The sequence below is a fragment of the Trabulsiella odontotermitis genome (assembly GCF_001297775.1).
In the GTDB taxonomy this organism is placed as follows: Bacteria; Pseudomonadota; Gammaproteobacteria; order Enterobacterales; family Enterobacteriaceae; genus Trabulsiella; species Trabulsiella odontotermitis.
The window spans coordinates 112,993-170,663 of sequence record NZ_LIFX01000014.1 but is presented as its reverse complement, the minus strand read 5'-3'; the positions used below and the strand labels follow the sequence as shown (position 1 = coordinate 170,663).

Below are 57,671 nucleotides of genomic sequence, written 5' to 3'. Positions count from 1 at the left end.
GGAGGGGGTGAAGGTGGTCGCGAACCGGGGAGACATCGAAATTCAGGCCCAGCACAACACGATGTCTCTGCTCTCTGAAAAGCAACTGACGGTGACGAGCAGCGAAGACGAAATCATTATCAGCACGCCGGAAACCCTGACGCTGAACGGGGGCGGGTCCTATCTGCGGCTGAGTAAGAACGGGATTGAGCATGGTTCTGAGGGGATGATGGTGATGAAGGTAGCGAGTTATCTGGTGCCTGGGACTGGCAGCAGTCTGCCACTGGAAACACCGGATTTTAAAACCACGGACGTGAAGGTCACGACAACGAATTCCGCCAAATGGACCAGTGAATAAAATGGAAGGTCATTTATGACAGCAAAGCTACCCAGAATCAGTTACCCCGTACCGTCAAACAAAAATGGCCATGCCTTTTCCTCTGTGGATGATCTGGTATCGACGCTTGGAGGGGAAAGCTCAGGACTGTATCTGGTAGGAAGTCAAGGAATGTGGCATGGCGGTATCCATATTACTGATGCCACGATTCCCTGGTGTGCCCTGAGTACTGACAGTGAAGCTGAGAACGAATATTGTCGTGAACTTTATAAAGGGGAACAATTTATTCGTTGTATGGCAGATGGTGAGATAGTTGCCTGGCGTGTATGTAAGGACTATGAGAGTGCTGCGATTGAATGGCGTGGTGAAAAACTGTTCCTTTCAACCTCTTTTGTATTGGTGAAACATTATATCCAGCCGGGTGATACAGAAGAGAGCGGACTGACATTTTTCACTCTTTATATGAATCTGGCGCCTTATGCTGCTTATAAACAACAGGGCAGCCGGGTGGACAGAAAAGTGGCAGGTGTTCAGCGCTATTACGCCAGTGCGGAAGATTTGCAGGCAGGGCGCACAGCCGGAAAACTGGAGAAAGACACGGTAGTCACGTTGAGTGACACTATTGTGACCCGCAGTAGCGACCAGCGTCAGTTTACCGAAGTAACCATTACCAGAGAGACGAAAAATGCAGCAGGAAACACGCTTGCTGCGGGTACTAAAGTCTGGACGGTATCAGACCAGGGGAATCTGAAAGCAACAGAATCGGTGCCCGTCCCGTCCTGGTGGGCAAAATGTACTCCGGCTTACTCTAATCAGTCAGAAAGCGTGGTGAATTGCACTTCGCGTACAAACTGGGCGTACTATCTTAGTAGTGACGATGTACTGCAATATAAAAATGCAGGTAGACTGGTAGCCGATTTCCCGCTTTCATACGATCCCGGTAATACCGCGCAGCAGGTCATCCGCCCCGGCAAGAACTCCGGTGATGCAGAAAGAACATTCAGTCTGGTCACGCTGGGTCGGGATAAGGACAGGTTGAAGAAGGGTGACCGGGTATGGGTAGTGTCAGACGGCGACAGCCTGACGCCGGTTGCACCGGCAGCATCTGGTAGTGAACCCGTTTTTAATGAAGTGTATGTGCCTCCATCGCCTGTGCCTGTCAGTGCCGGAGACAGTCTCGGGCATATGGGGTTTTATCAGTTACCGGAAGAAAACGGCAAACGTTCGCGCTACCAGGTGCATATAGAGTGCCTGAGTGCGGATGACATGGAGAAGTTCATCACTAATCCCGGAAGGGCTGGAGAGGATGCGCCAGTTTATCTTACCTGGCAAACCAACGTACCGTTATTTGATAAGTGTGAGCAGGGTATGGTGGCGGGCAGTCGAAAAACAAAGGCCCCGGGGATCCTGACGCTTGCAAAAGTGCCTGGTGCTGATGCTGAGGGAGTTTTGCTGACCGGCAACAATGATGCGGCCTATTATCAGATACGTCCTGAAGGTGGCTGGTTACCTGCTGCCAGTATAAAGAAAGTGTCACAGTATGCGTTAGGTGAACTCGGGTTTGTCACACTGAATAAGACACCGGAAAGTTTTGACCTGATTGATGGTATAAAGCAACCGAATAACGTGGTGAAGGGTATTCTGGAGCAGTTGTATAAAGCAGCAGAGGAGGAAACCCGCACCACTCACGCGCTGAATAAGTATAACTATAAACGGCTGCTGGAATTGATAGACAGTAACCAGAACGGGTATTACTCGGAGCAGGAGTATCTTCAGGCGGTTCATAATGTGTCGTATCGCGACCGCTTATATCGGGTAATTGCAAAACACGCCAGTGAATGGTACTACGGGAAGGATGACCCGCTGTGGAAGACCTACCTGGAGACATTAACCACGGACGCACCGTTGTGGAAAACATATCTGGAAGAATTTCTGGATAAGATGACGTGGATGAAGGCGGTGTGTGAAAGGGGCGTGGCGCTGGGGGCAGAGTTGTGGCATATGCATCCGGTGGTATTTTTGGACGCTGTCTCGAATAATCAGAATTTGATTATATTTCCGCTTAAAGTCAAACCCAAGAATGATATTAACGGAGTCTGGAAAAATTATTACTGGGCTGCGTCTTTAAGTGACAGTAATGCTTCTCAGGCCATATTTGGTCGGAATCGAAGTGAGGGGAATCGTAAACATGCTGCGCGTGATTTATATACCGACCCTTCGACAGAAATTGTTGCTATATGTGACGGTGTAGTCAAAAGTATTACGGCTTATTATATGGGAACATCACAAATAACAATCGAGCATAAAACGAATGATAGTAGACGTTTCTTTGCGCGATATGGAGAAGTTGATCCTGATAGTATTACTGTTAATGTAGGGGACAAGGTGAGTCAGGGGCATATAATAGCCAAAACAGGTTTAATAATTTCTCCCGAAACAAACAGACATCCCAGTATTATAGCGGGGCAGACTGTTTATATGCTGCATTTTGAATACTATCCTGGATATGAGTCTGAATCGCCTCCAAACAACACGTCAGACATCCCTTACAGAAGACGAAGTGACTTATGTGATCCGTTAGAAATATTGCTCGAAGGTTACGAAAATACTTTCAGTGAAAATGTCAAAAATGGAAGCCGGATCGATATAAACCAGTTACAGGTTTCAGATGAGGGAAAATTGTTTATTAAAGGATGGGAGTCATTTAAGTCTAAACCTTACAATGATTCAGAGGGCTACTGTACCATTGGTTATGGTCACTTAATTGCAAGGTGCAAGTGTGAGGATATCGTTCTGTCAGACGATTTTAAAGAGGGCATCACACGTACCCGTGCTGACGAACTCTTTGAAGAAAGATTGCCCACATATGTAAATGAACTTAAGAGTTCAGTAACGGTGAATCTCTATCAGTACGAGTTTGATGCGTTGGTAAGCCTTTTGTTCAATCTCGGTTCATTACGCAAAGCACCTTTACTCAAATCGAAACTAAATAGTGGAGATTATGCTGGCGCAGCGGATGAATTACTCGATATCACCAATGGTGGTACCGCCGGTCTGGTGACACGCAGAAGGAAAGAGTGGAACTTATTCAATAATAATGTTTATGATTCTTCTCATTGACTGAGTTCAATACAAGGATAATATTGTGAATAGAAAAAAAATATGGTTTTACATCCTCTTTGTTTTATCATTTAGTGCTCACATGCAAGTGAGTGAAGCAAAGGATGTATGGGTCTTTGATAAAGTATCCAGCTCAACTCTTTTAGGAATGACAGATGTGGACAGGGTTCGCAATCTTACAAAGCAGTTTCGTCAGGTCGAGATCGTTACTGATTCAAAAATTCTCACCATTCAGAATCCATTGCTGGCAAAAGTAAATATCTGCTCTATCGATTTCGTCAGAATAAATAAAACATTACTTTCTTATTTTTACTCTAAAGATACTGTGAAAATGTATAAGGTGCTATTTTCACATGAAGGGAAAACTCTTACGGATGATATCGTTGTCCTGACCTCTCTCAGGCCAGGTGAAGAATGTCCTGAACCGTACAGTGAATTCATAGAGAATAAGGAGAATTTATTCTTCTCTGAACAAGACTATGTGGTGTTTATGAAGAGGAAAACTGGGAATGTAACTTCTGAGAACAAAGATAAAATCGATTTCTGGCAATACTGTAAAGGTGATCTTGAAGGAGAAACCTACGATGGAAGAAGTAAATATAGCTGTAAGTTTAGTCAGAAATCAATATCTGAAGTATATTCCGATATACGTGCGAACAGTCATTATAAAAAAGCCTTAAAGAAAAACTTGCCTGGTGAAAATCTTAAATACCCTTTCAATGGAGGATATATTAATTATCAATGGGTTAATCGTAATATGTTAGAGATAATGATTGAACAAGAAAATGAGTCTGTCCGTTATTCAATAAAGTCTAAAAATAATACTGTTGATGTAGAAATTGAATCGGATACACAATATTAGTTGTGTCGTATACAAAGATAATGGCTGGTTACCTGCCGCCAGCGTTCAGAATGGGTCACAGTATGCGTTAGGTGAACTCTGGTTTGTCACGCTGAATAAGACACCGGAGAGTTTTGACCTGATTGATGGGATAAAGCAACCGAATAACGTGGTGAAGGGTATTCTGGAGCAGTTGTATAAAGCAGCAGAGGAGGAAACCCGCACCACTCACGCGCTGAACAAATATAACTACCAACGACTGCTGGCGATGATCGACAGTAACCAGGACGGGTATTACTCGGAGCAGGAGTATCTTCAGGCAGTTCATAATGTGTCGTATCGCGACCATCTGTACCGTGTGATAGCGAAGCATGCCAGCGAATGGTATTACGGCAAGGATGACCCGCTGTGGAAAACCTATCTGGATACATTAACCACAGCATCCTGTGGTGTTTTTGGATCATTTAAGGCAACGGCTTGGTCATATGATACCGTGTTCGTTTTGCCGAAGTGGAATAGAAATAAAACCTGAGCTGCTTGTTCATTGTTTCGGTATTAGCCTTGAAAAGGCTGGGTTATATGCTCCATTATTAACAAACGCGTTTATAAAATATGAAATTAATAACTGTTTAAGGATCTCTCATTTCTTAGGTCAAATAGGCGTGGAAACTCAAAGGCTTACCAAGCTCAGAGAAAGTTTTTACTATACTAATGGTGATAGGCTTTGGAACATATATTACACCCAGTTAAATATAGGACTATCAAGACGTTTCCCAAACTATACCGAAGCACAAAGAAAACAATATACTAAAGATCATCTTGTAAGAAATGAAGACGAGCTGGCAAAAACGCTATTCCCTAGTGATTTTGAAGGGATGGACTATAGAGGGCGAGGGCCAATTCATTTAACTCATAAAGAGACTTATAGTAGCTATAAAAATTTTAGTGGAAACGATGTTATATCGAATCCGAAGTTGTTAGAGGAAGATCCTGCTATGGCGGTTGACTCAGCGTGCTGGTTTTGGTCGAAGTTTGCGAAAATAAATTCTTTGGCGGATGCAGATAACCTCAGTGACCTTACTTATAAAGTTAATACAGCCAGGTTGGATATGGTGAACCGAGGTGAAATTAAAAATCTTGCGTTTAATTACATAAAGAAAAATAACACAGGGTGTATTAAATGAAATTTAAATGGCTAGTATTTTTGGTTATTTTCCTTTCGGAAAATGTTTACGCATGTGAAAATGATAAAGTTAGTGCGTTTTTAAATGCAAATCATGAGCACGCCATTCAGGTGTTGAAGTCTGACCACATCTATTCAGGTAGTTCTATTTTTTTTCATTATTTTTCAGGAAATGATGAGCATCCTGATGTTAAAGCATCTTTCGTACCTAATCGGTGTATTCCAAAGAATAGCATTATGTTCGATTCTTATTCATATGACGGTAGCATTGCAAGCATCGAATCGGTATTTTGGGGTAAAGGTCAATATAAGAATAATTTATTCATAATAGTTAGCTGGGTTTATAATTTGGATGGGGTTAATACTGTTGGGAAATATTATGAAGTATTCGCTTATGATTACTATAAAGATAGCATAGTCAAAAACGTTCAAATATCGAGTTTTTTTGAGGGGGGACAGGATGGGGTTGTTAATGGGAAACCTGTAAAGTATAAGTTTAAAACAGCAGGGGACGTTTTGGCTTATTTGGAGAATAAACCAAAACTCTGAGATATTAAATAAAAGACTTTCAATGATATCATGTCAGTTATCTGAGCAGTGAGAATGTACTGCAGTATAAAAATGCAGACAGACTGGTGACAGATTTCCCGCTTTCATACGATCCCGGTAATACCGCGCAGCAGGTCATCCGCCCCGGCAAGAACTCCGGTGATGCAGAAAGAACATTCAGTCTGGTCACGCTGGGTCGGGATAAGGACAGGTTGAAGAAGGGTGACCGGGTATGGGTAGTGTCAGACGGCGACAGCCTGACGCCGGTTGCACCGGCAGCATCTGGTAGTGAACCCGTTTTTAATGAAGTGTATGTGCCTCCATCGCCTGTGCCTGTCAGTGCCGGAGACAGTCTCGGGCATATGGGGTTTTATCAGTTACCGGAAGAAAACGGCAAACGCTCTCGCTATCAGGTGCATATTGAGTGCCTGAGTATGGACAATATGGAAAAGTTCATCACCAATCCCGGACATGCGGGAGAGTATACGCCTGTTTATCTGACCTGGAAAATCGATGCACCGTTGTTTGAAAAGGGTGAGCGGGGAATGGTTGCGGGCAGTCGTAGAACAAAGATATCGAGTATTGTTACGCTTGCAAAAGTGCCTGGTGCAGATGCTGAGGGGAGTGCACTGACAAATAACCAGAATGCCGCGTATTTTCACATATACAAAGATAATGGCTGGTTACCTGCCGCCAGCGTTCAGAAAGTGTCACAGTATGCGTTTGGTGAGCTCGGGTTTGTCACGCTGAATAAGACACCGGAAAGTTTTGACCTGATTGATGGTATAAAGCAACCGAATAACGTGGTGAAGGGTATTCTGGATCAGCTGTATAAGGCAGCGTAGGAAGAAACCCGCATCACTCTTATATCCAGTAATAAAAACAGTATTCTTCTGATAAAGAATGAGTGAATATCGGATGTATCAATTCAAAAGGTAAGCCGTTTGTTGTCTGTATTACGAGTGGTTCTGTAAGAAACTAAATATTTCTTTTAATTTTGTAGGGGTGTGAGTGCGAATTTTGTGTATATAAATAAAGAAGCATCTTTTCTGATTTTTATAAATAAACTGAAATTTCGTGTATTTCATAAGAAAGCAGTGAACCATCATTAGCGAAAAATGAGGCTTTAAATAATGTTCCAGATTATCCGAAAAGGCGACAAAACCACTCACGGTGGTTCAGTTATGACCTGTTCTGGCACCATGATATTTGGTGGACTTGGCGTGGCGCGTAAAGGTGACAGTGTTTCATGCCCGATACCCGGGCATGGTCCGACAACTATTATTGAAGGTAATCCTGATTATCTAGATAACGGGATCCCTGTAGCCTTTCACGGTCATAAATGTGGGTGTGGTTGTACATTGATCAGTTCATTTGCCGCAGCAAAGGTTGCCTGATTATGCCCGTCTGGCTGGATGCCATCCCTGAAAAGGCGGTGAAAGTTCCGCGACCTGAGACCCGCCGCTGGCTGCTGTTTCTGGCAATTGTCATGTCAGGTGGGATTGCGTTAACGCTCTGGAACTGGACGACGGAACGCACTGGTTTTATTTTCTGGTTTACTGTGCTGGGATTACCTTTCAGTCTCTGGGGATTGCTTTTCTCACTGCGCCGGTTCGCATATAAGGCGGAGCAGGTGGGAGCTGAATCCCGCAATGTGGAGCGTGAAGTGCTTATCGATCGCGAAACATGTCGGGGTCAGCGCTGTGCATGGATACTTGAAACATGTGTTCAACACTTTTCAGGAAATAGCCCCGGTGCATTAATGAAGGCAGTTAGTCGTGCCGCTCCAGCTTCAGAGACCTCAACGCCACGTGGTTCCAAAACCGCTGTCAGATATGCAGCCTTAGCCAGTTTTCAGACTGATCTTGATACAGAACTCATCTACGCGACGTCAACACTCATCGCCCATATACAAAAGATGACCGACAGCCTGCCGAAGGATATTCATTGCTGCCTGATGCTGGACTGTGATGACGATATCCGAGTCAGACTGGAAGATCACTTCAGAAAAGAACTCGCTGCCAGAACCGGGCGGGACTTCAGGCTCCTGTCAGGCAAAGGTCTGGCGGCGTTCGATACCTGGCTCGATCAGCGCTGGGACACTCCAGGCATATTTGCGGGAGTGTCGTTTTCTTTGCCGGCGCAGCCTGATGAAGGTGATGCTGATGCCATTACCCTTGTAGTGCTCAGCAATCGTAAGGCTCCTGGTTATCCTGATGCAGTATGCCTCCACCGTCCTGAAAGGGGGCAGGAAATCCGGCTCGCAAAAACACTGGACAGAGCGCTTTTATGGGCCGCAATAGACCCGGAGGTACTAAAAACTGCCTGGTATACAGGGCCAATTCTTTCCAGCGGAAGCGGATGGAACATGGCTTGTGAAGATAACGGAGTCACATTCAGCTTATCAAAAGACAATCATGGTATTGATCCGTCTCTGGGATATGCCGAACATGCCGCCCCCTGGCTTGTCATTATTCTTGCCTCTGCTGTATGTAGCGATAATGGCCCACAGGTCATCGCCGCTCAACCCACCGCTGACAAAGACGACATCTGGGTCGCCGTCATCACTAAAGAAGAAGTTCGTAAGGAAACGTCCAGGGATGTCAAAGATAAAAGTTAAAACACTCATCGGCTCCGTAGTGACTGTCGCTTTTTTTCTGACGGTCATCGTGGCATTTCTGTTTTATGCCTTTCCGGAAAATGTTGCGTCGGCCAGTGGATTCGGGCCGTATGACGGTCAACGCATACTTACATTCTGCGCCATACTGGTTGCCGCGCTGTTTTTACTCGGCTGGCTGACAGAGAAGGCTTTCGACTTTGCCGGTAAATCCGGGTTGTATCTCCATTGGGGGCAGAACAAGCTTCAGTTTGCCGCGCCGGTCACGAATGCCATTGCCAGCGAAGAAGATGACAACGGACCGGCTTTCAACGAAGACGCGGTTGCCGAACACCTGCGCTTTCGCTATGGACGCCGCTGGCAGCGTAGAGTGCGACTTTTTCTGGTGATGGGCAACCCGGACGACGTCAAGAAAGCGGCCCCGGGTCTGTGCCATGACCTGTGGCAGGAAGGTGACGGTAACGTACTGATTTATGGCGGTGATGCGCAGTCACTTCCGGATGAGATCTTCCTTTCAAAACTGAAGCGCCTGCGATCTGGCCAGCCGGTTGATGGCATTATTCAGGTGATGAATACTTCAGCCCTCCCGACGGATAGCGAACGGGATGCTTTTTTGCGTTGTCGCCAGAAAGGAGACCATTGGTTGGGCTGGCAGGTTCCGGTCTGGCTGTGGCTGACAGACAGCGCCACGGGGGCTCAACAGGACGTGGAGACGGTTGCGACAGGGATTATTTTCGGACCGGGAGGCACCATAAACGAGGCGGATGAGGCGTTTACTTCGCTGACACAACGCCTGCAAAAAGTCGGTATGGCACACATACTGAATAATCCGGCAAATAACGGTCTGCTTCAGCTGTCATCCCGCCTGCGGCACGAACTGAAAGCCAGTCTGACCGTTTTGCTCAGCGGGCTGATGCAAGGATCTGCGGCCTGGTGTTTACGGGGGGTCATGTTCAGTCCTGAACTGGCCGTTGCCGGTTCGGTACCCAATACGCGTCTCGACACACCGACGTGGAAAGCCGTCATTGATGACTGTGATGCGGTCAGAGGCAGGAAACTGGGTTTTGACTGGCTGAAGATGCTGCAGTCAATCCTGCTTTCCCTGATTGTCTTATGGGGGACCGGTACCCTGCTGTCACTCATCGTTAACCGTACTCAGATTTATCAGGCGCAGGAGACGGCCCGGAAGGCAGCGGATACCACGCTACCGCTGGCTGAACGCTTGCACAACCAGCTTGTACTGCAGCAATCCATTGCCCGTCTGCAACATCGTGAAGCGACCGGCGCCCCGTGGTATACGCGCTTTGGCCTCAATCAGGACCACGACACGCTGGTCGCGCTCTGGCCGCTGTATGCGAAGAATAATGCACCGTTGATGAGGGATGCCACCGCAGACCATCTCAGGCAGCAGCTGAATGCCTTTGTGCAACTTCCTCCCGCCAGTGATGCCCGCGCAAAGGGCACACAACAAGCCTGGGACGTGCTCAAAAGTTATCTGATGCTTGCCCGTCCGGACAAAGCAGACGCGGGCTGGCTGGCAAAAAACGTGCTGGCGGCCTGGCCGAAACGGCAGAATGTGCCGGATGGCGCATGGCAACAGATGGCGCCAAAGCTACTGGGTTTTTATGCGCAAAACCTTCCGGCACATCCTGAATGGAAAATTAAGCCCGATACAGAATTAATCGGCACGGTACGTCAGATATTGCTCAGGCAAATAGGCCAGCGTAACGCTGAATCAGGGCTGTATCAGGACATGCTGAAGCGTGTTGCCAGCAACTGGCCTGATTTAACGCTTGCAGATATGGTAGGTGATACCGATGCCTCAACGGTGTTCAGCACTGACGAAATCGTCCCGGGAATGTTTACGCGCCAGGCCTGGGAAGAGCAGGTACAGGATGCGATTAACGAGGTCGTCAAAACCCGGCGTGACGAAATCGACTGGGTACTGACGGATAAAACTCATCAGACAGGGAGTGATGTTTCCCCGGAAGCGCTTAAAGCCCGACTGACGGAACGTTATTTTACCGATTTTGGTAATGCGTGGCTGAACATGGTCAACAGCATCCACTGGCAGGAAGCCTCGTCGCTTTCTGAATCGATTGCCCAGCTCAGTCTGATCGGCGATGTCCGTCAGTCACCGCTGGTGGCGCTGATGAACACGCTGGCCTGGCAGGGGAAAACAGGCCAGAAGGGTGAGGCCCTGGCCGACTCGATAGTGGATTCGGCGAAAAAGCTGATCGGTCAGGGAAAAAATACGAAACAGTTCATAGAGCAAGCTCAGGGCCCTAAAGGCCCGCTCGAGGGTGTTTTTGGTCCGCTAATAGGGCTTATGGAAGGTAAAGAGGGTACAAGCACCAATGGTAATCTCAGTTTCCAGTCCTGGCTTGCCCGCGTCACTCAGGTGCGACTGAAGCTTCAGCAGATCACCAGTGCTCCGGATCCGCAGGCGATGGCGCAGATATTGGCCCAGACGGTATTTCAGGGTAAAGCCATTGCGCTGACCGACACCCGTGATTACGGCAGCGTGGTGGCCGCAAGTCTCGGTCAAGAATGGAATGGGTTCGGTCAGTCATTGTTTGTACAGCCATTGGCTCTGGCATGGCGTCAGATACTGACCCCGGCGGCGGGAAGTTTGAATGCCCGCTGGCAGTCGACCATTGTCGAACAATGGAATAATGGGTTTGCGGGCCGCTATCCGTTTAATGCCTCCGGCAGTGATGCTTCACTGCCACTGCTGGCCCAGTTCCTGCGCAGCGATTCGGGGCGGATCACTACATTCCTGAAAACAAACCTTAGCGGGATCCTTCATCAGGAGGGGAATCGCTGGGTCATTGATCCTTCCGCAAGCCAGGGAATGGTGGTCAACCCTGATTTTCTCGAGGCAATTAACCAGCTCGCAGAGCTGTCAGATATTGTTTTCGCTCAGGGCGATGCTGCTGTTCACTTCGAGCTGATGGCTCGTCCTTCCCGTGATATTGCTCGTATGCAGCTCTCTGTCGATGCGCAAAATCTGGATTACTTCAATCAGATGGAAAGCTGGCAGAGTTTTACCTGGCCGGGAAACACGTATTACCCGGGTGTCAGCCTCAGCTGGCGCAGTGTGAACAGCGGCATGCAACTCTACGCCAACACCCAGGGAAACTGGGGTTTCATTCGTCTGCTGGATAAAGCGCTGATCACGCCCCTTGATGCAAGTCGCACGCAACTGGTGTGGCGTACACCGGACGGGAACTCGCTGACGTTTGTGATGCGCAGCGAACTGGGTGACGGTCCACTTGCGTTACTAAAGCTACAGGGATTCATGTTGCCTGAATTCATTTTCAGCGTAGCCGACGGTGTAAAAGAGCTTCAGTAACGATGAAAAAGAGAAAAGCATGAGTTCACCAGAAAATCTATTAACTGCCTGCACCACCAGCAAAGAAGAACAGCAGCGCCTTATATCCCGGGCACATAACGCCCTGTCACACTGGGATAACTGGCTACGCCCTTTCAGTGCAGAGCATGAAACCGGGGTCGATCCCGCATACGATGACAATTTTCAGTTGATGCGCGAAGAGATTAATAAACTTTCGGGCACCGATTCAGCGCTATTGTGTGAGTTGGCCCAGAAGTGCCTTTGTGAATGCGCCAAAGATATTCGTGTCGTGACCTGGTACATTCAGGCCCGTCTCACCCGCGACGGTGAAAAGGGATTGTCTGAAGGCTTACTGCTTCTGGTCGCGATGCTCACCCGTTACGGGCAGGCATGTCATCCGCAGCAGCGTCCCGCCGCCCGTAAAGCTGCGCTGGAGTGGCTGAACAGTGCAAAAGTTCTTGATGCACTGCTGTTATGGCCCGAAGTGGACAGCAACGATGCCAGTCTGACGATCGGTGCCATTAACCTTCTTGCATCAGCTGTTTCTGACTGGCCGGAAGAGGAAAGGCCTTCTTTTGCAGGTCTTTGTACCGCTCTCGAAAACCGCCTGGCGCGCTCTGGTGGCATGGAAGCACTGGTCCCCCAGAACAGCAGTGCTCAGGAGCATGGGCGTGAACTTGCCCATTCGGATTCACCCCAACTGTCAGCATTGAAATCTGGTCGCGATTTACTCGACCAGGCAAAGTTACTTTCCCGCTGGCTGAGCGAACAACCGCAGGGCTGGCTTGCTTCACACCGGCTGATTAAGACCGTGCGGTGGGATACGGTCGATCAGCCCCCTCCACTGGACAGTAGCGGTCGTACCCGCCTGGTAGCGCCGAAACCCGAGTATCGTGCGCAACTCAAACGGCTATATCTTCAGAAAAACTGGACTGCGCTGGTTGAGCAGGCCAGCCAGATGTATTGCGAGGGGGTCAATCATTTCTGGCTCGATCTCCAGTGGTATCTCTGGCAGGGGCTCAGCCATGCCGGTCATCCGTGGGATTCCTGGCAAGACGCCGTTCTTCTCGATCTGCGTTTGCTGCTTAAACGGCTGCCTGGCCTTGAAGGGATGGCATGGAGTGATGGCACGCCCTTTGCCGACGAAGTCACCACCGCCTGGATTGCTGAAAAAGTGAATGAAGACGGCCTGATGTACGGCGATGAGCCAGCGACTGTCGTTAATAGCCAGGATGACGATGTGTTGCTCCTTGAGTCCGAAGCCATGGAAAAGGGCGACACGGAAGGCCCCGAAGCGGCGCTTGCCTGGCTTCAGTCCCGACCGGGAATGGATACGCCGCGCCACCGCTGGCTGGTACGCCTGTTGATGGCCCGGGTGGCAGAGCAGTATGGCCGAAACGAAATGGCGCTTCATCTGCTTGGCGAACTGACCATCTGTGCGCCACAGCTGACGCTGGGAGACTGGGAACCTGGGCTGTTGTTTGAAGTCCAGGCCCGTCGCCTGAAGTTGTTACGTATGAAAGCCGGTCGCAACGAATCTGATAAAGCCCGTCTGCTGCCTGAAATGGAGTCCTTACTTGCCGGACTTATTGCCATTGATCCTGCCCGTGCCATGGTGCTCTGTGGCTGACTATCTCTTTAAAAAATTTCAGGAATTTCATACATGGATGATTTAACCCTGCGCTATTACGAAGCTGAAATGCGCTATCTGCGCGAAGCGGGTAAAGAGTTTGCCCGGGCTCATCCGGATCGGGCAGCCATGCTTAATCTCGATAAACCCGGCGCACGAGATCCTTACGTGGAACGTCTGTTCGAAGGTTTTGCTTTTCTGATGGGCCGTCTGCGTGAAAAGCTGGATGATGACCTCCCGGAACTGACCGAAGGGCTGGTGAGTCTGCTGTGGCCGCACTATATGCGGACCATCCCGTCGCTGGCCATCGTCGAATTCTCGCCAGACTGGCGTAGTCTGCGTCAGGCCGAAATGCTGGCTGAAGGCTTCTCCGTGCTTTCACGTCCTGTCGGGCCGCATAAAACCGCCTGCCAGTATCGGACGACCCGCGATGTTCCCCTGCAACCATTGCATCTTGCGGACGCCCGCCTGCATACGGAAACCGATGGCCGCTCTGCTATCCGTCTGCGCTTCGAATGCCCTGAAAAAGTGGACTGGAGCAAAGCCGGGATCGACAACGTCGCCATATTCCTCAACGCAGAGAGCCCTGTCAGTTCAGCACTGCATCTGGCAATGACCCGTCGCGTTAACGCGATGTATGCCCGTCATGCCGGGACATACACCGAACGTCATCAATTTGATGGCTGGTGCAAACCATTGGGCTTTGATGACAATCACGGCCTGTGGAAGAAAGCCGATACCGCCTTCAGTGGTTACCAGTTGCTGCTGGAATATTTCAGCTTTCGTCCGAAGTTTATGTTTGTTGAGCTGCGCGGTCTCGACACTATCGGGCTCACTGCGGCCAGCACCTGGTTTGAAATCGACATTGTCCTCAGTGAATCCTGGTCCGCAGATTTGCCTTTCGAGACAGAAAATTTCCGGCTTCACTGCGCGCCGGTCATCAATCTCTTTACCCTGGAAGCCGACCCGCTGACGCTTAACCCGCTGGATAACGAATACCTGCTCAGGCCGTTGCGTCTTCAGGATGGTCACACTGAGATTTACAGTGTCGATAACATCCATGGCGCGGTGAAGAACGGCAAACATCCCTATGTGCCATTCACCAGCTTCCGGCACAGGGGCGGTATGATGCGCCACGATGCCCCGGAGCGTTATTTCCATACCCGTGTGAAACGTGGTCCCTCAGGCATGTATGACACCTGGTTAATTCTGGGCGGTCGCTCGTTCGAACTGGAACAACTGTCTGAAAAACCAGAATCACTCTCAATGCGAATAACCGGTACCAACGGCCAGCTTCCGCGTAAAGCGCTGGAAAGCACCCTGCTGGACAGGGTGGTCAAAACTGGCAAGGTGCCCGTCAGGGTTCTGAATGTCACAGCACCGACGATGCCGCTGTATCCCCCTGCAAACGACCGTTTTCACTGGCGGGTGATGAGTCACCTTGGATCAAACTTCCTCAGCATGATGGACAATCCTGAAGTACTCCGCGGAACGCTGGCGCTGTATGACTGGACCGACGATGAGATGAACCGTCGGCGGCTTGAAGCGATACTCGCTGTAAAGCACACCCTGATCCGTCGTTTTGAGAAAGGTTTTATGCTGCGTGGCGTAGACATTGAGGTCACGCTGAATACGGATAATTTTGCAGGCGAGGGCGATGTGAATCTCTTCGGCGAGATGCTGCACCGGTTCTTCACGCTCTATGCGGATATTCACCTCTTTAACCAGCTCACGCTGGTGCTGCAACCAACAGGGAAACGACTGAGATGGCGCGAGAATCACAGCCAGCACGTACCAGGCTGACGCTGGCCCTTAATAAGGACATCTGGCGGGCCAATTTTTATCGTTTCTGCCAGTTGCTGGAGCAGGAAAAGCCGGACGCGCCGAAACTGGGCACCACCAGTCACCCGGGCGACGATCCGGTACGATTCAGACCCTGGCCTGGTATGGGTTTCCCGGTCAGTACCCTCAAAGCGGTTGAGACCGACGAAGACCAACCTGATTTGCCACCAACGGTCCGTACGACATTTCTGGGGATGTACGGCGTGGACTCACCTCTGCCGACGTCCTACCTCGACGACATAGCGCAGCGCCGCGACGGGCATGAGGCCGTCACGGCATTCCTGGACATTTTCAGCCACCGTATCACCACGCAGTATTATCGGATCTGGCGAAAATATGCGTATCCAGCCACCTTCGAAGCTGGTGGCCGCGATGCCACATCACAGTGTCTGCTGGGGCTGGTAGGGCTGGGGATACCGGGCACCGCAGAACATGTAGCAACGCCGGTTTCACGCTTCCTGGCCTTGCTGGGTACCATGCGATTGCCCACCCGCAATGCCGAAGGCATTCGGGCTCTGGTAAGTCTGCTGGCGCCGAATACCCGGGCTATTATCACCGAACCCGATCCGGTTAAGGTTCAAATTGATAACCGCAGTGGTCTGGATACCAGAAAACGGGTCCGTCTTTCGCAAAGAGCCACACTGGGCAAGACGGCACAAGAATCATGCAGTCGGGTACTTGTGACGCTTGAAACAAGTGATCCGAACGAGGCAGAGGGCTGGTTACCCGGTGGTGTCCTCCATACCGATCTGCTGGCCCTTTTACGCGTCTATCTTGGTTACCGCAGCGATGCCCGGCTGCGCCTCACGGTACCCGTGCGGTTATTACCTGAGCCTCGCCTTGGCACAGGCAGACGTATTCAACTGGGTCGTACCGGTTTGCTGGGGCTGAAAGCAGGCAAGCTCAGCAATAACCGGGAGACTCAGACTGTCAGTTCTGGCTGCTATGAAGGGTTGAAATGTTCAGCCTTACCCCCCGCTGAAGACGGACATTACCGCTTCGACTAACTACGTATTCCCACTCTTAATAAAGGATCTTTTTGAATGGCAACAGTAACCCGCTGGTGGGCGCTGCCGCTTATTGTCTGCGGTGTACTCACTGGCTGTGGTCTGGCTCAGACTGTTACGGACGGTACGGCCAGTATCACGAAATCCATCTTCTACCAAAAAATTAAAACGCTGCATCTGGATTTTACCCCACGCACAGCGATTAACGCTGATGGCGCACAGACCCCGCTGGCGACGATGGTACGGATCTATCAACTGAGGGATCGTAAAGCGGTTGATGCTGCTGATTACCAGACACTGCTGCGCAATGCCGATACGGTGCTTAAGGAAGACGTACTGGTGTCAAAAGAACTGCTGGTGATGCCTGAAGGTAGTGTGACGCTCAATGTGCCTATGGATGAAAACACACAGTTCGTGGCCGTGGTGGGACTGTTCAACCGGCCGGATCTGAAAGACAATCGCTGGCGCATGGTGCTGACCCGTGACGATCTCGACCCGGATAAACCCCGCACGATTGAACTGGGTGACGGATGGCTCAGCCTTGTGCCGGTAAAGGAATAACGTGATGGATAACAGGTTAGCGCTTTTTGACGGGCAGACCCGCTATATTCTGGAGATCGATGGTTGTCCGGTAAAGCCTGATGTCCTGCGCTTTCGTGGCCGGGAAGCACTGAGCGAGCCGTTTAACTGGGACATCGAGTTCACCACACAACAGGAGAACATTCCTCCGGAAGAAGTGCTGATGAAATATGCCTCCTTCCGGATGCGTAGCGGTAAATACGTCTATGGGGTCATAACCCGCATGGAATGGCTGTCCACCTCCAGAGACCAGTCACATTATCGGGTCACGCTGAGTTCACGAATGTCACTCCTGGCGTACACCCGGCAGTGCGCCGTTTTCCAGAACCAGTCGGTACCGGAAGTTGTGGAGCAGGTCTTGCGTAAACATGGGCTGGAAGGGCCGGATTTTGAGTTTCGTCTGGAGCACAGTTACCCGACACGTGAGCTCATTACCCAGTGGCAGGAAACGGATTTACGTTTTATCCAGCGTATTCTGTCTGAAGTGGGCATTTACTGGCGTACGGAGATGGATAACGCCCGCGAACTCGATGTTTTCATCTTTGCCGACAGCCAGCTTAACTATCAGTTTGATATACGTTTGCCTTACAGCGAACCATCGGGGTTATCCGACGGCACGGCAGAGTCATTGTGGGGCGTGAGAACCTGGCACAACGTTGCAGCGGGTATGGTCACGACACGTGATTACAATTATCGCACCGCCACTACGCCGCTGGATGCTACGGTCAGCGTACGTAACGATGCGGTAACTACCGGGGAGCAATACCGTTACTCGGTGCCGTACCGTATAGCAGGTGATGACGCAAACCTGGAGCCGGAAACAGAAAGTGGAGTGTTTTATGCCCGTATCCACCATGAACGTGAACTGAACAGGGCGACACTCATTCACCTGTTCAGTAATGCCTCCGGTCTTACGCCCGGACAGGTGCTGGAACCGCAGGGCAATGCTATTGCTGCCCTGCAAAAGGGAGTCGTCCTTACCCTTGTGACATTCCGGGGGGCCCGTGATACCCGTTTGCATGTTTCTGTCTGGGGCATGCCTTACAGTGAAAGCTACTGTTTTCGTCCGGAGGAAATCCCGCGTCCGGTTATTCCCGGCACCCTCCCGGCCCGTGTTGAGGGGCAGCAAAAAAATGATATCTACGCCTGTCTTGACGAGCAGGGGCGATATCGGGTGAAGCTTGATTTTGACCGGGAGGGAACGAAACAGGGGGAGGGCTATTTGTGGCTTCGCATGGCGAAACCGACGGCTGGCGAAACGCTGGGATGGCATACGCCTCTTATTGACGGGACGGAAGTGGCGATTGCCTGGAGCAATGGCGACATCGATCTGCCGTACATCGCTTATGCTCTGCATGACTCTGAGCATCCGGACCTTGTGAACCGCGATAACCACACCCGAAACATTCTCAGAACACCTGCCGATTCAACATTGCAGATGGAAGACAAATGTGGTGAGGAGCATATCAGACTCACTACAGAATACGGTAAAACGCAGCTCAACATTGGGCATGTCGTGGACAGTCAGGAAACACCTCGTGGTACAGGCCTGGAGTTGCGCACTGATGAATGGGGCACAATACGAGCGGGTAAAGGTCTCTTTGTCAGTGCAGATGGACAAGCTAAAGCCCAGGGAGATGCGCAGGCTATGGAGGAGGCGCTGAAAGAAATCGGCGGGCTCAATGAACATTTGCGACAGCTAGAAATGGCGGCAGAGCAAGCGCAGGCGTTAAAGACACATGTCAATGACCAGGTGATACTGCTCGAACAGCGCCTGAAACCACTTAATGAATCCGTTCTTTTCTCAGCACCGGAAGGGGTGGCACTGACCAGCGGCGAAAACATGCAACTGGCTGCAACCGGAAACATCTCATTAAACGCCGGAGAGGATATCAGTGCCGGAGTGATGGGCAATATGACGGCACTGGCTGGAGAAAAGCTGGGACTGTTTGCCCGAACGGGGCAACTGAGTCTGAAATCCGCAGAAGGGCCTGTAGACATACAGGCTCAGAGTGACAGCATGGCGCTTTTTGCAGAGAAGAAGCTTACTCTGGCTTCAGCCAGCGATATTGCTGTTACCGGGAAAAAACGTGTCACGCTGACTGGTGGAGGGAGTTACCTGAAACTTGAAGCAGGAAAGGTAGAATATGGAACAACAGCGACATGCACGCGTAAAGTCAAAAAAACGATGCTGGCAGCCAGCAGTTCCCTGGATCAACAATTCGTACAACCACCTTCAGGGATATCGGAAATCAAAATCACCAGCGACATGTTGTTGCGAATAAAAGGAGAAACCGATACTGAATGGGCTGAACGCCTGGTGGAAAACAAACTTTCTGCCAGGTTCATCGAGCAAAAAACGGGTATTCCACGTTCTCGTATTGCAAAGTGGCCATCATACCGGGCAATCAGAGATCAGGAAAATCAGATAAAAGCGAATAAAATACTGGGCAGACAAAAAGCGGTTCAACTTTTTAGCGAAAAAGAGATAATAAAGCATAAAGACCTTATTGTGATATCGAAAAATACCGGGATACCAACAGGGACTTTACGCCGAATGGATGAATATAAAGCGCGAAGGCCTGAAAAACAGAAAAAAGCAGCTTTGCAGGATAAAGAAAAAGCCAAACAACTTCTGAAAGAAGGTCAATCAGTAAGAAAAATTGCTAAAGAGACAAATGTTGCCGAGCGTACCTTACATCAATGGAAGGGAAACTGGAAGAAAATAAAAGTCAGTAGCGATGCGTCTTCGTCATCAACAACCGAACAAACACTCATCACACAGATTTCTGATATGAAGAAAAAGAGAAGGACAGAAGAAAATATCGCACCAGTAATTCAGAAAAAAATGAAGAAGATGTTATCTGCCGCTACTGATGAACTTGATCCCTACACGCGTGATTGCACAACAACAGCCATTGGAGTTGACGGAAATGAAAAATATTACATTTCATCCAGTAGTTATCCTTTCCCGTTGAAATTACAGCGCTGGGCGAAAAAAAACAACATCAACATTATTGATGCACAAGGGCATGCGGAAGAGTCAATGATAAATAACGTCGGCAACATCAAACATATTGAACCTTCCCGTAATGTTTGTCTGGAATGTGAACATAAAATGTTGAAGCATCATGTGACAACGTCAACATCTTTTTCACATAAATTAAGTCGCGCCAGACGTATCGAAAACAATCCAACAGAAGAGATGATTGTATTAAGTAAGAAATTAAATGCAGCAGAGGAGTTAAAAGAAAAAAATAAATGTGAAGCTAAGCGTCTTTTAACTGAAGGAAAGTTGTCGCTTGCGGAAATTGAGAGAGACACAGGAGTGCGAAAGAGTACGATGGTGGGATGGCAGGAGCATAAAACCTGGCTTTCATCTCGTAAGCAACTCAAAGCCGACGATCCAAGAAAAGCAGAAGCAGTACAAATGTCCCGTAAAGGAATCAGTCAAAATGAGATTGCCAAAAAGCTAAAAACATCAAAGACTAAGGTTAGTTTGTGGATAAAGGAATTTAAACAGGATGAAACTCGGCAGGCCCCAACGAAACCTTCGACTTCCGGGAAAAAAACGTCTTCTCACGCAGGTGGAAAGCCCAGTAATACAATGCATATGCAGCTCTCGCTCAGAAGTGAAATCCGGGCCGAGTCAGGGGTGATTAGTCAACGCGGGCTGACACGATGGATTCAGGAGCCAGGGATGAACAATTGCTCCTATCAGGAAGTGCTGAGTGTACTGGAAGATGAAGAAATTGATTTTGATGTGAATGATTTTATTAAGGCCTGGACTGCTGCAGGGCGAACTCTGCCGGGTGAGTAAAACCTGTCGATATAACAACATTAATATACCAGTAGGTTTTATTACAATTAATGAGAAGGTGAAATGAACACAGACGAGTATTTAGAGAAATTGACTGAGGGGTTAACTGGGCTTACTTTTCAACAGAAACTTACAGTCGGTATTTTTTTCTTGCGCAAGCAAATTTCTGCTGTTGCCGGATTCGATAAAATTTATAGCGAACAACTTCTGCCATTTTATGAAGAAATTATCAATATGTTAACTGTCTGTGCTAATGTGGGTTGTGATACGTCTGTACTGAGAAATAAACTTCAACACTGCAGCGAGAAAATTCCTGACACGGAAGAATTTACGTCTGAAGTCGGGAGTTTTGCACAGCATGCAATGATTAGCGCCTGTTACCTGTTGTCATTTTGTCTTGACCAGAACCCGGCTGATTTTCATAAAACGCTGGAAATGGCTGTTGAGAATTTTTATATTCAGAATAAATTGTCAGATGTTTTGCTCAGTAATGACCTGCCTCATGAATTAATATTGAATGTATGACTTAAGCTAATTTTCAAGTTTATATTCTCACTCTCAATGATTTATACCTGAAATGATATTGTCAATGAATGCTAACTTTCCATCTTTATACGAGGTTTTAACAGGTCACTTCACGGGAGGGATATCGATAGAAATAACCACAGAAAGCGATCAGGTTATTTTATCCGTTATGGATAATATCCAGCGGATCCTGAACTCCCGGGCTGCTGGCCTGCTTCATTTACCTGATTACGGTTTGCCCGATATGGCCACGATTCTGCAAGGAATGCCGGGTACCGCTAATCAACAGGTCAATGCAATTACCGGTGTCCTGCTGAAGTATGAGCCCCGATTACAGTCACTCAATGTCACGCTACTTGAACAGAAAGTACCTGGTGAGTTGCGTTATGCCATTGATGCCGAACTGAAAGAAATTGGTCTGGTACGGTATAGCACTGAGTTTATTGCCGGAGGAAAAGTGATGCTCAGACATCTGAAATCACAGTAACTCTGGATAAACACCTGCTTATTAGCGCATCAATTTCCCTTCCCGAAACGGATTACACCATGTTTGACACAACAGATCGCCACCTTAAAACCGGGGGAGATCCCCGAACGATATCTGATTTTTTCGCATTACGGGATGAGCTCGCAAAGCTGTTTCATCCTGCTCGTCCGGATGTGAACTGGAAGTATGTTGAGAAGCTTGCGTTAAAACTTTTCGATATCAATGGGGTCGAGCTTCAGACGGCGGCATGGTATACCCTGGCAAGAACGCACCTGGCGGGTATTCATGGGTTCAATGAAGGTATGGCAATTCTGAATGCACTGATCTGTTATCAGTGGCCTGCGATGTGGCCGTCATCTGTACATGCCCGAATGGAGATACTCAGCAGTCTGAACAAACGTCTTCAGCAGATTTTTCGGACGCTATCATTTCACCACGGGGACTTATCAGCCTTGTACGAAAGCGTAAAATTGCTGGTCTCAACCGGAGATGCCCTGCAACGTCTTGAACTTAGAAGCGCAGGCGGGACCGACGCTCTACATTACATGCTCCAGAACGCGATATTCAGACTCGAAAACAGCAACCTTGTAGAAGGCTCCATGACGGATGTCAGGCTGCCTGTAAAGGCCGAACATGTCGTAAAAGGCGAGAATCGTCAGCGCTGGGTATTCGTTGTTAATTCGAAATCTCCGGCGAGTGTCGAAGTAGGGGAAAGGTTAACCGCACGAATGACACCGCGTACTGCCTTTTTCTGCGGCGCGTTAACAGCGGCAATAGTGAGCATTGCCTTGATGAAAATTATACCGGAAGCATTCAGTAACCCAGAGCAGGACGCGATGTTTGCTTCACTTGCAGCCTTACCGACCAGCGTGCCACTGCCGGTAGTGGATCAGTTACGCCAGGGTGCAACATCGTGGCGTGACACCAGTAATGTTTATGCGCAGAAATTAAATACCCGCCTGGAGGAACTTGTCTCGCTTCCGCCTTACTGGCCTTTGCAATATGGAACGCAACTGGTGGAACAAACCCGTCATCTTTATCCTGATTCCGAACTGTCAAAAAAGATTTCAGCGCGCTGGCAATCAAAGCTGATTGCAAATTCTCTACCTGATACCAGCCTGACCGGGTGGCATAAGGGATTTACTGAACTTCAAAAACTGCAGGACAGACTTAATCAGCTTGACGAACAGAAGGGGAAATACCTCACAGTGAGTGAACTCAAAACGACGGTATTTTCAATATCAAAGGCATTCAACGACGGTGTTCCGGCTGAAGAATTGATACGACAATTGCAAACGACCTCTCAAAACCTGCCTCTGTCACAGGATTTACTCAACCGCACTGCGCTTAAACTCAGACAGTTGAATAATTCCTATATGATGGTCACATCAGACAGACCTGCAATGACTCAACAACAGTAGACATCATCACGTTAGTATCCGCGCGTTCATTTGAAACAGCACAGAAAGAAAAATCCACGCAATTGCGTGGATTTAATAGTTTTTTGCGATTCTCAAAAGTTTCAACGAAACCTCATGAGACAACAAAACTTAGACGTTAAACAGGAAGTTCATCACATCGCCATCTTTGACGATGTAGTCTTTGCCTTCTGCACGCATCTTACCGGCTTCTTTCGCGCCTTGTTCACCCTTATAGGTAATGAAATCTTCATAAGAGATGGTCTGTGCGCGGATAAAACCTTTTTCGAAGTCGGTGTGGATTTTACCTGCCGCCTGCGGCGCGGTGGCGCCAACCGGGATGGTCCAGGCACGAACTTCTTTCACACCTGCGGTGAAGTAGGTCTGCAGGTTCAGCAGGGCATAACCGGCGCGGATCACGCGGTTCAGACCTGGCTCTTCAAGACCCAGCTCTGCCATAAACTCGTCACGCTCTTCGTCGTCGAGTTCAGCGATGTCTGATTCCACTGCAGCACACACTGGCACCACGACAGAACCTTCCTGCTCAGCGATTTCGCGTACTTTGTCCAGGTATGGGTTGTTCTCGAAACCGTCTTCGTTGACGTTTGCGATGTACATGGTCGGCTTCAGCGTCAGGAAGCTCAGGTAGCGAATGGTTTCTTTCTCTTCTTTGCTCAGATCCAGCGCGCGCAGCATCCCGGCGTTTTCCAGTTGCGGCAGGCATTTTTCCAGCACAGCCAGTTCGGCTTTGGCGTCTTTATCGCCGCCTTTGGCTTTTTTGGAGATGCGGTGAATGGCGCGTTCGCAGGCCTCGAGGTCAGAGAGCGCCAGCTCGGTGTTGATCACGTCGATGTCTTCTGCGGGATCAACTTTGCCGGAAACGTGAATGATGTTGTCGTTTTCAAAGCAACGCACCACGTGACCGATCGCTTCGGTTTCACGGATGTTGGTCAGGAACTGGTTGCCCAGACCTTCACCTTTGGAGGCGCCTTTCACCAGACCAGCGATGTCAACGAATTCCATGGTGGTCGGCAGAATGCGCTGGGGCTGAACGATTTCAGCCAGCTTGTCCAGACGCGGATCGGGCATCGGCACGACACCGGTGTTCGGCTCAATAGTACAGAAGGGGAAGTTTGCCGCTTCAATACCCGCTTTTGTGAGCGCATTGAACAGGGTGGATTTGCCAACGTTTGGCAAACCGACGATACCGCATTTGAATCCCATGTTTAAATCACCTTAATCTTTGGGTAATCAATCTGTTACAGCGAACAGATTGCAGAAAAATAAATAACTTCGCCTATTATACACGGCAGTCGGGTAAATTGCCGCCCCTGAGACGCTTATTGCGCCTTAAAGGCATGCAGGCGATTGGTGGCTTTGGTCAGGCCTTCTTTCAGCCAGATCTCGGTGCAGCGTGCCGCTTCGTCAACCGCATCGTCAATCAGCTTCTGCTCTGCTGCTTGTGGTTTGCCCAGCACAAAGCCGACAACTTTATTTTTATCGCCCGGATGGCCGATTCCGACGCGTAAGCGATAAAAGTTCGGGTTATTGCCGAGCTTGCTGATGATGTCTTTCAGACCATTATGACCGCCATGACCCCCGCCGAGTTTAAATTTCGCCACGCCGGGAGGAAGATCCAGTTCATCATGCGCCACCAGGATTTCATCGGCGTTGATGCGATAAAACGTCGCCAGCGCGGCAACCGCCTTACCGCTCAAATTCATAAACGTGGTGGGCACCAGCAGGCGCACATCTTCACCGGCAAGGTTGATTCGTGAGGTGTAGCCAAAGAATTTAGGCTCTTCACGCAGCGGGGCACGACAGCGTTCCGCCAGTAAGTCTACATACCAGGCGCCTGCATTATGGCGCGTTGCCGCGTATTCGGCACCGGGGTTTGCCAGGCCGACAATCAGCTTAATGGTCACGTCTCTTTTCCTGAATGGGTCGAAATCTGGCGCGTAGTTTACTGGTTGCAGCGCCGGTTGACAAAACGAAGCGCAAGATGACGAGATAATTGCGCGACTGAACCATTAGAATTTCAATTAGTTCAGCGAGTTAATTGTAAAGATTTGTTGACTATATCTTCGTTATTGTGATCCTTAACGCAATCCCTGTTTCGTATGTTGCCTATACTTTAGACACATGGATAAGAGGGACTTTCCCTCTCAGCCCAAGTTCCGGAGGTGACATATGAAACGCAAAAACGCTTCGCTGCTCGGTAACGTGCTTATGGGTCTGGGGTTAGTGGTCATGGTAGTGGGAGTAGGGTACTCCATTTTGAACCAGCTTCCGCAACTTAATTTGCCACAGTTTTTTGCCCACGGCGCCGTGCTGAGCATCTTCCTGGGTGCAGTTCTCTGGCTGGCGGGCGCTCGTGTCGGCGGGCATGAAAGGGTCACCGACAAATACTGGTGGGTCCGGCACTACGATAAACGCTGCCGCCGTGATCAGCACCCACACAGCTAACGAATGAAAGAACGGCTCCCGAGGGAGCCGTTCTGCTTTCTGCTTACAGGATATCGGCGAGTGCCGCATCCCGGTTCGGGTAGAAACTCAGGCGACCCGGAATCGGATGGATCCCTGCGCGCGCCATCGTGCGCAACGGCTGGAACTCCACGTTAGACACCCGCAGTTCACACCCTTCAGGCAGCTTATCAACAAAGCGCTGGAAAGCGTTCAGACCGCCAGCGTCCAGTACCGGCACGGCATCCCACTTCAGTACCACAATGCGTTTGCCGACAATCCGTGATTCCAGATCGGTAAACAACCCTTCCGCCGCCGCAAAGAATAGCGGGCCGATCACGCGCAGCACCAGCACATCGTCCGGTACGGAGACATTGACCGGCGCCAGGCGCGTCATACGGGCAATACGACGCATGAACAGCAGCGAAGCGAGCACAATACCGACGCTAATCGCGATGACCATATCAAACAGCACGGTCAGCGACATACAGATCAGCATGACGATAATGTCATCTTTAGGCGCGCGGCGCAGCAGATTGACGACCTTGTGCGCCTCGCTCATGTTCCAGGCCACCATCAGCAGCAGCGCGGCCATGGCGGACAGCGGCAACCAGGAGAGCAGCGGGGCGAGCGCCAGCAGCGCCAGAATCACCAGCACCGCATGGATAACGGCAGCGACCGGTGACGTTGCGCCAGCGCGCACGTTGGCAGCGGAACGGGCAATCGCCGCAGTCGCGGTGATCCCGCCAAAGAACGGCGCGACGATATTGCCCATCCCCTGACCGATAAGCTCGCTGTTGGCCTTGTGCTTCGTGCCGGTCATACCATCGAGCACCACGGCGCACAGCAGCGATTCGATAGCGCCCAGCATCGCCATGGAAAAGGCGGCGGGGAGCAGGGCCTGCAACGAGTTCCAGCTCAGCGTAAATTCAGAGCCCGGTAAATTCCACGGCAGCACCAGTTGCGGCAGCAGTTGCGGAATACCGTTACCCTGCGAGCCATCGGCGAGAACATAGTGGAACTGGGAGCCGATGGTCGCGACCTGGCCACCCATCATATTGACCACCGCCATCACCGCACAGCCTGCCAGCAGCGCCGGAAGGTGTCCTGGCAGACGAATACCCATCCGCGGCCAGAAAATGAGCGTGGCGAGCGTGACGACGCCAATCGCCGCGTCGCCGATATTGATACTCGGCAGCGCCATCACCAGCGCACCGAGTTTTTGTAAATAGTGCTCCGGCATATGCGGGATCTGCAAACCGAGAAAATCTTTGATTTGCATGGTCCCGATGGTGATCCCAATCCCCGACGTAAAGCCCAGCGTCACTGACAGCGGAATGTATTCGATCAACCGACCGAAACGGGCGAGGCCAAAGAGGATGAGAAAAACCCCTGACATCAGCGTCGCCACCAGCAGACCGGCGAGGCCAAACTGCTGAGACACCGGATAGAGGATCACCACGAACGCCGCCGTAGGGCCGGAAACGCTGAAGCGGGAACCGCCTGCAAGGGCGATGACAATCCCGGCCACTGCAGAGGTATACAGACCGTATTGCGGCGCCACGCCACTACCAATTGCCAGCGCCATTGCCAGCGGGATCGCGATAATACCGACGGTCACCCCGGCGATCAGGTCGCGCGTGAAGCGTGGCAGGGTGTATTTCTCTTTCCAGCACGCATCGATGAGGGCCTGGAAAGGCATTACATGTGAAGTCAGTTTGTTCACTATATGTTTCATCCGTGAGCGCATCACCTGTTATGTCAATGGCAGGTGAAGGAGGCAATAACAGTTAATTAATAAGTCATACAAATGTTCAACACGGACAAAAAAACCCGCCGCAGCGGGTTTTATCAGGCCGGTTCGATTAATGCTCGAACATGGCAGAAATCGATTCTTCGTTGCTGATACGACGAATCGCTTCGGCCAGCATGCCGGACAGCGTCAGGGTACGCACGTTCGGCAGGGCTTTGATTTCATCCGTTAGCGGGATGGTATCACAAACCACCACTTCGTCGATGACCGAGTTACGCAGGTTATTTGCCGCATTTCCAGAGAAGATGGGGTGTGTAGCGTAGGCGAACACGCGTTTTGCACCTCGCTCTTTCAGAGCTTCTGCCGCTTTACACAGCGTACCGCCGGTGTCGATCATATCGTCAACCAGCACGCAGTCGCGACCGGCAACGTCACCGATGATATGCATCACCTGAGAAACGTTAGCGCGCGGACGGCGTTTGTCGATGATCGCCATGTCGGTATCGTTCAGCAGCTTGGCGATAGCACGGGCGCGAACCACGCCGCCGATATCCGGGGAAACCACAATCGGGTTATCCAGATTCAGTTGCAGCATATCTTCGAGCAGGATCGGGCTACCAAATACGTTATCAACCGGGACATCAAAGAAGCCCTGGATCTGTTCAGCATGCAGGTCAACGGTCAGTACGCGGTCAACGCCAACGCTCGACAGGAAGTCAGCGACAACTTTAGCGGTGATCGGCACACGCGCGGAACGCACACGGCGATCCTGACGAGCATAACCAAAGTAAGGGATTACGGCTGTGATACGGCCTGCGGAAGCACGACGCAGGGCATCGACCATAACAACCAATTCCATCAGGTTGTCGTTGGTAGGAGCACAAGTGGACTGGATGATGAAAATATCACCACCGCGTACGTTTTCGTTAATTTGTACGCTGACTTCGCCGTCGCTAAAACGACCTACAGCGGCGTCGCCAAGAGAAGTGTACAGGCGGTTGGCAATACGTTGTGCTAGTTCCGGGGTGGCGTTACCAGCAAAAAGCTTCATATCAGGCACGAGAAGAACCTCAGGCATGCGTCCAGTGGTGGATGAAAGGGGCCAAAAAAACTGTGCGGGCCGGGCGCCATTTCATCCAGGCGGTGTATTTAAAGAGCGCGATGCAACGTCTGGAACAAGAGTGACGTTGTCACCGTGACTCAGTTTGCTCCAAAATGGCGTACTGCAGCGGAGAGGTGTTCATCCCTCGCGCGACAAAGCCGTGCAGCCATTCCGGGGCTTGCTCTAGCACCTGACGAGCGGCGGATTCGGTGTCAAATTCAGCAAAGACACAGGCTCCTGTGCCAGTCAGGCGCGACGGCGCGTATTCTAACAGCCAGGAAAGCGCCGCATCAACCTCGCGAAAACGTTTTCTTGCGATAACCTCGCAATCGTTGGCAAATTCACATTTTAATAACGTTTCTATTGACCGTACCGGAGTATTTCGCGGCAGCGCCGGATCTTTAAAAATGAGCGGAGTAGGAATACTCACGCCAGGATGCGCGACAAGATACCATTTTTCAGGCACCTCCACCGGGGTGAGCAACTCGCCGACACCCTCCGCAAAGGCCGCATGCCCGCGCACGAAAACCGGGACATCCGCGCCAAGCGTCAGACCCAGCGCCGCCAGTTCGTCAACAGACAACCCGCAGCCCCAGAGATGATTCAGGGCGACCAGCACCGTCGCCGCGTTGGATGAGCCGCCGCCAAGACCGCCGCCCATCGGCAGGCGTTTTTCGATACTGATGTCCGCGCCGCTGCCAGCCGGGGCCGCATCGATCAGCAGACGCGCCGCACGGGAAATGAGATTCTCCGCTTCTGGCACGCCCTCGACCGGCGTCAGTAGCCGAAGCTGGCCGTCCTGACGCGGTTCGATGGTGATGGTGTCGCCGTAATCGAGAAACTGAAACAGCGTCTGCAGGGTATGGTAACCGTCCGGACGTTGCCCGGTGATGTACAAAAACAGGTTCAGCTTCGCAGGGGAAGGCCAGCGGCTCATCATTTGACGATCCAGTTATCCATCTTCAGCTTGATGCGCTGGCTGCCGTCAGTCAGTTCCATGTTGGAAGGCAATGCCGGCTGCGTTTTACTGTCGTAGCTGCTGTAAGTGACTTTCCAGTTTTTGCCGTTCTGGCGATAGTTGAGCGTGCTCAGGCGATACTGCTCATCCAGCGTATAATCGGTGGCGTCACCGGGCAGGCCAAGGATCCACTGGCGCAGGCTGTTGAGCGGAATCGGCATGCCGGTCAGTTTAGCAATCATCTCTTCGGCGTTGGTGTCGGTGTAATGCTGGCCTTTGTTATCCACTAACTCCACGCTGCCGGGCTGCGCGTTCAGCTCAAGCTCGGTGCTGCCAAGCGGGTTGGTCAGCAGCAGGCGATAGCGTTCCTGGCCGGTTTGCTGCCAGAAAAAGCGGGCATAGACTTTTTGTTCGTCGGAAAGGTAGGCAAACGCGCCGCGCGTCTGGTACTGGTTAAGCTGACGGACTTGCTGCTCATGCTGACGCCACTGCGGCGCGTCAGGGCTTTTCCCCGGGCCTTTCGGCGCATTGATGGAGCAGGCGGTAAGAACCAGGGCTGCCAGCGGCAGCAGGCGAATCAGTCGGGGCGTGCGCATCATTGTGACAAATCCTTGAGGTGCGTTGCATAACGTCGTTAAGCCTTTATGCTAGCGTTGTGCAGGAATAGCGTCTACGTTCATGTTGTCTTAATTCAAAAAATTCGCGGCCCGGGCCGGTACGCCAAAAGGGGCAGTCTCTTTTATTGGAACCGTGCATCCTGTATGATGCATACAGACTAACCTTATCAACGCTGGTACTACTCCCGCTCTATGACCCTGTTAGCTCTCGGCATCAACCACAAAACAGCTCCGGTCGCGTTGCGAGAACGTGTTTCGTTTTCGCCGGATACGCTCGACCAGGCGCTGGAGAGCCTGCTGGCACAGCCGATGGTGCAGGGCGGTGTTGTGCTCTCGACCTGTAACCGCACCGAGCTTTATCTCAGCGTGGAGGAAGAGGGGAATTTACAGGAAGCGTTGATCCGCTGGCTGTGTGATTACCACAACCTCAATGAAACCGATCTGCGTACCAGCCTCTACTGGCATCAGGATAACGATGCCGTTCGCCATCTCATGCGCGTGGCCAGCGGCCTGGATTCGCTGGTGCTTGGCGAACCACAAATCCTCGGTCAGGTAAAGAAGGCGTTCGCGGATTCCAGTCGCGGGCATTTACACGCCAGCGACCTGGAGCGTATGTTCCAGAAATCCTTCTCCGTCGCCAAACGCGTTCGCACCGAAACTGACATCGGCGCCAGTGCGGTGTCGGTGGCGTTTGCGGCCTGTACGCTGGCGCGGCAGATCTTCGAGTCGCTCTCAACCGTAACGGTGCTGCTGGTGGGTGCCGGGGAAACCATCGAGCTGGTGGCGCGCCATCTGCGTGAGCATCGGGTGCATAAGATGGTCATCGCCAACCGGACGCGGGAACGCGCGCAGGTGCTGGCGGATGAAGTCGGCGCGGAAGTGATTGCGCTGAGCGATGTCGATGAGCGCCTGAAAGACGCCGATATTATTATCAGTTCCACCGCCAGCCCGCTGCCGATCATCGGTAAAGGGATGGTTGAACGCGCCCTGAAAGCACGCCGCAATCAGCCCATGCTGCTGGTGGATATCGCTGTTCCACGCGACGTCGAGCCTGAGGTCGGCAAGCTTGCCAACGCCTATCTCTACAGCGTGGATGATTTACAGAATATTATTCAGCACAACCTGGCACAACGACAGGCCGCCGCCGTGCAGGCGGAGAGCATCGTTGCGCAGGAAACCAGCGAGTTTATGGCCTGGCTGCGCGCGCAAAGCGCCAGTGAGACCATCCGTGATTTCCGCAGCCAGGCCGATCAGGTTCGTGATGAGCTGACCGCGAAAGCGCTGAGCGCGCTGGAGCAGGGCGGCGATCCACAAGCCATCATTCAGGATCTGTCGAGAAAACTGACTAACCGCTTAATTCACTCCCCGACCAAATCTCTTCAGCAGGCCGCCCGCGATGGCGATGAAGAACGCCTGCATATTCTGCGCAACAGCCTCGGGCTGGAATAGCGCACCTCACTTTATATTTGATGACAAGGTGCATTTACGCCTATGAAGCCTTCTATCGTTGCTAAACTGGAAGCTCTGCATGAGCGCCATGAAGAAGTTCAGGCGCTGCTGGGTGATGCGGATACCATCGCCGACCAGGAGCGGTTCCGGGCACTGTCGCGTGAGTACGCGCAGCTTAGCGATGTTTCACGTTGTTTTACTGACTGGCGTCAGGTTCAGGATGACATTGACGCGGCTCAGATGATGCTCGACGACCCGGAAATGCGCGAAATGGCGCAGGACGAGTTGCGCGACGCGAAAGAAAAAAGCGAAGCGCTGGAACAACAGCTGCAGGTGCTGCTGCTGCCTAAAGATCCTGATGATGAACGTAACGCGTACCTCGAAGTGCGCGCCGGTACCGGCGGTGACGAAGCGGCGCTGTTTGCCGGTGACCTGTTCCGTATGTATTCACGCTACGCCGAAGCACGACGCTGGCGCGTGGAAATCATGAGCGCCAGCGATGGCGAGCACGGCGGTTACAAAGAGGTGATCGCCAAAATTAGCGGCGACGGTGTGTATGGTCGTCTGAAATTCGAGTCCGGCGGCCATCGTGTTCAGCGCGTTCCGGCGACGGAATCGCAGGGGCGTATTCATACCTCCGCCTGCACGGTTGCCGTGATGCCGGAACTGCCGGAAGCGGAAATGCCGGAGATCAACCCGGGCGATCTGCGTATCGATACCTTCCGCTCCTCGGGCGCGGGCGGTCAGCACGTTAACACCACCGACTCCGCCATTCGTATTACTCACCTGCCAACCGGCATTGTGGTGGAGTGTCAGGACGAGCGTTCTCAGCACAAAAACAAAGCCAAAGCGCTGTCCGTGCTCGGCTCACGTATTCGCGCGGCAGAAGCCGCCAAACGCCATCAGGCCGAAGCCTCTGAGCGCCGTAACCTGCTCGGCAGCGGCGATCGCAGCGATCGTAACCGCACCTACAACTTCCCGCAGGGCCGTGTCACCGATCACCGCATCAACCTGACGTTATACCGCCTGGATGAAGCGATGGAAGGTAAACTGGACATGCTGATTGAGCCGATCGTGCAGGAATATCAGGCCGATCAGCTGGCGGCACTGTCAGAGCAGGAATGATGACCTATCAACAGTGGCTGGCCCGGGCGATAGCGCGTCTTGCCGCCAGCGAAAGCCCGCGCCGCGACGCAGAAATCCTGCTGGGTCATGTGACCGGCAAGGCGCGAACCTACATTCTGGCGTTTGATGAAACCCTGCTCAGCGCGGAGCAACTCGAGCCGCTGGAAGCGCTGCTGGCCCGCCGTGAACGTGGTGAGCCGGTGGCATATCTGACCGGGCAGCGTGAGTTCTGGTCATTGCCGCTGTATGTTTCCCCTGCCACGCTGATCCCGCGGCCGGACACCGAGTGTCTGGTCGAACAGGCGCTGGCGCGGCTTCCCGCGACTGGCTGTCGCATCCTCGATTCAGGCACCGGTACCGGCGCGATTGCGCTGGCGCTGGCGAGTGAGCGCCCCGATTGCCAGGTGACGGCGGTGGATGTGATCCCGGAAGCCGTCGCGCTGGCGCAACGCAATGCGGATAACCTCGGCATCACCAACGTCACGCTGTTGCAGAGTAACTGGTTTGATGCGCTGACCGATCAACAATTTGCGATGATCGTCAGCAACCCGCCGTACATTGATGAGCAGGATCCTCATCTGGCGCAGGGCGACGTGCGTTTTGAGCCAAAAACCGCGCTGGTGGCGGCCGATCACGGTCTGGCCGATCTGGCCCATATCATCCGCGAAGGGCGTAACTTCCTTGTGAATGATGGCATGATGCTGCTGGAGCATGGCTGGACGCAGGGCGCGGCGGTACGGGCGCTGTTCACCGACGCCGGTTATGTGGCAGTAGAAACCTGCCGTGACTACGGCGGCAATGAACGTCTGACGCTGGGGAGAAAAGCGTGAATATTTTCACGATAGTGCTGGCCATTCATATTCTGACCGCGGGGTTGTCAGTGAGCCTGTTTGTGCTGCGTTACTGGTGGAAGTATCAGCACAGCCCGCGGCTGACGGCGCGTTGGGTGAAAGTGTTGCCCCATGCTGTCGATACGCTGCTGTTACTCAGCGGCGCCGGGCTTATCGCAATAACGCACTATCTGCCCTTCACCGAAGACGGGGCATGGCTGACTGAAAAGCTGTTTGGCGTTATCATTTACATCGTTTTGGGTTTTGTCGCGCTGGGCCGTCGGTTTCAGCGCAGCCAGCAGGTCGGTTTTATCGCTTTCCTGCTGGGGCTGGTGGTGCTGTTCATCATCATTAAACTCGCCATCACTAAAGTACCGTTACTGGGGTAGGTCATGAGGTCATTAGCCGATTTTGAATTTAACAACGCACCCTTATGCGATGGGATGATCCTCATTTCTGAATTGATCCGCGATGATTTTCATGCGCAGCGCGTCAGCCACGAGCTGGAACAGTTGGTGAGTCTGGCGCAGGAAGAAATCAGCGCCGCCTGGACGCAAAACCGGCAGATGGAACGGTTGCTGGAACTGTTTTACGGTGACTGGGGATTCAGCGACTCCCGTGGTGTCTACCGGCTTTCCGATGCCTTATGGCTGGATCAGGTGCTGAAGAACCGTCAGGGGAGCGCGGTATCGCTGGGCGCGATTTTCCTGTGGGTTGCGCAGCGCCTGTCGCTGCCGGTTGTGCCGGTGATTTTCCCGACCCAGCTGATTTTGCGCGCCGACACCGATCCCGACGAAATGTGGCTGATTAACCCGTTCAATGGCGACACGCTGGACGAGCACACGCTGGAAGTGTGGCTGAAAGGCAACATCGGCCCGGTGGCGGAGCTGTACAACGAAGATCTCGATGAAGCGGATAACGCCGAAGTGATCCGCAAATTGCTCGACACGTTAAAATCCGCGCTGATGGAAGAGCAGCAGATGGAACTGGCGCTGCGGGCCAGTGAGGTGTTGTTGCAGTTTAATCCTGAAGATCCGTATGAAATCCGCGACCGCGGACTGATTTACGCCCAGCTGGAGTGCGAACACGTCGCGCTGCTGGACTTAAGCTATTTTGTGGAACAGTGCCCGGAAGATCCGATTAGCGAGATGATCCGCGCACAAATCAACACGATTTCGCATAAACAAATTACTTTGCATTAATCTGGAATGAATCCGGTTAAACCCTGATAAGGCGATCCTATGAAACAAAAAGTGGTAAGCATTGGCGATATCAACGTAGCAAATGACCTGCCGTTCGTGCTGTTTGGTGGTATGAACGTGCTGGAATCACGCGATCTCGCCATGCGCATTTGCGAACACTATGTGACCGTCACCCAGAAGCTGGGCATCCCGTACGTGTTCAAAGCCTCTTTTGATAAGGCGAACCGTTCCTCCATTCACTCCTACCGTGGCCCGGGCCTCGAAGAGGGGATGAAGATTTTCCAGGAACTGAAACAGACCTTCGGCGTGAAAGTCATCACTGACGTTCATGAAGCATCGCAGGCGCAGCCGGTGGCGGATGTCGTTGATGTTATCCAGTTACCGGCATTCCTCGCCCGCCAGACCGACCTGGTCGAAGCGATGGCGAAAACCGGTGCCGTTATCAACGTGAAAAAACCGCAGTTCGTCAGCCCCGGGCAGATGGGCAATATCGTGGATAAATTCCGTGAAGGCGGCAACGAGCAGGTGATCCTCTGCGATCGCGGCGCGAACTTCGGTTACGACAACCTGGTGGTTGACATGCTGGGCTTCAGCGTGATGAAGAAAGTTTCTGGCAATGCGCCGGTGATTTTCGACGTCACCCACGCGCTGCAGTGCCGCGACCCGTTTGGCGCGGCGTCCAGCGGTCGTCGTGCTCAGGTCACTGAACTGGCGCGCGCCGGGATGGCGACCGGTCTGGCCGGTCTGTTTATTGAAGCGCATCCGGATCCGGAACACGCGAAATGCGATGGCCCGTCTGCACTGCCGCTCGACAAGCTCGAACCGTTCCTGAAGCAGATCAAAGCGATTGACGATCTGGTGAAGAGTTTCGACGAGCTGGACACCAGCCACTAATGAAAAACCCCGCTTCGGCGGGGTTTTTTGTCTCTGCGTTCGTTACGCAAATATCGTCATCAGGTAAGCGATAAACAGCGCCAGATGCGCCGCGCCGTTCAGCACATTGGTGCGGCCGGTGGAAAACGATATCTGGCACAACACCAGCGACGCCACCATCACAATCATCTCCGGCGCGCCCAGCGCAAAGTGGAGGTCGTTGCCGGTCATGAAAGCGATGATCGTCACCACCGGCACCGTCAGCGAAATGGTCGCCAGCACAGAGCCGAAGAAAAGATTCATTGCCCGCTGTACCTGATTGTTCAGCACCGCTTTCAGCGCCCCCAACCCTTCCGGGGAGAGGATCAACAGCGCCACCAGGAAGCCAGTAAAAGCCACAGGCGCGTTCATGCTGGTCAGCAGCGCTTCCAGAGGACTGGCATTCATTTTAGTGACCGCAATGACCGCGACCAGATGGACAATCAGCCAGGCGGTATGCCACAGATTGCCGTGGGCCGACGGTTTACCGTGATGCGGATCGTCGTCGTCGCTGTCGTCTTCATGCTCATAAACAAACAGGTTCTGATGCGTTTTGGTCTGGATGAGCAGGAAAACGCCATACATCCCGGCAGATATCGCGGCGACCAGCAGGGACTGGCCAATGCTGAAATCGCCACCCGGCAGCGCCATCGGAAACACCAGCACAATAATGGCCAGCGGGAAAAGGGCAATCAGATACTGTTTGATGCCAAACAGATTCATATATTGCGTGGCGAATTTACGCCCGCCGAGCAGCAGTGAAAAACCGACCAGACCGCCGGTAACAATCATAATGATGGAATAGAGTGTGTCGCGCATCAGGGTTGGCGCGGCATCGCCGGTCGCCATTAATGCGGAAATCAGGCTGACTTCCAGAATCACGACGGAAAGGCTTAAAATCAGTGAACCATAAGGTTCGCCAAGGCGGTGTGCCAGAACGTCGGCATGGCGCACGACGCTGAATGCGCTGCTTAAGATACCGACCAGCGCCAGAAGGTTAATCCCGATGATCACTGGCAGTGACTGACTGCTTCCGAGAAACAGCAGCACTACCAGCGCCAGCACCGGGAAAATGAGCGACGTCTCCTTGTGGCGGGTCTTTACCGCCTCATGTGCATGGGTCATGAACCATCTCCATTAATGCAGGTGTTTTGCTAAATTGATCTAATTATAGATGACGTAAGCCGCTAAAATAACAGACTTTCTTTCAGATTCATTGCGATTTTACTCAAATTTACCCGTCATCGTTTATTAAACGTCACGCACAGCATATTTTCTTATTCTGTTTAATTTAGGTTTAGATTACAGAGAATTATCTCAATCTTAAATTTAGCAACCTTTCTCCCTGGAAATGAAAGGGAATTTGTCCCAGGCTTAATATTCCCTTATCACACCTGGAGATGACCATGCCATATAAAAGCAAAAGCGCTTTGCCGGACAGCGTAAAACATGTTCTGCCGTCTCACGCGCAGGATATTTATAAAGAGGCGTTCAATAGCGCCTGGGAACAGTACAAGGACAAGTCCGAACGGCGGGACGACGCCAGCCGCGAGGAAACCGCGCACAAGGTGGCGTGGGCCGCGGTGAAGCATGACTATCAAAAAGGGGATGACGATAAATGGCATAAAAAGAAATAAATATCACAAAATCTTATTTTATCTTTTATTGCCTTGCCACCGTACCGTTAATTGTTTATCTTCATCAAATGCTGGATAATAATTCAGCAACACGCCGGGATGGCGAAATAAAGATGTTGCAGGGAAGCAGGCAGTGGTGGAGGTTAAAATTGTTAACACGTGATTTCTTAATGAAAGCCGATTGTAAAACGGCTTTTGGTTCTATTGAGGAATCGCTACTCTGGTCATCAGAACAACGTGCAGCGTCATTAGCTGCAACGTTGGCCTGTCGACCAGATGATGGCCCGGTATGGATATTTGGTTACGGTTCATTAATGTGGAACCCGGCGCTGGATTTTACGGAATCCTGTACCGGCACGCTGGTGGGCTGGCACCGTGCATTTTGTCTGCGTCTGACCGCCGGGCGGGGTACCGCCTGTCAGCCTGGTCGGATGCTGGCGCTGAAAGAGGGCGGGCGCACCACCGGTGTGGCTTATCGCCTGCCTGAAGCTACCCTCGAAGACGAACTCACGCTGCTGTGGAAGCGTGAGATGATCACCGGCTGCTATTTACCCAGCTGGTGCAAGCTGACGCTTGATGATGGTCGTACGGTTAACGCGCTGGTGTTCATTATGGATCCCCGCCATCCGCTGTATGAATCAGACACCAGCGTGCAGGTGATCGCGCCGTTGATTGCCGCCGCCAGCGGTCCGCTCGGCACCAACGCGCAGTATCTTTTCTCACTCGATCAGGAACTGCGTAAACTCGGGATGTGCGATAACAGCCTGGATGAACTGGTGGAAAGAGTGCGGAATCTGTTGGGTGGCGAAACGCTGCCACAGTTTGTCTGACGTGTATAGCAGGGCGGGCATGAAACCCGCCCCGATCATTATGCCGGAACGTAGCTAATGGAGTGTTCCAGCGACTGGCTGTGGCTGTCGATCAGCACGTTCCATGTACCGCTGTAGGGTACTGTCAGGAAAGCATTCTCGCGGTTTTGCACGCTCAGAATGTCTGTTTGTGTTTCACTGGCGCGATTTTTTGCGCTCATCAAATGAATATGGCAACGCTCCGAGCAGCGTACCACCACTGTATCCCCACCAAATAACGTCAAACTTGCTTTTACCAGCGCCATTATTCTACCCCGTTGAATGAAGCTTAGTGCTCCCTGCCACCGACTCCTGAGCGTGATGTTGTTCACATTTCGCTCTCTGCATAACACCAAAGGGGGAGGTCTGAGATGATGATTTTGATCAAATAATGCCGTAAAGATTAAACATTAATGACAATCCACCTGAAAGCATTCAGCTGACGTCTGCTTTCGTCGAAAAAAGCGCGTCAGCTGAAAATATAATGCGGGAAATACGCCAGCACGCAGCAAAAATTAAAACGTCAGCACCTTGTCAGCGGCCAGTGTCCACTGCGCCAGTTCAACCAGCGTGCCGATCTCAACGCCGTCAATCAGCGGCAACGTGGTGATGCCGCGCCCGTCGGTGCAGGTCTTGCACAGTTTGACCGGTACGTTCTGCGCGGTGAGGATCTCCAGCATCTGCTGAATGTTATAGCCTTCGGCGGGTTTCTGACCGCGCAGCCCGGCGGTGACAGCATCCGACATCAGAAACAGTTTCAGATCCAGCGCCTCCTGTTCGCGTAACGCGATAGCCAGACGCAGGCTGTTGAAAAGCGATTCGCTACCGTAAGCGGCGCCGTTAGCGATAATCACAATACGTTGCATGATGACTCCTGTTCAACACGGTGTGTGGTCCCGCAATGCTACAGCGCCGCCAGGCTGATGCCAAACGGTAAGAGGCCACACCATGATCTGCGACAGAGACTATTGCCCGAAGCGGCCAATCAGCCCGGTCGCCGCCAGCGTGTTCCCTTTCACTTTGTCAAACAGTTGTTCGCGCGTCAGCCCCGCTGGCAGGGAGGGCGGCAGAGAGGTGGCGATCAGCGTAAAGGTGTAGTGGTGTGCGCCGCTGCCTGGCGGCGGGCAGGGACCATACCAGCGATCGGTACCGGGAGTGTTTTTGCCGCCAGTAAACCCTTTGCCGTCGCGCAGGGCATTTTCGGCAAACCCGGCGGCGGAGGGGACGATGTTATAGGCCACCAGATGGGTCACGCCGAGGCCTTTCGCGCCTTCGGGATCGTGAACCACTAACACCAGACTTTGCGTTTGCGCGGGCAGATTACTCCACACCAGCGCGGGAGAGATATTTTCCCCGGTACAGTTCGCGTTCTGGCTGTTGTTCCCAGCGAACTTTTTGTCCATCAGGCCGTTATCGGCAAAGGCGGGGGATTGCAGCTGAAAGAGTTCACTGGCCTGTGATGCAACGCTCCACAGCAGCGTGCTCGCCAGCGCGGTGTAAAGGATGGGTTTCATCATGCAGTCTCATTAAGGAAGTTATGGATTAACTGTAGTTGCCGCATCGCCAGAAAGGTGGAAAAAATCCTGGAATTTGGCCGGTGGTCGAATCCGGGTGAGGATCACGCTACACTAACCTTTCAGTTTTGTCCGATAACACCGTCCCATTGCTTTTTATTAACTAACGTGATGCCTCTTTTATTCCGCCGTGCCACCCCGCTGTTGTTATCACTCTTGCTGCTGGCAGGAGGTGTTGCGGGTGCGCCATCGTCCTTTATGCAGCAGGCGGAAAACCCGTTCGATAATAACCAGGATAACCTCCCCGATCTCGGTCTTACCCCCGTGCAGGATGACAGCGCCCGACATCTGGCGGAAATGGCCAAAGACTTTGGCGAGGCCAGCATGGAAGATAACGGCCTGAAGACCGACGAGCAGGCGAAAGTGTTTGCCCTCGACAAGTTGCGCACCGAAGTGAGCGGCCAGGTGAATCAGCAACTGGAAACGCTGCTGTCGCCGTGGGGGAATGCCAGCGTGGCCCTGACGGTGGATGACGACGGCGGTTTTAGCGGCAGTCGTGGTAACTGGTTTGTGCCGTTGCAGGACACTAACCGTTATCTGACCTGGAGCCAGGTCGGCGTCGCACAGCAGGATGATGGGCTGGTCAGCAACGCGGGGATCGGCCAACGCTGGATAGCGGGCGACTGGCTACTGGGCTACAACACGTTTTATGACCGTCAGCTTGATGAAAACCTGGCGCGCGGCGGTTTTGGCGCCGAGGCGTGGGGCGAGTATTTGCGACTGTCGGCCAACTATTATCAACCGTTCAACGACTGGAGCGTACGTAGTGACACCCAGTCGGAGCGGATGGCGCGCGGGTATGATCTCACCGCTCAGGCGCGTCTGCCGTTTTATCAGCACATCAACACCAGCGTCAGTCTTGAGCAATATTACGGCGACAGCGTCGATCTCTTCCATAGTGGTACCGGCTACCACAACCCGATGGCCGTGTCGCTGGGCGTCAATTATACGCCTGTGCCGCTGGTGACCATTAGCGCGCTGCACAAGCAGGGCGAGAGCGGTGTCAGTCAGAACAACCTGGGCATGAAGCTCAATTACCGCTTTGGCGTGCCGTTAAAAAAACAGCTGCAGGCCAGCGAAGTGGCGGCGGCGACCTCGCTGCGCGGCAGTCGGTATGACAGCCCGGAGCGCAGCGATTTGCCGGTAATGGAGTATCGTCAGCGGAAAACGTTGTCGGTATTTCTGGCGACGCCGCCGTGGGATTTGCAGCCGGGAGAAGCGGTGCAACTGAAACTACAGGTGCGCAGCCTGCATGGCATCAGGGCGCTGCACTGGCAGGGTGATACGCAGGCGCTAAGCCTGACGCCGCCAATTGACAGCGGAAGCGCCGACGGCTGGACGGTGATTATTCCTGCCTGGGACTACAGCGAAGGGGCAAGCAATAAGTGGCATCTGTCAGTGGTGGTGGAAGACAAGAAAGGTCAGCGAGTCTCATCCAATGAGATCACGCTGTCATCGACCGAACCGCTGACGGTATTTCCCGACAGCAGCAGTCCGCCCGCCTGGCAATCACAGCCGCTGGAATGATCAGAAGATGCGCTCCTGGTGAACCCAGACTGCGGCTTCCACGCGAGATTTCAGTTTCATTTTTTTCAGCATATGCTTAACGTGGACTTTCACTGTGCTCTCGGTGATATCGAGGCGGCGGGCGATCATCTTGTTGGGCAGCCCCTGGGCGATAAGCTTGAGGATATCGCGCTCGCGCGGGGTCAACTGGCTGACGTCGCGATCAGACGTCGCGCGATTGGCGCGCAGACTGGCAGCCAGAACCGGCGTCAGCGCTTCGCTTAACACCATCTCACCGGCAGCGGCCTGTTGCAGCGCTTTCAGCAGATCTTCCGGCTCCATATCTTTCAGCAGATAACCGTCTGCGCCGCGCTTCAGGGCGGTCACCACATCTTCTTCATGATTCGACACGCTGAACACCACCACGCGGCCGGATAACGTTCTTTCACGCAGTTTGTCGAGGGTTTCCAGACCGTTCATGCCGGGCATATTGAGGTCGAGAAGGATCAGATCAGGATCGAGCGACTCAGCAAGCTCAATGCCCTGATCTCCGTTGCTGGCTTCGCCAACAACCTGAATATCCGGCGCCATGCTGATGAGTTGTTTTACGCCGGTGCGTAGCATCGGGTGATCGTCTATTAACAGGATGGTTGCCCGTTCCTGATTACTCATAGGTATCTCCTTGTTGTAACGAGAGAGATTTTTCGGGAATAAAGGTCACGACAACTTCTGTTCCACCGTTGTCGCGTCGACGCACCTGGCAATCGCCTCGCAGGCTTTGCGCGCGATCCCGCATGATGATTAAACCGTAATGGTTGCTGCGTTCGGCGTGATCCGGTACGCCGCAGCCGTTATCTTCCACGATCAGTTTTACCTGATGTTCTTGCTGATAGACGGTCACTTTTACTTCGGTTGCCTGCGCATGTTTCAGGGCGTTGCTCAACGCCTCGCGCACGATTTGCAGTACGTGGATCGCCTGATGCGACGGCACATAACGCGGCGGTAGCTGGTAATCCAGCTGTACATTGAAACCAAAATGCGCACTGTACTCAATGCAGCTGGCTTCCAGCGCAGGGCGAAGCCCCGGCTCGGTCAACTGCAGGCGGAAGGTGGTCAGCAGCTCGCGTAACTGCGCCCAGGAGGTGTTCAGTTCATTGCGGATCTGCGCCAGCAGATCACGGCTCTCGGGCGGCAGCGCTTCGCCCCGCATCTGCAGGCAGCTCACCTGCATTTTCATACAGGATAACGACTGGGCGATCGAATCATGCAGTTCGCGGGCGATGGTGGCGCGCTCTTCCATGACGATCAGTTGTTGCTGTTTCTCCTGATGCCAGTCCAGCGCCAGCGTTGAGGTCAGTTGTTCAACCAGTGTATCGACCAGTTGCTGCTGATCGTGACTCATGTGGCAGCCCGTCGGCAGCGTCGCCAGCAGAATGCCGTACTGATTATGCGCATCGGCCAGCCGCCATTTCAGCGTGCTGCCTCCCCGGGAGACCGACGGCAGGTCGCGAGGGCAGAGATAGCAGCCTTTTTCATCGCAGCTGTTTTCAGAGTGGCAGGTAAATTCCTGATGATTCTCTTCGTCTTCGGTGTCGTACACGCGAACTTCGATGTCCTGCAGCAGCGTTAGCCCCTGAAGATCGCTCAGCACTGGCGAGATACGTTCGCAGAGCGGAATGCCAGAGTGAAGGCGGCGGTTGGACTGCCAGAGGAATGCCAGAATTTCGTTTTTCTGCTCCAGCCGCGCGGTTTTTTCCTGTACGCGTTGCTCAAGCACCGCATAGCTTTCCGCCAGCTCTTCGGACATGTTATTCAGCGCCATGCCGAGCGTCGCCATTTCGTTACGCCCGCTGATGCGCGCGCGTTGGGTAAAATCGCGCTGACTTACCGCCCGCGCCATGCGCAGCAGCTGTTGCCAGGGATGCATCAGCCGGGCACGCAGCCAGACGATGGTGAAAATCAGCAGCAGCACCATGACCAGCACCATCCAGCGCATGGTTGATACGACGCTGGTGATCCGCTCTTCGGTGGTATGGTCAAAGGCATACACCAGTTGGTCGATGCGGTTGACAAAGCTGGCGACATCGCCCGCGACGGTCGCCTGGTTCTCCGCTTTTTTCATGCCGGGGGCCAGCTCGCCCTGCCAATATTTTTGCAGGGCAGTCAGTTGCGGTACCTGCCCGTCGCGGATGGCAGCCTGTTCCAGCTCAGGGCTAAAAACAGTGGCTTCCATGTTATCCAGTAAGATCTGATCTTCGGCGGTCAGCGGAATGGATGCCAGCAGGCGATAGCTCTGCATGCGCAGCGATCCCGCTTTGTTGATGGCATGTGCGCTGCCCTGGACGCCGTGGACCAGACGGGCGGAAATCGTCATGCCTGTCACCCCAATCAGGGTGGACAGCAGGACGATCAGCACCAGTTGATTCACCAGCGTGAGCGGTGTAAAACGACGTTTATGCATTGGGCGGTCTGGCTCCTGAGCCGGGGTGTTATCCCGGACTTGTGCTATTGTCCGGTATCCCCCGGAGTATACCCACACCCAAAAAGGATTACCTCTTAATTGCCGCCAGTGGGTGATTCGGAGGGAGAAAGATGTCCGCTGGCATCAGTCGCGTGAAAAACCACACTTTTTTAAGAGTATTTTACTACTCACTAAGGATAACAGGCATTTTCTGCCGCTCCTGGCGCCCACTTTTCCTTTGATTTATATCAACTTACCAGCCCCTGGAAAAACTCAATGTTGCACCGTTGATATTCATAATCAGAGGTGTCTATGAGTCACTCTTCCGTTGAGGAGAAGGCAAGCAGTGCGGTCATTACTGACTGGCGTCCTGAAGATCCTGCATTCTGGCAGCAGAAAGGGCATCGCATTGCGAGTCGAAATCTGTGGATTTCCGTACCCTGCCTGTTACTGGCGTTTTGTGTATGGATGTTGTTCAGCGCTGTGGCAGTTAATCTCAATAAAGTCGGCTTCCGGTTTACGACCGATCAGCTGTTTATGCTGACAGCACTACCGGCGCTCTCCGGTGCGCTGTTGCGTGTGCCTTACGCCTTTATGGTTCCGGTATTTGGCGGTCGTCGCTGGACGGCGTTCAGTACCGGCATCATGATCGTTCCCTGCGTGTGGTTAGGTTTTGCGGTGCAGGATCCCTCAACGCCGTTCAGCACCTTTGTCATTATCTCTTTGCTGTGTGGTTTTGCTGGCGCCAATTTCGCCTCCAGCATGGCCAACATCAGCTTCTTCTTTCCGAAGCAGAAACAGGGCGGGGCGCTGGGGATTAACGGCGGTCTCGGCAACATGGGCGTGAGCGTGATGCAACTGGTTGCGCCGCTGGTGGTCTCTCTTTCGGTGTTTGCCTTCTTTGGCAGCAGCGGGGCGGCACAACCGGACGGCTCCATGTTGTATCTCGAAAATGCTGCCTGGATCTGGGTGCCGTTGCTGGTGATTTTCACCCTCGCGGCCTGGTTTGGCATGAACGATCTGGCGGCGTCGAAAGCGTCGCTGAGCGAACAACTGCCGGTACTTAAACGGGGTCATCTGTGGATCATGAGCCTGTTATATCTGGCAACGTTCGGCTCGTTTATCGGCTTCTCCGCAGGCTTTGCGATGCTGGCGAAAACGCAGTTCCCGGATGTACAGATCCTGCATTATGCCTTCTTCGGTCCGTTTATTGGCGCGCTGGCGCGTTCAACTGGCGGCGCCATCTCTGATCGCCTCGGGGGGACCCGCGTCACACTGGTGAACTTTGTGGTGATGGCCATCTTCTGTGCGCTGTTGTTCCTGACGCTGCCGACGCACGGAGAGGGCGGTAACTTCCTCGCCTTCTTCGCGGTCTTTATGGTGCTGTTCCTGACGGCCGGTCTGGGGAGTGCGTCCACCTTCCAGATGATCTCGCTGATTTTCCGCAAGATAACCATGGAGCGTGTGAAAGCGCAGGGCGGTACCGAAGAAAGAGCGATGCGTGAAGCCGCGACCGACACCGCCGCCGCGCTGGGCTTTATCTCGGCCATTGGCGCTATCGGCGGCTTTTTTATTCCGAAAGCCTTCGGTGCCTCGCTGGATCTCACTGGTTCTCCGGCGGGCGCCATGAAAGTGTTCCTCGTGTTCTATATTGCCTGTGTGGTGATCACCTGGGCGGTATACGGGCGTAAAACAAAAAAATAAAGTGACTTCTTGATTATCCTGGCGCGGGCAACCGCGCCTTTTTTTATACCCTATTTAGTTACAACATACTAATGAACTGGCGATGCTGTCAGATCTGTGACATCGGTAACACAATGTTCTGACAGGGACGCGATCTACCCCTTAATACCCAGGAGAAGATCAGGAAAAGCAAACAGCAAGCACTTATTACATAAACTCTTTATAAATCAGTGCATTGAAAAATAAAAATGCCTACCACTCAGGGAGTATCTGTCATTTTCAGGCCCTTTGTTAACGCAAACCGCCTTGATCGTTATCAATTCCTCCCATCTTTCAGGACGTTACTTTCGCTGCAATTTAAGCAATGTCGATTGACCAGAGAGCCACCAGGCTCCTTACAGGAGAAACCCGATGAGTAAATTCCTGGACCGGTTTCGCTACTTCAAGCAGAAGGGCGAAATCTTTGCCGACGGGCACGGCCAGCTTCTTAACACCAACCGGGACTGGGAGGATGGATACCGTCAGCGCTGGCAGCATGACAAAGTGGTTCGCTCCACGCACGGCGTAAACTGCACCGGCTCCTGTAGCTGGAAGATTTTCGTTAAAAACGGTCTGGTGACCTGGGAAATGCAGCAGACTGACTATCCGCGTACCCGTCCGGATATGCCAAACCACGAGCCGCGTGGCTGCCCTCGTGGTGCCAGTTACTCCTGGTATCTGTACAGCGCCAATCGCCTGAAATATCCCCTGATGCGTAAACGCCTGATGAAGATGTGGCGTGAAGCAAAAGCGCAACACAGTGATCCGGTGAATGCCTGGGCTTCTATCATCGAAGACGCGGACAAAGCCAAAAGCTTCAAGCAGGCGCGTGGCCGCGGTGGTTTCGTGCGTTCCTCCTGGCAGGAAGTCAATGAACTGATTGCCGCGTCTAACGTCTATACCGTGAAAACCTACGGCCCGGATCGTGTCGCGGGCTTCTCGCCGATCCCGGCGATGTCGATGGTTTCTTACGCCTCCGGTGCGCGCTACCTGTCGCTGATTGGCGGCACCTGCCTGAGCTTCTATGACTGGTACTGCGACCTGCCGCCAGCGTCGCCGCAGACCTGGGGCGAACAGACCGACGTGCCGGAATCGGCCGACTGGTACAACTCCAGCTACATCATTGCCTGGGGCTCTAACGTTCCGCAGACCCGTACCCCGGATGCGCACTTCTTTACCGAAGTTCGCTACAAAGGCACCAAAACCGTAGCGATTACCCCGGACTACGCGGAAATCGCCAAGCTCTGCGATCTGTGGCTGGCACCGAAGCAGGGTACCGATGCAGCAATGGCAATGGCGATGGGTCACGTCATGCTGCGCGAATTCCATCTCGATAAACCCAGCCAGTATTTCACCGACTACGTGCGTCGCTATACCGATATGCCGATGCTGGTAATGCTCGAAGAACGTGACGGTTTCTATGCGCCGGGTCGCACGCTGCGTGCCGCTGACCTCGTCGATGCGCTGGGTCAGGAGAAAAATCCGCAGTGGAAAACAGTCGCTTTTGATGAATCCGGCAGTCTGACCGCGCCGAACGGCTCTATTGGTTTCCGTTGGGGCGATAAAGGCAAATGGAACCTCGAACAGCGTGACGGTAACACCGGTGAAGACATCCAGTTGCGCTTAAGCCTGCTCGGCAGCCATGATGATATCGCCAGCGTCGGTTTCCCGTATTTCGGCGGTGACGGCACTGAGCACTTCAACAGTGTCGAGCTGGAAAACATCCTGCTGCATAAACTGCCGGTGAAACGCGTACCACTAGCTGACGGCTCTACCGCGCTGGTGACCACCGTTTACGATCTGACGATGGCAAATTACGGTCTTGATCGCGGTCTGGACGACGAAAACTGCGCTAGCGGTTATGACGATATCAAAGCGTATACGCCAGCGTGGGCCGAGCAGATCACCGGCGTGCCGCGCGCGCATATCATCCGCACCGCCCGCGAATTTGCTGATAACGCCGATAAGACACACGGTCGCTCGATGATCATCGTTGGCGCCGGTCTGAATCACTGGTATCACCTCGATATGAACTATCGCGGGCTTATCAATATGCTGATCTTCTGCGGCTGCGTAGGTCAGAGTGGTGGCGGCTGGGCGCATTACGTGGGTCAGGAAAAACTGCGTCCGCAGACCGGCTGGCAGCCGCTGGCCTTTGCCCTCGACTGGCAGCGTCCGGCACGTCACATGAACAGTACCTCCTACTTTTATAACCACTCCAGCCAGTGGCGTTATGAAACGTTAACCGCGCAGGAATTGCTGTCGCCGCTGGCGGATAAATCCCGTTACAGCGGTAACCTGATCGACTTCAACGTGCGTGCCGAACGCATGGGCTGGCTGCCGTCGGCGCCGCAGCTCGGGACTAACCCGCTGCGCATCGCCGCTGAGGCGGAAAAAGCGGGCATGACGCCGGTGGATTACACCGTGAAATCCCTGAAAGAAGGCACTATCCGTTTTGCTGCTGAGCAACCGGAAAACGGCAAAAACCATCCGCGCAACCTGTTTATCTGGCGTTCGAACCTGCTGGGCTCATCCGGCAAGGGCCACGAATATATGCTGAAATACCTGCTCGGCACTGAGAACGGTATTCAGGGTGTCGATCTCGGTCAGCAGGGCGCTGCGAAGCCGGAAGAGGTGGAGTGGGTGGATAACGGGCTCGACGGCAAGCTGGATCTGGTGGTGACGCTGGACTTCCGCCTGTCGAGCACTTGCCTCTATTCCGACATCGTGCTGCCGACTGCGACCTGGTACGAAAAAGACGACATGAATACCTCGGACATGCATCCGTTTATTCATCCGCTCTCCGCAGCCGTCGATCCGGCGTGGGAGTCGAAGAGCGACTGGGAGATCTACAAAGACATCGCGAAAGCATTCTCAACAGTTTGCGTCGGGCATCTGGGTAAAGAAACTGACGTAGTGACGCTGCCGATTCAGCACGATTCTGCCGCTGAACTGGCGCAACCGCTGGATGTGAAAGACTGGAAGAAGGGTGAGTGCGACCTGATCCCGGGCAAAACTGCACCGCATATCATGGTCGTTGAGCGTGATTACCCGGCGACCTGGGAGCGCTTTACCTCAATCGGCCCGTTGATGGAGAAAATCGGCAACGGCGGTAAAGGGATTGCGTGGAACACCCAGAGTGAAATGGATCTGCTTCGTAAGCTTAATTACACCAAAGCCGACGGCCCGGCTAAAGGCCAGCCGATGCTCAATACGGCGATTGACGCGGCGGAAATGATCCTCACCCTGGCGCCGGAAACCAACGGTCACGTGGCAGTGAAAGCCTGGGCGGCGCTGAGTGAATTTACCGGTCGCGACCATACTCATCTGGCAACGAATAAAGAAGAAGAGAAAATTCGCTTCCGCGATATTCAGGCACAGCCGCGCAAAATCATCTCCAGCCCGACCTGGTCAGGGCTGGAAGACGAGCACGTCTCCTATAACGCCGGTTACACCAACGTTCACGAACTGATCCCATGGCGTACGCTGTCTGGCCGCCAGCAGTTGTATCAGGATCACCAGTGGATGCGTGACTTTGGCGAAAGCCTGCTGGTGTACCGTCCGCCGATCGACACCCGCTCGGTGAAAGTGGTGATGGGTCAGAAATCCAACGGCAATCCTGAGAAAGCACTGAACTTCCTGACGCCGCACCAGAAGTGGGGGATCCACTCCACCTACAGCGACAACCTGTTGATGCTGACGTTGTCACGCGGCGGCCCGATCGTCTGGATGAGTGAAGCTGACGCTAAAGATCTGGGAATTGAGGATAACGACTGGATCGAAGTGTTCAACAGCAACGGCGCATTAACCGCCCGTGCGGTGGTCAGTCAGCGTGTTCCGGCCGGGATGACCATGATGTATCACGCACAGGAACGCATCGTGAACCTGCCGGGATCAGAAATCACCGGTCAGCGTGGCGGGATCCACAACTCCGTCACCCGCATCAGTCCGAAACCGACGCATATGATCGGCGGCTATGCCCAACTGGCTTACGGCTTTAACTACTACGGCACCGTAGGATCTAACCGCGATGAGTTCGTGGTGGTACGTAAGATGAAGAACATTAACTGGTTAGACGGCGAAGGTAATGACCAGGTACAGGAGAGCGTAAAATGAAAATTCGTTCACAAGTCGGCATGGTGCTGAATCTCGACAAATGCATCGGTTGCCACACCTGCTCAGTCACCTGTAAAAACGTCTGGACCAGCCGTGAAGGCATGGAATACGCCTGGTTCAACAACGTAGAAAGTAAGCCGGGCACCGGCTTCCCGAACGACTGGGAAAATCAGGAGAAATGGAAGGGTGGCTGGATCCGTAAAATCAACGGCAAGCTACAGCCGCGAATGGGTAACCGGGCGATGCTGCTGGGTAAAATCTTCGCCAACCCCCATCTGCCGGGCATTGAAGATTATTACGAACCGTTTGATTACGACTACCAGAACCTGCATACCGCACCGGAAAGCAAGCACCAGCCGATTGCCCGTCCTCGTTCACTGATCACCGGTCAACGCATGGACAAGATCACCAGTGGTCCGAACTGGGAAGAGATCCTGGGCGGCGAGTTCGAAAAACGCGCCAAAGACCAGAACTTCGAAAACATGCAGAAGGCGATGTACGGCCAGTTCGAAAACACTTTCATGATGTACCTGCCGCGCCTGTGCGAACACTGCCTTAACCCGGCCTGTGTCGCCACCTGCCCGAGCGGTGCCATCTACAAGCGTGAAGAAGATGGCATTGTGCTGATCGACCAGGACAAGTGCCGCGGCTGGCGCATGTGTATTACCGGCTGCCCGTACAAAAAAATCTACTTCAACTGGAAGAGCGGTAAATCGGAGAAGTGCATTTTCTGCTATCCGCGCATCGAAGCGGGTATGCCGACCGTGTGTTCCGAGAGCTGTGTCGGGCGTATCCGTTACCTCGGCGTGCTGCTCTACGACGCGGACGCGATTGAAAATGCGGCCAGCACCGAAAACGAGAAAGACCTGTATCAGCGCCAGCTGGAGGTGTTCCTCGACCCGAACGATCCGCTGGTGATTGCGCAGGCACTGGAAGACGGCATCCCGCAGAGCGTGATCGACGCGGCGCAACAGTCGCCTGTTTACAAAATGGCGATGGACTGGAAGCTGGCGTTACCGCTGCACCCGGAATACCGCACGTTGCCGATGGTCTGGTACGTGCCGCCATTGTCACCGATTCAGTCTGCCGCCGATGCGGGTGAACTGAGCAGCAACGGCATTCTGCCGGATGTTGAAAGCCTGCGTATTCCGGTGCAATACCTGGCGAATCTGTTGACTGCGGGTGACACTCAGCCGGTACTGCGGGCGCTGAAACGCATGCTGGCAATGCGTCATTTCAAACGTGCAGAAACCGTTGACGGTATCAGCGATACCCGCGCGCTGGAAGAGGTCGGCCTGAGTGAAGCGCAGGCGCAGGAAATGTACCGTTACCTGGCGATCGCCAATTACGAAGATCGCTTTGTGGTACCGAGCAGCCATCGTGAACTGGCGCGTGACGCCTTCCCGGAAAAAAGCGGTTGTGGGTTCAGCTTTGGCGATGGTTGCCACGGATCTGATACCAAATTCAACCTGTTCAACAGCCGCCGCATTGATGCCATCGATGTGACCAGCAAAACGGAGTCGCACCAATGATTGAACTCGTCATTGTCGCACGACTGCTCGAATACCCGGATGCTGCCCTGTGGCAGCATCAGCAGGAGCTTTTCGAAGCACTTGCGTCGTCAGAAAAACTGCAAAAAGCGGAATCGCAAAAACTGGCTGTTTTCCTGCGCGATCTGACCACTCAGGATTTACTGGATGCACAGGCAGCCTACAGCGAGTTGTTTGATCGCGGTCGCGCCACCTCGTTGCTGCTGTTTGAACACGTTCACGGCGAATCCCGCGATCGGGGCCAGGCGATGGTTGACCTGATGGCGCAGTACGAGCAGCACGGTCTGCAACTTGACAGCCGCGAACTGCCGGACCATCTGCCGCTTTATCTGGAATATCTGGGGCAACTGCCTGAGCGTGAGGCTATTGGCGGTCTGCAGGATATTGCGCCGATTCTGGCGCTGCTGAGTGCGCGGCTGACTCAGCGTGACAGCCGCTATGCAGTGTTGTTCGACGTACTGCTGACGCTGGCCAGTACCGACATCGACAGCGATAAAGTGGCAGAGAAAATCGCCACGGAAGCGCGTGACGATACCCCGCAGGCGTTAGATGCCGTCTGGGAAGAAGAGCAGGTGAAATTCTTCGCCGATCAGGGTTGTGGCGAGTCTGAAATCTCTGCACATCAGCGTCGTTTTGCTGGCGCCGTCGCCCCGCAATATCTGGAAATCTCTAACGGAGGGCAGCACTAATGTCATTCCTTAATATGTTCTTTTTCGACATTTATCCCTACATCGCGGGCACGGTTTTCCTGGTGGGGAGCTGGCTGCGCTATGACTATGGGCAGTACAGCTGGCGCGCGTCCTCCAGCCAGATGCTGGATCGCAAGGGCATGAATATGGCGTCCAACCTGTTTCACTTCGGGATCCTGGGGATTTTCGCCGGACACTTCCTGGGGATGCTGACGCCACACTGGATGTATGAAGCGTTCTTACCCATCGATGTAAAACAGAAAATGGCGATGATCGCGGGCGGCGCCTGCGGCGTGATGACGCTGGTTGGCGGTCTGATGCTACTGAAACGCCGATTGTTCAGCCCGCGAGTTCGCGCTACCACAACAACGGCGGATATCCTGATCCTCTCTCTGCTGATGATACAGTGCGCGCTGGGCCTGCTGACAATCCCGTTCTCGGCGCAGCATATGGATGGCAGTGAGATGATGAAGCTGGTTGGTTGGGCGCAATCCGTAGTGACCTTCCACGGCGGTGCGTCTGCCCATCTCGAAGGGGTGGCGTTTGTGTTCCGTGTACATCTGGTGCTGGGAATGACGCTGTTTGTACTGTTCCCGTTCTCGCGCCTGGTGCATATCTGGAGTGCGCCAGTGGAATATCTGACGCGCAAATACCAGATTGTTCGCGCGCGACGCTAACACGCCTCGAGTGCCACTGAACCCTGCTTCGGCAGGGTTTTTTTATGGCTGTTTGCCGGGTGGCGGCTACGCCTTACCCGGCCTACAATTCGTGGCGGTGTGTTTGTAGCTCGTAGGCCCGGTAAGTGAAACGCCACCAGGGAAAACAGGGCCGCAAAAGCCGGATAAGAATTTATTGAGAAGTGATGGTGGTGGGGGAAGGATTATTCGGAGCTAAAGCTCCTCACCCTTCGGGTCGTTGCCGTTGGCAACGCTCTCTCGCTTTCGCTCGAGTCGAACCTCAGTCGAAGCTTCTCATCCTTCCCCGCAATGGCGGAACATAAAGCAACAGTGCTATTCGTGGAGATGATGCTACAGAAGAGTGATGGTGGTGGGGGAAGGATTCGAACCTTCGAAGTCGATGACGGCAGATTTACAGTCTGCTCCCTTTGGCCGCTCGGGAACCCCACCAGGGGTAATTCATATTGTAGGAATGGCGTTTGGAGATGGTGGTGGGGGAAGGATTCGAACCTTCGAAGTCGATGACGGCAGATTTACAGTCTGCTCCCTTTGGCCGCTCGGGAACCCCACCACGGGGTAATTCATTGTATGGTATTTCGATATCGGGAAGGATTATTCGGAGCTAAAGCTCCTCACCCTTCGGGCCGTTGCCTGGGGCAACGTTCTCTCGCTATCGCTCGAGTCGAACCTTGAAGTCGATGACGACAAATTTACCGTCAACTCCCTCTGGCCGCTCGGGAACCCCACCACGGGGTATTGCTTAATACTGGCCCGCTCCCGTTTCGGGAAGCGGGGCGCATCATATCAAATGATGCGCCGCTGTAAAGCCTTCCTTCGATAAAAACGAACTGTTTGCCTGCTTTTTATGCGTAACGATGCAAAGCTAATCAGTTCATTTCGCAGAGGATTACAGAATGATCGTCCGGTTACCGTAAACGAATACGCGTTGTGCCAGTACCTGATACAACGCACGGCTGAGAACGTTCTTCTCTACATCGCGTCCGGCGCGCATCATATCGTCGCCCGTGTAGGTGTGATCCACATGAATCACGTCCTGCATAATGATCGGGCCTTCGTCCAGATTATCGTTAACGTAATGGGCGGTCGCGCCGATAATCTTAACACCACGCTCGTATGCCTGATGATAAGGACGCGCGCCGATAAAGGCGGGTAAGAACGAATGGTGAATATTGATGATTTTGTTCGGGAAGCGCGCCACGAAATCAGGCGTCAGAACGCGCATATATTTCGCCAGCACGACGTAGTCAGGTTGGTGCGCTTCGATGGCGGTCGCCATCAGATTGTCGTGATCTTCGCGCGACAGTCCTTCGTGGCTGACCAGCTCAAACGGAACGTCAAAACGTTCGACCAGCGGACGCAGCGTGTCGTGGTTACCAATGACGGCGGCGATTTCCACATCCAGACCGCCATAGTTGGCTTTCATTAACAGATCGCCAAGGCAGTGAGCCTCTTTGGTCACCAGAATCACAATACGACGGCGACCGGCCGGGTTCAGTTCGCGCACGGAGCCTTCCGGTAAGGCGCTGTCGAGATCAGCAAGCAGCGTGACGTCGTTAAAAATGCCTTCCAGCTCGGTACGCATGAAAAAGCGCCCCGTACGGTGATCAACAAACTCATTGTTCTGCACGATGTTCAGCTCGTGCTTGTAGCAAATGTTGGTGATGCGAGCGATAAGCCCTTTCTGATCGGGGCAAATGGTACGGAGAACTTTACGTTGTAATGAATGCATTGCCGGGGAAATCCTGTTGACGGTGTTTGCTGTATGTTGACGGCGGCGTTACTGGCCGCAGCACTTTTTAAATTTTTTACCCGAACCGCAAGGGCAGGGATCGTTACGGCCAATCAATGGACGAGTACCATCAATATAATACCATTGACCGTTTTCTTTTAAGAATCTTGAACGCTCGATAATGGCTCCCGTCTTATTGTGTTCACGAAAGCGGGCGACGAAACTGACAAAGCCTTCATTTTCATGGTTTCCCGGCTCTGTCGCGAAAACAGTAAGACCCAGCCATTCGGTGCCGGTGAATCCGTGTTCGATGTCGCCGCGGAAATGGGCCGCCTGACAGGAGGGATGCCAGGTTTTTAGCAAATAATCGACATCTTTCATGACAAAAGCAGTGTAACGGGATCGCATAAGTTGTGACGGATCTGGCGCAAGCTGAGCACCAGACAGATAACGCTGGCAACATAGGCTATACTCGAGAGCGCTGCCGCAGGGGCATAGTGGTGACAAAGTTGCCTCCCTGGAACACCAAAAAAGAACGGCGCAGTTGCGCCAGGTAGCACTATGTTAACTGAGCAGTGGCAATGTGGCTACGCCTGAGACAGGAGGATGACCACCGGTAACAATGAGAAAGGTGAAAATTGGTCTGGCGCTGGGATCGGGCGCCGCACGAGGTTGGTCGCATATCGGTGTGATTAAAGCCCTGCAAAAAATGGGCATTGAAATAGACATTGTCGCAGGCTGCTCTATCGGTTCTCTGGTGGGCGCAGCTTTTGCCTGTAACCGCCTGGACTCGCTGGAAAAGTGGGTCTGTTCATTCAGCTACTGGGATGTGCTGCGTCTGATGGATCTCTCCTGGCGACGCGGCGGTCTGCTCCGTGGCGAGCGCGTATTTTCCCAGTACCGTCAAGTGATGCCCTGTGAGCGAATTGACGATTGCGAACGTCGTTTTGCTGCGGTGGCGACCAATCTGAGCACCGGACGTGAACTCTGGTTTACGGAAGGTGACCTGCATCTTGCTGTTCGTGCCTCCTGCAGTATTCCCGGGTTGATGTCGCCGGTGATGCATAACGGCTACTGGCTGGTGGACGGCGGCGTGGTTAATCCGGTTCCGGTATCGCTGACGCGCGCGCTGGGGGCGGATATCGTTATTGCGGTCGACCTTCAGCATGACGCGCATCTGATGCAACAGGATTTGCTGTCGGTCAGTGCGCCGGATGATATCAGTGATGATGACGATCTCACGTGGCACGGGCGCCTCCGGGCGCGGATGGGCCGAATGAACTCCCGACGTTCCGTTCCGACACCGACGGCGATGGAGATCATGACGACCTCGATACAAGTTCTGGAAAACCGGTTAAAACGAAATCGAATGGCGGGCGATCCGCCAGATATCTTGTTGCAACCTCTATGTCCGCAAATCTCCACACTCGATTTTCATCGGGCCGCATCGGCTATTGCCGCCGGGCAGCTCGCTGTCGAGAAAAAGATGGATGAACTGCTGCCGCTCGTGCGCACGGACACGCAACAACGAATTTTTTGACTACTTCAGCAAAATCTGACAGGCGATACTGCGGATAGCATGCCACTATTTACGTATCGTCAGCCAGGGGAGATACCATGACGCAGCCATTGGCGGGAAAACAGATTCTGATTGTCGAAGACGAACCCGTTTTCCGCACTCTATTAAATTCATGGCTTTCGTCTCTGGGCGCTTCGACGGTCCTGGCAGAGGATGGCGTGGATGCACTGGAGAAGATGGCACACCATAAGCCTGATCTGATGATCTGTGATATCGCCATGCCGCGGATGAATGGTCTGGCACTGATCGAGCATCTGCGCAACGAAGGCGACCAGATGCCCATTCTGGTTATCTCGGCGACCGAAAATATGGCGGATATCGCCAGAGCGTTACGGCTGGGCGTTCAGGACGTTCTGCTCAAGCCGGTCAAAGATTTTGACCGGTTAAAGGAGACCGTCTTTGCCTGCCTTTATCCGAATATGTTTAATTCCCGGGTCGAAGAGGAAGAGCGGCTTTTTGATGACTGGGACGCATTAACCAGTAATCCCCATGCGGCCGCTAAATTGCTGCAGGAATTGCAGCCGCCGGTTCAGCAGGAAATATCTCATTGTCGCATAAATTACCGCCAGCTCGTTTCGGCGGATAAACCAGGACTGGTGCTTGATATTGCACCTTTATCTGACCATGATCTCGCCTTTTATTGTCTTGACGTTACGCGAGCGGGTGATAATGGCGTCCTTGCCGCTTTATTATTACGCGCGCTTTTTAATGGATTGTTGCAGGAGCAACTCTCACATCAACGACAGCGTTTACCTGAAATGGGAAGTTTACTAAAACAGGTCAACCAGTTGCTCCGTCAGGCCAATTTACCCGGCCAGTTTCCTTTGCTGGTGGGCTATTATCATAGTGGACTGAAAAATTTGATCCTCGTGTCAGCCGGACTGAATGGAACATTGAATACCGGCGAGCATCAAATACAGATCAGTAACGGTGTTCCGCTTGGCACTTTAGGTAATGCTTACCTTAACCAAATTAGTCAGCGCTGTGTTTCGTGGCAATGTCAAATTTGGGGGGCCGGTGGTCGATTACGCTTAATGTTGACTGCGGAATGAGCAATCAGCGCGCAAACGACAGATAGCTTTTCCCGCTTATCTGGCGCGGTGATACTATCCATGCAGTTATGCGTATAAATCCTAATTCAAGGTTAGCGCGTCCTTTTCAGACCCGGCTTGCATGACGGTACTGATATACTCAACGCGTTATTAATAACGAGCACGTTCAAAGTTTGAACAGTTCAGGAGATTTCAATGGCTGCCCTAAATTCAAAAGTCAGAAAAGCCGTCATCCCGGTTGCGGGGTTAGGTACCAGGATGCTACCAGCGACCAAGGCTATTCCGAAGGAAATGCTGCCACTGGTGGATAAACCATTAATTCAGTACGTTGTTAATGAATGCATTGCAGCTGGTATTACTGAAATTGTACTGGTTACGCACTCGTCCAAAAACTCTATCGAAAACCATTTTGATACCAGTTTTGAACTTGAAGCGATGCTGGAAAAACGCGTTAAACGCCAGCTGCTTGAAGAAGTTCAGTCTATTTGCCCACCGCACGTCACTATTATGCAGGTTCGTCAGGGGCTGGCGAAAGGCCTGGGCCACGCCGTGCTGTGTGCGCATCCGGTTGTCGGCGATGAGCCGGTTGCTGTGATTCTGCCGGACGTTATTCTCGATGAATATGAATCCGATCTTTCCCGCGACAACCTCGCTGAGATGATTGCCCGCTTTAACGAAACGGGTGCCAGCCAGATCATGGTAGAGCCGGTTGACGATGTTACCGCATACGGCGTTGTGGACTGCAAAGGGCAGGCGCTGGCCCCGGGTGAGAGCGTACCGATGGTCGGTGTGGTTGAAAAGCCGAAAGCC

Annotated in this window: 49 protein-coding genes, 2 tRNA genes, 2 other RNA genes and 1 pseudogene (2 of these 54 only partly in view); 36 read left to right on the top strand and 18 right to left on the bottom strand. The window is 52.8% G+C overall.

Going from position 1 to position 57,671, the window contains the following annotated elements; all coding sequences use genetic code 11:
- The 18 genes and pseudogenes from AOY23_RS19220 to AOY23_RS19140 form a co-directional block, all read left to right on the top strand.
- Window positions 1-337 carry the end of a type VI secretion system Vgr family protein gene (locus tag AOY23_RS19220; RefSeq protein ID WP_054180880.1) on the top strand. 2,021 nt of this gene lie to the left of the window's left edge, so the window shows 337 of its 2,358 coding nt (coding positions 2,022-2,358); the start codon falls outside the window, past its left edge; the stop codon is at window positions 335-337.
- A gap of 15 nt (window positions 338-352) precedes the next feature.
- Window positions 353-3,436 carry a glycoside hydrolase family protein gene (locus tag AOY23_RS19215; protein ID WP_054180879.1) on the top strand — a complete coding sequence of 1,028 codons (3,084 nt, stop codon included), beginning with the start codon at window positions 353-355 and terminating at the stop codon, window positions 3,434-3,436.
- A 25-nt stretch (window positions 3,437-3,461) separates the two neighbouring features.
- Window positions 3,462-4,298 carry a hypothetical protein gene (locus AOY23_RS19210; protein WP_054180878.1) on the top strand — a complete coding sequence of 279 codons (837 nt, stop codon included), beginning with the start codon at window positions 3,462-3,464 and terminating at the stop codon, window positions 4,296-4,298.
- Window positions 4,276-4,809, top strand: a complete 534-nt coding sequence (locus AOY23_RS19205) for a hypothetical protein (protein WP_054180877.1) — start codon at window positions 4,276-4,278, stop codon at window positions 4,807-4,809. Before AOY23_RS19210 ends, AOY23_RS19205 begins: the two co-directional genes overlap by 23 nt.
- Window positions 4,763-5,461, top strand: a complete 699-nt coding sequence (locus AOY23_RS19200; RefSeq protein WP_081005673.1) for a glycoside hydrolase family 19 protein — start codon at window positions 4,763-4,765, stop codon at window positions 5,459-5,461. Before AOY23_RS19205 ends, AOY23_RS19200 begins: the two co-directional genes overlap by 47 nt.
- On the top strand, window positions 5,458-6,009 hold the full coding sequence (locus AOY23_RS19195; RefSeq protein ID WP_054180875.1) for a hypothetical protein: 552 nt from the start codon (window positions 5,458-5,460) through the stop codon (window positions 6,007-6,009). Before AOY23_RS19200 ends, AOY23_RS19195 begins: the two co-directional genes overlap by 4 nt.
- Window positions 6,010-6,095: 86 nt before the next feature.
- Window positions 6,096-6,854: a hypothetical protein gene (locus tag AOY23_RS22115; RefSeq protein WP_235502125.1), complete on the top strand. Its 759-nt coding sequence runs from the start codon at window positions 6,096-6,098 to the stop codon at window positions 6,852-6,854.
- Window positions 6,855-7,142: 288 nt separating this feature from the next.
- A complete protein-coding gene (locus AOY23_RS22110; protein WP_072171060.1) occupies window positions 7,143-7,406 on the top strand; it encodes a PAAR domain-containing protein in 264 nt (87 codons plus the stop codon).
- 2 nt (window positions 7,407-7,408) lie between these two features.
- Window positions 7,409-8,629, top strand: coding sequence for a hypothetical protein (locus AOY23_RS19185; RefSeq protein ID WP_054180873.1), 1,221 nt, complete (start codon window positions 7,409-7,411; stop codon window positions 8,627-8,629).
- The gene (locus AOY23_RS19180; RefSeq protein ID WP_054180872.1) at window positions 8,610-11,981 is read left to right on the top strand and encodes an ImcF-related family protein; all 3,372 of its coding nucleotides are present in this window, start codon (window positions 8,610-8,612) and stop codon (window positions 11,979-11,981) included. Before AOY23_RS19185 ends, AOY23_RS19180 begins: the two co-directional genes overlap by 20 nt.
- Window positions 11,982-12,000: 19 nt before the next feature.
- Window positions 12,001-13,611, top strand: coding sequence for a type VI secretion system protein TssA (tssA, locus tag AOY23_RS19175; protein ID WP_054180871.1), 1,611 nt, complete (start codon window positions 12,001-12,003; stop codon window positions 13,609-13,611).
- 33 nt (window positions 13,612-13,644) lie between these two features.
- Window positions 13,645-15,414: a type VI secretion system baseplate subunit TssF gene (gene tssF, locus AOY23_RS19170; RefSeq protein WP_054180870.1), complete on the top strand. Its 1,770-nt coding sequence runs from the start codon at window positions 13,645-13,647 to the stop codon at window positions 15,412-15,414.
- Entirely contained in the window at window positions 15,378-16,460 is a 1,083-nt protein-coding gene (gene tssG / locus AOY23_RS19165; RefSeq protein ID WP_054180869.1) for a type VI secretion system baseplate subunit TssG, read from the top strand. The genes tssF and tssG overlap by 37 nt, the downstream gene beginning before the upstream one ends.
- A 36-nt stretch (window positions 16,461-16,496) precedes the next feature.
- The gene (gene tssJ / locus AOY23_RS19160; protein ID WP_054180868.1) at window positions 16,497-17,021 is read left to right on the top strand and encodes a type VI secretion system lipoprotein TssJ; all 525 of its coding nucleotides are present in this window, start codon (window positions 16,497-16,499) and stop codon (window positions 17,019-17,021) included.
- A gap of 4 nt (window positions 17,022-17,025) precedes the next feature.
- Window positions 17,026-19,249 (top strand): annotated as a pseudogene (locus tag AOY23_RS23075) (type VI secretion system Vgr family protein); the annotation flags it as partial.
- Between the two features lie 1,673 nt (window positions 19,250-20,922).
- Window positions 20,923-21,384, top strand: a complete 462-nt coding sequence (locus tag AOY23_RS19150) for a hypothetical protein (RefSeq protein ID WP_054180867.1) — start codon at window positions 20,923-20,925, stop codon at window positions 21,382-21,384.
- 64 nt (window positions 21,385-21,448) lie between these two features.
- Window positions 21,449-21,871 (top strand): type VI secretion system baseplate subunit TssE, encoded by a 423-nt coding sequence (gene tssE / locus AOY23_RS19145; protein WP_054180866.1) that lies wholly within the window; start codon window positions 21,449-21,451, stop codon window positions 21,869-21,871.
- Window positions 21,872-21,930: 59 nt separating this feature from the next.
- Window positions 21,931-23,292, top strand: a complete 1,362-nt coding sequence (locus AOY23_RS19140) for a VasL domain-containing protein (RefSeq protein WP_054180865.1) — start codon at window positions 21,931-21,933, stop codon at window positions 23,290-23,292.
- Window positions 23,293-23,421: 129 nt separating this feature from the next.
- On the opposite strand, the gene ychF is transcribed toward AOY23_RS19140, so the two are convergent.
- Together ychF and pth are read right to left on the bottom strand one after the other, a co-directional pair.
- A complete protein-coding gene (ychF, locus tag AOY23_RS19135) occupies window positions 23,422-24,513 on the bottom strand; it encodes a redox-regulated ATPase YchF (protein ID WP_054180864.1) in 1,092 nt (363 codons plus the stop codon).
- Between the two features lie 116 nt (window positions 24,514-24,629).
- Window positions 24,630-25,214, bottom strand: a complete 585-nt coding sequence (gene pth, locus AOY23_RS19130) for an aminoacyl-tRNA hydrolase (protein WP_054180863.1) — start codon at window positions 25,212-25,214, stop codon at window positions 24,630-24,632.
- A gap of 265 nt (window positions 25,215-25,479) precedes the next feature.
- On the opposite strand from pth, the gene ychH reads away from it, so the two are divergent.
- The gene (ychH, locus tag AOY23_RS19125) at window positions 25,480-25,755 is read left to right on the top strand and encodes a stress-induced protein YchH (protein WP_054180862.1); all 276 of its coding nucleotides are present in this window, start codon (window positions 25,480-25,482) and stop codon (window positions 25,753-25,755) included.
- Window positions 25,756-25,798: 43 nt separating this feature from the next.
- Here ychH and dauA read toward each other — a convergent pair whose 3' ends face one another.
- The 4 genes from dauA to lolB all read right to left on the bottom strand — a co-directional run bounded on the left by dauA (window position 25,799) and on the right by lolB (window position 30,164).
- Window positions 25,799-27,490, bottom strand: coding sequence for a C4-dicarboxylic acid transporter DauA (dauA, locus tag AOY23_RS19120; protein WP_407830037.1), 1,692 nt, complete (start codon window positions 27,488-27,490; stop codon window positions 25,799-25,801).
- A 127-nt stretch (window positions 27,491-27,617) separates the two neighbouring features.
- Complete coding sequence (gene prs / locus AOY23_RS19115; RefSeq protein ID WP_001518537.1) at window positions 27,618-28,565, bottom strand: ribose-phosphate diphosphokinase; 948 nt, start codon at window positions 28,563-28,565, stop codon at window positions 27,618-27,620.
- Between the two features lie 130 nt (window positions 28,566-28,695).
- The gene (gene ispE / locus AOY23_RS19110; RefSeq protein ID WP_161804033.1) at window positions 28,696-29,544 is read right to left on the bottom strand and encodes a 4-(cytidine 5'-diphospho)-2-C-methyl-D-erythritol kinase; all 849 of its coding nucleotides are present in this window, start codon (window positions 29,542-29,544) and stop codon (window positions 28,696-28,698) included.
- Window positions 29,544-30,164: a lipoprotein insertase outer membrane protein LolB gene (gene lolB / locus AOY23_RS19105; RefSeq protein ID WP_152958637.1), complete on the bottom strand. Its 621-nt coding sequence runs from the start codon at window positions 30,162-30,164 to the stop codon at window positions 29,544-29,546. The genes ispE and lolB overlap by 1 nt, the downstream gene beginning before the upstream one ends.
- A 210-nt stretch (window positions 30,165-30,374) precedes the next feature.
- On the opposite strand from lolB, the gene hemA reads away from it, so the two are divergent.
- From hemA to kdsA, 6 genes are read left to right on the top strand one after another with little or no spacing between them, the layout of a single operon-like run.
- Entirely contained in the window at window positions 30,375-31,631 is a 1,257-nt protein-coding gene (gene hemA, locus AOY23_RS19100) for a glutamyl-tRNA reductase (protein ID WP_054180860.1), read from the top strand.
- A 42-nt stretch (window positions 31,632-31,673) separates the two neighbouring features.
- Window positions 31,674-32,756 (top strand): peptide chain release factor 1, encoded by a 1,083-nt coding sequence (prfA, locus tag AOY23_RS19095; RefSeq protein WP_054180859.1) that lies wholly within the window; start codon window positions 31,674-31,676, stop codon window positions 32,754-32,756.
- Window positions 32,756-33,586 carry a peptide chain release factor N(5)-glutamine methyltransferase gene (gene prmC / locus AOY23_RS19090; protein WP_054180858.1) on the top strand — a complete coding sequence of 277 codons (831 nt, stop codon included), beginning with the start codon at window positions 32,756-32,758 and terminating at the stop codon, window positions 33,584-33,586. Before prfA ends, prmC begins: the two co-directional genes overlap by 1 nt.
- Window positions 33,583-33,975: an invasion regulator SirB2 gene (gene sirB2 / locus AOY23_RS19085; protein ID WP_054180857.1), complete on the top strand. Its 393-nt coding sequence runs from the start codon at window positions 33,583-33,585 to the stop codon at window positions 33,973-33,975. The genes prmC and sirB2 overlap by 4 nt, the downstream gene beginning before the upstream one ends.
- A gap of 3 nt (window positions 33,976-33,978) precedes the next feature.
- A complete protein-coding gene (sirB1, locus tag AOY23_RS19080) occupies window positions 33,979-34,788 on the top strand; it encodes an invasion regulator SirB1 (RefSeq protein ID WP_054180856.1) in 810 nt (269 codons plus the stop codon).
- 39 nt (window positions 34,789-34,827) lie between these two features.
- On the top strand, window positions 34,828-35,682 hold the full coding sequence (kdsA, locus tag AOY23_RS19075) for a 3-deoxy-8-phosphooctulonate synthase (protein ID WP_054180855.1): 855 nt from the start codon (window positions 34,828-34,830) through the stop codon (window positions 35,680-35,682).
- A gap of 42 nt (window positions 35,683-35,724) precedes the next feature.
- Here the strand turns inward: kdsA and chaA are convergent, their stop codons facing one another.
- Window positions 35,725-36,825: a sodium-potassium/proton antiporter ChaA gene (gene chaA / locus AOY23_RS19070; RefSeq protein ID WP_054180854.1), complete on the bottom strand. Its 1,101-nt coding sequence runs from the start codon at window positions 36,823-36,825 to the stop codon at window positions 35,725-35,727.
- Between the two features lie 281 nt (window positions 36,826-37,106).
- On the opposite strand from chaA, the gene chaB reads away from it, so the two are divergent.
- Complete coding sequence (gene chaB, locus AOY23_RS19065; protein ID WP_054180853.1) at window positions 37,107-37,337, top strand: putative cation transport regulator ChaB; 231 nt, start codon at window positions 37,107-37,109, stop codon at window positions 37,335-37,337.
- Window positions 37,338-37,486: 149 nt separating this feature from the next.
- On the top strand, window positions 37,487-38,167 hold the full coding sequence (locus tag AOY23_RS19060; protein ID WP_054180852.1) for a gamma-glutamylcyclotransferase: 681 nt from the start codon (window positions 37,487-37,489) through the stop codon (window positions 38,165-38,167).
- A gap of 38 nt (window positions 38,168-38,205) precedes the next feature.
- Here the strand turns inward: AOY23_RS19060 and AOY23_RS19055 are convergent, their stop codons facing one another.
- The 3 genes from AOY23_RS19055 to AOY23_RS19045 form a co-directional block, all read right to left on the bottom strand.
- Entirely contained in the window at window positions 38,206-38,451 is a 246-nt protein-coding gene (locus tag AOY23_RS19055; RefSeq protein WP_049850094.1) for a DUF1883 domain-containing protein, read from the bottom strand.
- Window positions 38,452-38,700: 249 nt separating this feature from the next.
- Window positions 38,701-39,051 (bottom strand): DsrE/DsrF/TusD sulfur relay family protein, encoded by a 351-nt coding sequence (locus AOY23_RS19050; RefSeq protein WP_054180851.1) that lies wholly within the window; start codon window positions 39,049-39,051, stop codon window positions 38,701-38,703.
- A gap of 99 nt (window positions 39,052-39,150) precedes the next feature.
- Window positions 39,151-39,699 carry a YbhB/YbcL family Raf kinase inhibitor-like protein gene (locus AOY23_RS19045; RefSeq protein WP_152958642.1) on the bottom strand — a complete coding sequence of 183 codons (549 nt, stop codon included), beginning with the start codon at window positions 39,697-39,699 and terminating at the stop codon, window positions 39,151-39,153.
- Between the two features lie 171 nt (window positions 39,700-39,870).
- On the opposite strand from AOY23_RS19045, the gene AOY23_RS19040 reads away from it, so the two are divergent.
- Window positions 39,871-41,286, top strand: a complete 1,416-nt coding sequence (locus AOY23_RS19040; RefSeq protein WP_072171058.1) for a YchO/YchP family invasin — start codon at window positions 39,871-39,873, stop codon at window positions 41,284-41,286.
- Here the strand turns inward: AOY23_RS19040 and narL are convergent, their stop codons facing one another.
- Window positions 41,287-41,937, bottom strand: a complete 651-nt coding sequence (gene narL, locus AOY23_RS19035) for a two-component system response regulator NarL (protein ID WP_049850091.1) — start codon at window positions 41,935-41,937, stop codon at window positions 41,287-41,289.
- The gene (narX, locus tag AOY23_RS19030) at window positions 41,930-43,726 is read right to left on the bottom strand and encodes a nitrate/nitrite two-component system sensor histidine kinase NarX (RefSeq protein WP_054180849.1); all 1,797 of its coding nucleotides are present in this window, start codon (window positions 43,724-43,726) and stop codon (window positions 41,930-41,932) included. The genes narL and narX overlap by 8 nt, the downstream gene beginning before the upstream one ends.
- A 312-nt stretch (window positions 43,727-44,038) precedes the next feature.
- Here narX and AOY23_RS19025 point away from each other — a divergent pair, with 312 nt between their 5' ends.
- The 5 genes from AOY23_RS19025 to narI all read left to right on the top strand — a co-directional run bounded on the left by AOY23_RS19025 (window position 44,039) and on the right by narI (window position 52,480).
- A complete protein-coding gene (locus AOY23_RS19025) occupies window positions 44,039-45,430 on the top strand; it encodes a NarK family nitrate/nitrite MFS transporter (RefSeq protein WP_054180848.1) in 1,392 nt (463 codons plus the stop codon).
- 390 nt (window positions 45,431-45,820) lie between these two features.
- The gene (locus AOY23_RS19020; RefSeq protein ID WP_054180847.1) at window positions 45,821-49,564 is read left to right on the top strand and encodes a nitrate reductase subunit alpha; all 3,744 of its coding nucleotides are present in this window, start codon (window positions 45,821-45,823) and stop codon (window positions 49,562-49,564) included.
- A complete protein-coding gene (gene narH / locus AOY23_RS19015) occupies window positions 49,561-51,096 on the top strand; it encodes a nitrate reductase subunit beta (protein WP_054180846.1) in 1,536 nt (511 codons plus the stop codon). Before AOY23_RS19020 ends, narH begins: the two co-directional genes overlap by 4 nt.
- Window positions 51,093-51,803, top strand: coding sequence for a nitrate reductase molybdenum cofactor assembly chaperone (gene narJ, locus AOY23_RS19010; RefSeq protein WP_054180845.1), 711 nt, complete (start codon window positions 51,093-51,095; stop codon window positions 51,801-51,803). The genes narH and narJ overlap by 4 nt, the downstream gene beginning before the upstream one ends.
- Window positions 51,803-52,480 (top strand): respiratory nitrate reductase subunit gamma, encoded by a 678-nt coding sequence (gene narI / locus AOY23_RS19005; RefSeq protein ID WP_054180844.1) that lies wholly within the window; start codon window positions 51,803-51,805, stop codon window positions 52,478-52,480. Before narJ ends, narI begins: the two co-directional genes overlap by 1 nt.
- A gap of 186 nt (window positions 52,481-52,666) precedes the next feature.
- Here the strand turns inward: narI and AOY23_RS19275 are convergent.
- From AOY23_RS19275 to AOY23_RS18985, 6 genes are all read right to left on the bottom strand, one after another.
- Window positions 52,667-52,799: non-coding RNA, RtT sRNA (locus AOY23_RS19275), on the bottom strand.
- Window positions 52,800-52,845: 46 nt separating this feature from the next.
- A tRNA-Tyr gene (locus AOY23_RS19000) sits at window positions 52,846-52,930 on the bottom strand.
- A 36-nt stretch (window positions 52,931-52,966) separates the two neighbouring features.
- Window positions 52,967-53,051: transfer RNA gene (locus AOY23_RS18995), tRNA-Tyr, on the bottom strand.
- Between the two features lie 24 nt (window positions 53,052-53,075).
- A non-coding RNA gene (locus tag AOY23_RS22095) (RtT sRNA) lies at window positions 53,076-53,221 on the bottom strand.
- 166 nt (window positions 53,222-53,387) lie between these two features.
- Window positions 53,388-54,230: a formyltetrahydrofolate deformylase gene (gene purU / locus AOY23_RS18990; protein ID WP_054180843.1), complete on the bottom strand. Its 843-nt coding sequence runs from the start codon at window positions 54,228-54,230 to the stop codon at window positions 53,388-53,390.
- A gap of 48 nt (window positions 54,231-54,278) precedes the next feature.
- On the bottom strand, window positions 54,279-54,737 hold the full coding sequence (locus AOY23_RS18985) for a YchJ family protein (RefSeq protein ID WP_054180842.1): 459 nt from the start codon (window positions 54,735-54,737) through the stop codon (window positions 54,279-54,281).
- A gap of 115 nt (window positions 54,738-54,852) precedes the next feature.
- Between AOY23_RS18985 and rssA the strand changes: the two genes are divergently transcribed.
- The 3 genes from rssA to galU all read left to right on the top strand — a co-directional run.
- Entirely contained in the window at window positions 54,853-55,770 is a 918-nt protein-coding gene (gene rssA, locus AOY23_RS18980) for a patatin-like phospholipase RssA (protein WP_054180841.1), read from the top strand.
- A gap of 77 nt (window positions 55,771-55,847) precedes the next feature.
- Window positions 55,848-56,861, top strand: a complete 1,014-nt coding sequence (gene rssB / locus AOY23_RS18975; protein WP_054180840.1) for a two-component system response regulator RssB — start codon at window positions 55,848-55,850, stop codon at window positions 56,859-56,861.
- A gap of 195 nt (window positions 56,862-57,056) precedes the next feature.
- Window positions 57,057-57,671 carry the 5' portion of a UTP--glucose-1-phosphate uridylyltransferase GalU gene (galU, locus tag AOY23_RS18970; RefSeq protein ID WP_054180839.1) on the top strand. It continues 285 nt past the right edge of the window, so 615 of the gene's 900 nt are visible here — the first part of the coding sequence; its start codon is at window positions 57,057-57,059; the stop codon falls past the right edge of the window.

What these genes read in the sequence shown, in the direction of transcription:
- AOY23_RS19215 (WP_054180879.1), top strand. Translation starts at nt 353, where the DNA reads ATGACAGCAAAGCTACCCAGAATCAGTTACCCCGTACCGTCAAACAAA.
- AOY23_RS19200 (WP_081005673.1), top strand. Translation starts at nt 4,763, where the DNA reads ATGATACCGTGTTCGTTTTGCCGAAGTGGAATAGAAATAAAACCTGAG.
- AOY23_RS19195 (WP_054180875.1), top strand. Translation starts at nt 5,458, where the DNA reads ATGAAATTTAAATGGCTAGTATTTTTGGTTATTTTCCTTTCGGAAAAT.
- AOY23_RS22110 (WP_072171060.1), top strand. Translation starts at nt 7,143, where the DNA reads ATGTTCCAGATTATCCGAAAAGGCGACAAAACCACTCACGGTGGTTCA.
- AOY23_RS19185 (WP_054180873.1), top strand. Translation starts at nt 7,409, where the DNA reads ATGCCCGTCTGGCTGGATGCCATCCCTGAAAAGGCGGTGAAAGTTCCG.
- AOY23_RS19180 (WP_054180872.1), top strand. Translation starts at nt 8,610, where the DNA reads ATGTCAAAGATAAAAGTTAAAACACTCATCGGCTCCGTAGTGACTGTC.
- tssA (WP_054180871.1), top strand. Translation starts at nt 12,001, where the DNA reads ATGAGTTCACCAGAAAATCTATTAACTGCCTGCACCACCAGCAAAGAA.
- tssF (WP_054180870.1), top strand. Translation starts at nt 13,645, where the DNA reads ATGGATGATTTAACCCTGCGCTATTACGAAGCTGAAATGCGCTATCTG.
- tssG (WP_054180869.1), top strand. Translation starts at nt 15,378, where the DNA reads ATGGCGCGAGAATCACAGCCAGCACGTACCAGGCTGACGCTGGCCCTT.
- tssJ (WP_054180868.1), top strand. Translation starts at nt 16,497, where the DNA reads ATGGCAACAGTAACCCGCTGGTGGGCGCTGCCGCTTATTGTCTGCGGT.
- AOY23_RS19150 (WP_054180867.1), top strand. Translation starts at nt 20,923, where the DNA reads ATGAACACAGACGAGTATTTAGAGAAATTGACTGAGGGGTTAACTGGG.
- tssE (WP_054180866.1), top strand. Translation starts at nt 21,449, where the DNA reads ATGAATGCTAACTTTCCATCTTTATACGAGGTTTTAACAGGTCACTTC.
- AOY23_RS19140 (WP_054180865.1), top strand. Translation starts at nt 21,931, where the DNA reads ATGTTTGACACAACAGATCGCCACCTTAAAACCGGGGGAGATCCCCGA.
- ychF (WP_054180864.1), bottom strand. Translation starts at nt 24,513, where the DNA reads ATGGGATTCAAATGCGGTATCGTCGGTTTGCCAAACGTTGGCAAATCC.
- ychH (WP_054180862.1), top strand. Translation starts at nt 25,480, where the DNA reads ATGAAACGCAAAAACGCTTCGCTGCTCGGTAACGTGCTTATGGGTCTG.
- dauA (WP_407830037.1), bottom strand. Translation starts at nt 27,490, where the DNA reads ATGAAACATATAGTGAACAAACTGACTTCACATGTAATGCCTTTCCAG.
- ispE (WP_161804033.1), bottom strand. Translation starts at nt 29,544, where the DNA reads ATGAGCCGCTGGCCTTCCCCTGCGAAGCTGAACCTGTTTTTGTACATC.
- lolB (WP_152958637.1), bottom strand. Translation starts at nt 30,164, where the DNA reads ATGATGCGCACGCCCCGACTGATTCGCCTGCTGCCGCTGGCAGCCCTG.
- hemA (WP_054180860.1), top strand. Translation starts at nt 30,375, where the DNA reads ATGACCCTGTTAGCTCTCGGCATCAACCACAAAACAGCTCCGGTCGCG.
- prfA (WP_054180859.1), top strand. Translation starts at nt 31,674, where the DNA reads ATGAAGCCTTCTATCGTTGCTAAACTGGAAGCTCTGCATGAGCGCCAT.
- prmC (WP_054180858.1), top strand. Translation starts at nt 32,756, where the DNA reads ATGACCTATCAACAGTGGCTGGCCCGGGCGATAGCGCGTCTTGCCGCC.
- sirB1 (WP_054180856.1), top strand. Translation starts at nt 33,979, where the DNA reads ATGAGGTCATTAGCCGATTTTGAATTTAACAACGCACCCTTATGCGAT.
- kdsA (WP_054180855.1), top strand. Translation starts at nt 34,828, where the DNA reads ATGAAACAAAAAGTGGTAAGCATTGGCGATATCAACGTAGCAAATGAC.
- chaA (WP_054180854.1), bottom strand. Translation starts at nt 36,825, where the DNA reads ATGACCCATGCACATGAGGCGGTAAAGACCCGCCACAAGGAGACGTCG.
- chaB (WP_054180853.1), top strand. Translation starts at nt 37,107, where the DNA reads ATGCCATATAAAAGCAAAAGCGCTTTGCCGGACAGCGTAAAACATGTT.
- AOY23_RS19055 (WP_049850094.1), bottom strand. Translation starts at nt 38,451, where the DNA reads ATGGCGCTGGTAAAAGCAAGTTTGACGTTATTTGGTGGGGATACAGTG.
- AOY23_RS19050 (WP_054180851.1), bottom strand. Translation starts at nt 39,051, where the DNA reads ATGCAACGTATTGTGATTATCGCTAACGGCGCCGCTTACGGTAGCGAA.
- AOY23_RS19045 (WP_152958642.1), bottom strand. Translation starts at nt 39,699, where the DNA reads ATGAAACCCATCCTTTACACCGCGCTGGCGAGCACGCTGCTGTGGAGC.
- AOY23_RS19040 (WP_072171058.1), top strand. Translation starts at nt 39,871, where the DNA reads ATGCCTCTTTTATTCCGCCGTGCCACCCCGCTGTTGTTATCACTCTTG.
- narL (WP_049850091.1), bottom strand. Translation starts at nt 41,937, where the DNA reads ATGAGTAATCAGGAACGGGCAACCATCCTGTTAATAGACGATCACCCG.
- narX (WP_054180849.1), bottom strand. Translation starts at nt 43,726, where the DNA reads ATGCATAAACGTCGTTTTACACCGCTCACGCTGGTGAATCAACTGGTG.
- AOY23_RS19025 (WP_054180848.1), top strand. Translation starts at nt 44,039, where the DNA reads ATGAGTCACTCTTCCGTTGAGGAGAAGGCAAGCAGTGCGGTCATTACT.
- AOY23_RS19020 (WP_054180847.1), top strand. Translation starts at nt 45,821, where the DNA reads ATGAGTAAATTCCTGGACCGGTTTCGCTACTTCAAGCAGAAGGGCGAA.
- narH (WP_054180846.1), top strand. Translation starts at nt 49,561, where the DNA reads ATGAAAATTCGTTCACAAGTCGGCATGGTGCTGAATCTCGACAAATGC.
- narJ (WP_054180845.1), top strand. Translation starts at nt 51,093, where the DNA reads ATGATTGAACTCGTCATTGTCGCACGACTGCTCGAATACCCGGATGCT.
- narI (WP_054180844.1), top strand. Translation starts at nt 51,803, where the DNA reads ATGTCATTCCTTAATATGTTCTTTTTCGACATTTATCCCTACATCGCG.
- purU (WP_054180843.1), bottom strand. Translation starts at nt 54,230, where the DNA reads ATGCATTCATTACAACGTAAAGTTCTCCGTACCATTTGCCCCGATCAG.
- rssA (WP_054180841.1), top strand. Translation starts at nt 54,853, where the DNA reads ATGAGAAAGGTGAAAATTGGTCTGGCGCTGGGATCGGGCGCCGCACGA.
- rssB (WP_054180840.1), top strand. Translation starts at nt 55,848, where the DNA reads ATGACGCAGCCATTGGCGGGAAAACAGATTCTGATTGTCGAAGACGAA.